Annotated in this window: 51 protein-coding genes, 1 tRNA gene, 1 pseudogene and 2 riboswitches (1 of these 55 only partly in view); of the genes and pseudogenes, 20 read left to right on the forward strand and 33 right to left on the reverse strand. The window is 68.1% G+C overall.

From position 1 onward, the window contains the following. The 4 genes and pseudogenes from flhF to E9536_RS33225 form a co-directional block, all read right to left on the reverse strand. Positions 1-577: pseudogene (gene flhF / locus E9536_RS33210) on the reverse strand (flagellar biosynthesis protein FlhF); the annotation flags it as partial. Beyond that, positions 574-2,673 carry a flagellar biosynthesis protein FlhA gene (gene flhA, locus E9536_RS33215; protein WP_021162676.1) on the reverse strand — a complete coding sequence of 700 codons (2,100 nt, stop codon included), beginning with the start codon at positions 2,671-2,673 and terminating at the stop codon, positions 574-576. The pseudogene flhF and the gene flhA, both read right to left, overlap by 4 nt. Further along, entirely contained in the window at positions 2,670-3,866 is a 1,197-nt protein-coding gene (gene flhB / locus E9536_RS33220) for a flagellar biosynthesis protein FlhB (RefSeq protein WP_136472193.1), read from the reverse strand. The genes flhA and flhB overlap by 4 nt, the downstream gene beginning before the upstream one ends. A gap of 361 nt (positions 3,867-4,227) precedes the next feature. Beyond that, positions 4,228-4,608 (reverse strand): DUF805 domain-containing protein, encoded by a 381-nt coding sequence (locus E9536_RS33225; protein ID WP_060174989.1) that lies wholly within the window; start codon positions 4,606-4,608, stop codon positions 4,228-4,230. Between the two features lie 374 nt (positions 4,609-4,982). On the opposite strand from E9536_RS33225, the gene E9536_RS33230 reads away from it, so the two are divergent. Next, positions 4,983-5,387: a hypothetical protein gene (locus tag E9536_RS33230; protein WP_136472195.1), complete on the forward strand. Its 405-nt coding sequence runs from the start codon at positions 4,983-4,985 to the stop codon at positions 5,385-5,387. 95 nt (positions 5,388-5,482) lie between these two features. On the opposite strand, the gene E9536_RS33235 is transcribed toward E9536_RS33230, so the two are convergent. The 16 genes from E9536_RS33235 to flhD all read right to left on the reverse strand — a co-directional run bounded on the left by E9536_RS33235 (position 5,483) and on the right by flhD (position 20,446). Further along, entirely contained in the window at positions 5,483-5,980 is a 498-nt protein-coding gene (locus E9536_RS33235; protein WP_021162681.1) for a VOC family protein, read from the reverse strand. A 171-nt stretch (positions 5,981-6,151) separates the two neighbouring features. Then, on the reverse strand, positions 6,152-7,390 hold the full coding sequence (locus E9536_RS33240) for a DUF3443 family protein (protein ID WP_027788641.1): 1,239 nt from the start codon (positions 7,388-7,390) through the stop codon (positions 6,152-6,154). Positions 7,391-7,406: 16 nt separating this feature from the next. Beyond that, positions 7,407-7,910, reverse strand: a complete 504-nt coding sequence (locus E9536_RS33245; RefSeq protein ID WP_027788642.1) for a DUF2844 domain-containing protein — start codon at positions 7,908-7,910, stop codon at positions 7,407-7,409. A gap of 268 nt (positions 7,911-8,178) precedes the next feature. Further along, a complete protein-coding gene (cheZ, locus tag E9536_RS33250) occupies positions 8,179-8,910 on the reverse strand; it encodes a protein phosphatase CheZ (protein WP_027788643.1) in 732 nt (243 codons plus the stop codon). Position 8,911: 1 nt separating this feature from the next. Next, complete coding sequence (gene cheY / locus E9536_RS33255) at positions 8,912-9,307, reverse strand: chemotaxis response regulator CheY (protein WP_006485893.1); 396 nt, start codon at positions 9,305-9,307, stop codon at positions 8,912-8,914. A 67-nt stretch (positions 9,308-9,374) separates the two neighbouring features. Further along, entirely contained in the window at positions 9,375-10,466 is a 1,092-nt protein-coding gene (locus E9536_RS33260; RefSeq protein ID WP_027788644.1) for a chemotaxis response regulator protein-glutamate methylesterase, read from the reverse strand. Continuing rightward, positions 10,463-11,233 (reverse strand): chemoreceptor glutamine deamidase CheD, encoded by a 771-nt coding sequence (gene cheD / locus E9536_RS33265; protein ID WP_060174987.1) that lies wholly within the window; start codon positions 11,231-11,233, stop codon positions 10,463-10,465. The genes E9536_RS33260 and cheD overlap by 4 nt, the downstream gene beginning before the upstream one ends. Next, positions 11,230-12,222 carry a CheR family methyltransferase gene (locus E9536_RS33270; RefSeq protein WP_060174986.1) on the reverse strand — a complete coding sequence of 331 codons (993 nt, stop codon included), beginning with the start codon at positions 12,220-12,222 and terminating at the stop codon, positions 11,230-11,232. Before E9536_RS33270 ends, cheD begins: the two co-directional genes overlap by 4 nt. 3 nt (positions 12,223-12,225) lie before the next feature. Further along, positions 12,226-14,193 (reverse strand): methyl-accepting chemotaxis protein, encoded by a 1,968-nt coding sequence (locus E9536_RS33275; protein WP_060174985.1) that lies wholly within the window; start codon positions 14,191-14,193, stop codon positions 12,226-12,228. Positions 14,194-14,230: 37 nt separating this feature from the next. Beyond that, positions 14,231-14,746 (reverse strand): chemotaxis protein CheW, encoded by a 516-nt coding sequence (cheW, locus tag E9536_RS33280; RefSeq protein ID WP_021164320.1) that lies wholly within the window; start codon positions 14,744-14,746, stop codon positions 14,231-14,233. Positions 14,747-14,797: 51 nt separating this feature from the next. Continuing rightward, complete coding sequence (gene cheA, locus E9536_RS33285; RefSeq protein WP_136472197.1) at positions 14,798-16,954, reverse strand: chemotaxis protein CheA; 2,157 nt, start codon at positions 16,952-16,954, stop codon at positions 14,798-14,800. Between the two features lie 33 nt (positions 16,955-16,987). Further along, positions 16,988-17,365: a response regulator gene (locus E9536_RS33290; protein ID WP_021164383.1), complete on the reverse strand. Its 378-nt coding sequence runs from the start codon at positions 17,363-17,365 to the stop codon at positions 16,988-16,990. Between the two features lie 24 nt (positions 17,366-17,389). After that, positions 17,390-18,409: a flagellar motor protein MotB gene (motB, locus tag E9536_RS33295; protein ID WP_027788648.1), complete on the reverse strand. Its 1,020-nt coding sequence runs from the start codon at positions 18,407-18,409 to the stop codon at positions 17,390-17,392. A 13-nt stretch (positions 18,410-18,422) separates the two neighbouring features. Then, on the reverse strand, positions 18,423-19,283 hold the full coding sequence (gene motA, locus E9536_RS33300; RefSeq protein ID WP_011350592.1) for a flagellar motor stator protein MotA: 861 nt from the start codon (positions 19,281-19,283) through the stop codon (positions 18,423-18,425). A gap of 191 nt (positions 19,284-19,474) precedes the next feature. Then, positions 19,475-20,029: a flagellar transcriptional regulator FlhC gene (gene flhC, locus E9536_RS33305; protein WP_011350591.1), complete on the reverse strand. Its 555-nt coding sequence runs from the start codon at positions 20,027-20,029 to the stop codon at positions 19,475-19,477. A gap of 96 nt (positions 20,030-20,125) precedes the next feature. Continuing rightward, the gene (flhD, locus tag E9536_RS33310; RefSeq protein ID WP_027788649.1) at positions 20,126-20,446 is read right to left on the reverse strand and encodes a flagellar transcriptional regulator FlhD; all 321 of its coding nucleotides are present in this window, start codon (positions 20,444-20,446) and stop codon (positions 20,126-20,128) included. A gap of 24 nt (positions 20,447-20,470) precedes the next feature. On the opposite strand from flhD, the gene E9536_RS41680 reads away from it, so the two are divergent. Next, positions 20,471-20,794 carry a hypothetical protein gene (locus tag E9536_RS41680; RefSeq protein ID WP_152754255.1) on the forward strand — a complete coding sequence of 108 codons (324 nt, stop codon included), beginning with the start codon at positions 20,471-20,473 and terminating at the stop codon, positions 20,792-20,794. Between the two features lie 315 nt (positions 20,795-21,109). Next, a complete protein-coding gene (locus E9536_RS33320) occupies positions 21,110-22,174 on the forward strand; it encodes a glycosyltransferase family 4 protein (RefSeq protein ID WP_136472199.1) in 1,065 nt (354 codons plus the stop codon). A gap of 121 nt (positions 22,175-22,295) precedes the next feature. On the opposite strand, the gene E9536_RS33325 is transcribed toward E9536_RS33320, so the two are convergent. Beyond that, complete coding sequence (locus E9536_RS33325; RefSeq protein WP_021162849.1) at positions 22,296-22,592, reverse strand: H-NS histone family protein; 297 nt, start codon at positions 22,590-22,592, stop codon at positions 22,296-22,298. Between the two features lie 304 nt (positions 22,593-22,896). On the opposite strand from E9536_RS33325, the gene aqpZ reads away from it, so the two are divergent. Further along, positions 22,897-23,637: an aquaporin Z gene (aqpZ, locus tag E9536_RS33330; RefSeq protein ID WP_021162848.1), complete on the forward strand. Its 741-nt coding sequence runs from the start codon at positions 22,897-22,899 to the stop codon at positions 23,635-23,637. A gap of 118 nt (positions 23,638-23,755) precedes the next feature. Here aqpZ and E9536_RS33335 read toward each other — a convergent pair whose 3' ends face one another. Both E9536_RS33335 and E9536_RS33340 read right to left on the reverse strand, forming a co-directional pair. After that, on the reverse strand, positions 23,756-24,580 hold the full coding sequence (locus E9536_RS33335) for a Cof-type HAD-IIB family hydrolase (RefSeq protein WP_048025307.1): 825 nt from the start codon (positions 24,578-24,580) through the stop codon (positions 23,756-23,758). A 143-nt stretch (positions 24,581-24,723) separates the two neighbouring features. Next, positions 24,724-25,605: a BadF/BadG/BcrA/BcrD ATPase family protein gene (locus tag E9536_RS33340; RefSeq protein ID WP_136472201.1), complete on the reverse strand. Its 882-nt coding sequence runs from the start codon at positions 25,603-25,605 to the stop codon at positions 24,724-24,726. 142 nt (positions 25,606-25,747) lie between these two features. Between E9536_RS33340 and E9536_RS33345 the strand changes: the two genes are divergently transcribed. Further along, positions 25,748-26,350 (forward strand): DNA-3-methyladenine glycosylase I, encoded by a 603-nt coding sequence (locus tag E9536_RS33345; RefSeq protein ID WP_059490251.1) that lies wholly within the window; start codon positions 25,748-25,750, stop codon positions 26,348-26,350. A 126-nt stretch (positions 26,351-26,476) separates the two neighbouring features. Here E9536_RS33345 and E9536_RS33350 read toward each other — a convergent pair whose 3' ends face one another. Then, positions 26,477-27,712: a PepSY-associated TM helix domain-containing protein gene (locus tag E9536_RS33350; RefSeq protein WP_136472203.1), complete on the reverse strand. Its 1,236-nt coding sequence runs from the start codon at positions 27,710-27,712 to the stop codon at positions 26,477-26,479. 227 nt (positions 27,713-27,939) lie between these two features. Here E9536_RS33350 and E9536_RS33360 point away from each other — a divergent pair, with 227 nt between their 5' ends. Beyond that, positions 27,940-30,063, forward strand: a complete 2,124-nt coding sequence (locus E9536_RS33360) for a TonB-dependent receptor (protein ID WP_136472205.1) — start codon at positions 27,940-27,942, stop codon at positions 30,061-30,063. Between the two features lie 151 nt (positions 30,064-30,214). On the opposite strand, the gene rpsU is transcribed toward E9536_RS33360, so the two are convergent. Further along, a complete protein-coding gene (gene rpsU, locus E9536_RS33365) occupies positions 30,215-30,427 on the reverse strand; it encodes a 30S ribosomal protein S21 (RefSeq protein WP_006401410.1) in 213 nt (70 codons plus the stop codon). Between the two features lie 520 nt (positions 30,428-30,947). On the opposite strand from rpsU, the gene E9536_RS33370 reads away from it, so the two are divergent. The 5 genes from E9536_RS33370 to vioA all read left to right on the forward strand — a co-directional run bounded on the left by E9536_RS33370 (position 30,948) and on the right by vioA (position 37,836). Next, complete coding sequence (locus E9536_RS33370; RefSeq protein WP_021161125.1) at positions 30,948-32,102, forward strand: flagellin; 1,155 nt, start codon at positions 30,948-30,950, stop codon at positions 32,100-32,102. A gap of 132 nt (positions 32,103-32,234) precedes the next feature. Next, positions 32,235-33,743 carry a flagellar filament capping protein FliD gene (gene fliD / locus E9536_RS33375; protein ID WP_060174978.1) on the forward strand — a complete coding sequence of 503 codons (1,509 nt, stop codon included), beginning with the start codon at positions 32,235-32,237 and terminating at the stop codon, positions 33,741-33,743. Positions 33,744-33,768: 25 nt separating this feature from the next. Further along, positions 33,769-34,068, forward strand: a complete 300-nt coding sequence (fliT, locus tag E9536_RS33380; protein ID WP_027788658.1) for a flagellar protein FliT — start codon at positions 33,769-33,771, stop codon at positions 34,066-34,068. Positions 34,069-34,325: 257 nt separating this feature from the next. Next, positions 34,326-36,665: a tetratricopeptide repeat protein gene (locus E9536_RS33385; protein ID WP_136472207.1), complete on the forward strand. Its 2,340-nt coding sequence runs from the start codon at positions 34,326-34,328 to the stop codon at positions 36,663-36,665. A gap of 28 nt (positions 36,666-36,693) precedes the next feature. Continuing rightward, positions 36,694-37,836 carry a dTDP-4-amino-4,6-dideoxy-D-glucose aminotransferase VioA gene (vioA, locus tag E9536_RS33390; protein WP_027788660.1) on the forward strand — a complete coding sequence of 381 codons (1,143 nt, stop codon included), beginning with the start codon at positions 36,694-36,696 and terminating at the stop codon, positions 37,834-37,836. 10 nt (positions 37,837-37,846) lie between these two features. Here vioA and E9536_RS33395 read toward each other — a convergent pair whose 3' ends face one another. The 7 genes from E9536_RS33395 to E9536_RS33425 form a co-directional block, all read right to left on the reverse strand. Next, entirely contained in the window at positions 37,847-38,509 is a 663-nt protein-coding gene (locus E9536_RS33395) for an acetyltransferase (protein ID WP_136472209.1), read from the reverse strand. Positions 38,510-38,601: 92 nt separating this feature from the next. Beyond that, positions 38,602-40,542, reverse strand: coding sequence for a tetratricopeptide repeat-containing glycosyltransferase family protein (locus E9536_RS33400; protein WP_136472211.1), 1,941 nt, complete (start codon positions 40,540-40,542; stop codon positions 38,602-38,604). 39 nt (positions 40,543-40,581) lie between these two features. After that, positions 40,582-41,325 carry an acetyltransferase gene (locus E9536_RS33405; protein ID WP_060174974.1) on the reverse strand — a complete coding sequence of 248 codons (744 nt, stop codon included), beginning with the start codon at positions 41,323-41,325 and terminating at the stop codon, positions 40,582-40,584. A 421-nt stretch (positions 41,326-41,746) separates the two neighbouring features. Beyond that, positions 41,747-43,420, reverse strand: a complete 1,674-nt coding sequence (locus E9536_RS33410; RefSeq protein ID WP_136472213.1) for a TIGR04222 domain-containing membrane protein — start codon at positions 43,418-43,420, stop codon at positions 41,747-41,749. A gap of 148 nt (positions 43,421-43,568) precedes the next feature. Continuing rightward, positions 43,569-43,898, reverse strand: a complete 330-nt coding sequence (locus E9536_RS33415; protein ID WP_136472215.1) for a helix-turn-helix transcriptional regulator — start codon at positions 43,896-43,898, stop codon at positions 43,569-43,571. Continuing rightward, a complete protein-coding gene (locus tag E9536_RS33420) occupies positions 43,895-44,164 on the reverse strand; it encodes a hypothetical protein (protein ID WP_136472217.1) in 270 nt (89 codons plus the stop codon). The genes E9536_RS33415 and E9536_RS33420 overlap by 4 nt, the downstream gene beginning before the upstream one ends. Continuing rightward, positions 44,135-44,210 (reverse strand) — tRNA-Arg (locus E9536_RS33425). The genes E9536_RS33420 and E9536_RS33425 overlap by 30 nt, the downstream gene beginning before the upstream one ends. A 252-nt stretch (positions 44,211-44,462) precedes the next feature. On the opposite strand from E9536_RS33425, the gene E9536_RS33430 reads away from it, so the two are divergent. Next, entirely contained in the window at positions 44,463-45,356 is an 894-nt protein-coding gene (locus E9536_RS33430; protein ID WP_048025223.1) for a c-type cytochrome, read from the forward strand. A gap of 124 nt (positions 45,357-45,480) precedes the next feature. Here the strand turns inward: E9536_RS33430 and E9536_RS33435 are convergent, their stop codons facing one another. Then, positions 45,481-47,568, reverse strand: a complete 2,088-nt coding sequence (locus E9536_RS33435) for a UvrD-helicase domain-containing protein (protein WP_027788668.1) — start codon at positions 47,566-47,568, stop codon at positions 45,481-45,483. 295 nt (positions 47,569-47,863) lie between these two features. On the opposite strand from E9536_RS33435, the gene E9536_RS33440 reads away from it, so the two are divergent. From E9536_RS33440 to E9536_RS33475, 8 genes are all read left to right on the forward strand, one after another. After that, positions 47,864-48,571: an SGNH/GDSL hydrolase family protein gene (locus tag E9536_RS33440; protein WP_060084425.1), complete on the forward strand. Its 708-nt coding sequence runs from the start codon at positions 47,864-47,866 to the stop codon at positions 48,569-48,571. A gap of 237 nt (positions 48,572-48,808) precedes the next feature. After that, positions 48,809-49,861, forward strand: a complete 1,053-nt coding sequence (locus E9536_RS33445) for an oxidoreductase (protein WP_027788670.1) — start codon at positions 48,809-48,811, stop codon at positions 49,859-49,861. Positions 49,862-50,031: 170 nt separating this feature from the next. After that, complete coding sequence (locus tag E9536_RS33450) at positions 50,032-50,394, forward strand: hypothetical protein (protein ID WP_027788671.1); 363 nt, start codon at positions 50,032-50,034, stop codon at positions 50,392-50,394. Positions 50,395-50,507: 113 nt separating this feature from the next. Beyond that, positions 50,508-50,609: riboswitch (glycine riboswitch) on the forward strand. A gap of 33 nt (positions 50,610-50,642) precedes the next feature. Next, positions 50,643-50,776: riboswitch (glycine riboswitch) on the forward strand. 84 nt (positions 50,777-50,860) lie between these two features. After that, the gene (gene gcvT / locus E9536_RS33455; RefSeq protein WP_059694458.1) at positions 50,861-51,979 is read left to right on the forward strand and encodes a glycine cleavage system aminomethyltransferase GcvT; all 1,119 of its coding nucleotides are present in this window, start codon (positions 50,861-50,863) and stop codon (positions 51,977-51,979) included. Positions 51,980-52,096: 117 nt separating this feature from the next. Continuing rightward, positions 52,097-52,477: a glycine cleavage system protein GcvH gene (gene gcvH, locus E9536_RS33460; protein ID WP_027788673.1), complete on the forward strand. Its 381-nt coding sequence runs from the start codon at positions 52,097-52,099 to the stop codon at positions 52,475-52,477. Between the two features lie 63 nt (positions 52,478-52,540). Next, on the forward strand, positions 52,541-55,468 hold the full coding sequence (gcvP, locus tag E9536_RS33465; RefSeq protein WP_091922517.1) for an aminomethyl-transferring glycine dehydrogenase: 2,928 nt from the start codon (positions 52,541-52,543) through the stop codon (positions 55,466-55,468). Positions 55,469-55,619: 151 nt separating this feature from the next. After that, on the forward strand, positions 55,620-56,756 hold the full coding sequence (locus tag E9536_RS33470) for an alginate lyase family protein (RefSeq protein WP_027788675.1): 1,137 nt from the start codon (positions 55,620-55,622) through the stop codon (positions 56,754-56,756). A 30-nt stretch (positions 56,757-56,786) separates the two neighbouring features. Beyond that, positions 56,787-57,066: the beginning of an L-serine ammonia-lyase gene (locus E9536_RS33475; RefSeq protein ID WP_027788676.1), read on the forward strand. Its footprint extends 1,109 nt past the window's final position; only the first 280 of its 1,389 coding nucleotides appear in the window; its start codon is at positions 56,787-56,789; its stop codon lies beyond the right edge, outside the window.

Consider the following 57,066-nt stretch of genomic DNA (forward strand, 5'->3'; position numbering starts at 1 on the left):
CGCTCGCGGCGGCCTGCGGGGCCGGCGGGCTCGGCTGCGGCGCGGCGGGCGCCGCCTGCGTGCGCGCCATCAGCGCATCGCGCTGCTGGGTCAGGCGCTTCGCGTGCTCGACCAGCCACGGTGCGGGTTCGGAAGTCGCGGCCGGCGCACCGGCGGCGGCGCCGGCCAGCGGGTCCGCATCGAGCGTCGAGGCTTGCGCGGCCGAGTCATCCGAGCCCGAGTCCGCGTCCGCATCGGCGCTTGCGCCGAACACCGACGAGAACACGTCCGGCAACCCGCCTTCGCCTGCCGCATACGGATTGACGGCCGGGCGGGCGAGCGCCGCGCCCGGGCGCGACACGATGCCCGGCACCGCGGCGGCGGGCACCGATTCCGGCACGCGCGGCGCGGCCATGCGTGCGCGCGCCGCAGCCGGCGGCGTCACGGCGGCCAGGTCCGAATCGGCGAGGGCGACGATTTCCACGCTGCCGTCATCGAGCGTGCGGTTCGACAGCACGACCGCGTCGGCGCCGAGCGCCTCGCGCACGAGACGAAGTGCGTCGCGGCTCGTTGCGCCGGTGAATTTGCGAATGTTCAAGCGGAACCCCCGATGACGTTAACGACTTTGATCGTGCGTGTGTCCGGCACTTCGGCGTACGACAGCACTTTCAATTGCGGCAGGCTGCGGCGCAGGAAACGCGCGAGCATCGCGCGCAGCGCGTGCTGCACGAGCAGCACGGGCGGCAGCCCGAGATTCTGTTGACGCAGCATCGCCTGCTGCGTGCCGGTCAGAAGGTTGTGCGCGAGGCCGGGTTCGAGGCCCGGGTTCGCGCCGGTGGCGAGCGCCTGCGACAGCACGCGTTCGAGATTCGCGTCGAGGCCCATCACCTGCATTTCGCCCGCGCCCGGATACCACTGCTGCGTGATCGCGCGGCCGAGCGCGAGCCGCACCGCGGCCGTGATCTCGAACGCGTCGCCGCGGCCCGCGTGTTCGGACACGGCCTCGAGGATCGTGCGCATGTCGCGGATCGGCACGCCTTCCTCGAGCAGGTTCTGCAGCACCTTCTGCAGCGTCGTCAGCGAGATCGTCTTCGGCACGAGGTCCTCGACGAGCGACGGCGCGTCCTTGCCGGTGCGCTCGACGAGCGCCTGCACTTCCTGGCGGCCGAGCAGCTCGGCCGCGTGCTGGACGACCAGATGGTTCAGGTGCGTCGCGACGACCGTGCTCGCGTCGACCACCGTGTAGCCGTACACCTGCGCCTGTTCGCGCATCGCGACGTCGATCCATACGGCCGGCAGCCCGAACGCGGGATCCTGCGTGACGGCGCCCGGCAGCGCGGCCGTCACCTGGCCGGGGTTGATCGCGAGCCACTGGCCCGGGAACACTTCGCCGACGCCGATCTCGACGCCCTTCAGCGCGATCCGGTACGCGTTCGGCCGCAGCTCGAGGTTGTCGCGGATATGGATCACGGGCGGCAGGAAGCCGATTTCCTGCGCGAATTTCTTGCGGATGCTCTTGATGCGCTTGAGCAGTTCGCCGTCGCTGTTCTTGTCGACGAGCGGGATCAGCCGGTAGCCGACTTCGAGGCCGAGCGGGTCGATCAGCTGCACGTCGTCCCAGGTCGCCTCGTGGCTGTCGGACGGCAGCACGGCGGGCGGCGCGATGTCGGTCAGGTCGCCGGCCGCCTTGCGGGCCGCCGCGCGCTTCGTCTGCGTGCGGGCCAGCCAGATCGCGCCGCCGCCGAGCGCGAGGAACGCGAAGTGCGGCATGCCCGGGATCAGCCCCATCAGCACGATGATCGCGCCGGTGATGTTCAGCACGCGCGGGTTCGTGAACAGCTGGCCGGTGATCTGCGTGCCGATGTCCTCGTCGGTCGCGACGCGCGACACGATCACGCCCGCCGCGGTCGAGATCACGAGCGACGGGATCTGCGCGACGAGGCCGTCGCCGATCGTCAGCAGCGTGTAGTTCGTGCCGGCCGCGGCGAACGTCATGTCGTGCTGGACCATCCCGACGATCAGCCCGCCGATCACGTTGATCGCCATGATGATCAGGCCGGCGATCGCGTCGCCGCGCACGAACTTCGACGCGCCGTCCATCGACCCGTAGAACTCGGCTTCCTGCGAGACCGCCAGGCGGCGCTTGCGCGCCTGCTCTTCGTTGATGAGGCCCGCGTTCAGGTCGGCGTCGATCGCCATCTGCTTGCCGGGCATCGCGTCGAGCGTGAAGCGCGCGGACACTTCGGCGATCCGCCCCGCGCCCTTCGTGATCACCATGAAGTTGATGATCATCAGGATCACGAACACGACGATGCCGACCGCGAAGTTGCCGCCGACGAGGAAGTGGCCGAACGCCTCGATCACCTGGCCGGCCGCGTCCGGCCCGGTGTGGCCCTCGAGCAGCACGACGCGCGTCGACGCGACGTTCAGCGACAGGCGCAGGAGCGTCGAGAACAGCAGCACGCTCGGGAACGCCGCGAAATCGAGCGGCTTCATCGTGTACATGCTGACGAGCAGCACCATCACGGACAGCGCGATGTTGAACGTGAACAGCAGATCCAGCAGCATCGGCGGCAGCGGCAGGATCATCATCCCCAAAATCATGCAGATGAGGATCGGGCCCGCGAGCGCGCGCAGGTTGGTGCCCGCGAACGGATTCTGGCGCTTCGCGAACAGGCCGGTCGGGGTGCTCATGCCGCGCCTCCGTTACCGAGCGTGTCTTCGGCTTCCGCGCGTTCGTCGTCGGCGGAGACCGACGCGCCCTTGTCGAGGTCGGCCGGCACGTCCAGGTCGACCGGCACGGCCGGGAACGCGCCGCCTTCCGAACGGAAGCGCTTGAGCTGGTAGACCCACGCGAGCACTTCGGCGACGGCCGAGTACAGCGAGCCGGGAATCTCGCGTTCGAGTTCGACGTTGTGATACAGCGCACGCGCGAGCGGCGGCGCTTCGAGCAGCGGCACGTTGTGTTCGGCCGCGAGTTCGCGGATGCGCGCGGCGACGAGGTTCACGCCCTTCGCGACGACCTTCGGCGCGCGCATCTCGCCGTCCGTGTATTGCAGCGCGACGGCGAAGTGCGTCGGGTTCGTCACGACCACGTCGGCCTTCGGCACGGCCGCCATCATCCGGCGCCGCGCGATCGCGCGCTGCTGCTGGCGGATCCGCCCCTTCACGTGCGGATCGCCTTCGTTCTCGCGATGCTCGCGCTTCACTTCTTCCTTCGTCATGCGCAACTTCTTGTTGTACTGCCAGATTTGGTAAGGCACGTCGAGCGCGGCGACCACCAGCATCCCGGCGACCGTCGTGCCGCAGCACACGGCGACCAGGTGCAGCGCATCGGGCAGCGCCACGCCGAGCGGCTGCGTCGCGAGACCGAGCAGCTCGTCCTTGCTGCGCCAGATCGCGATGCCGCCGATCCCGCCGACGACCAGCGTCTTCGCGATCGACATCCCGAGCTGGATCGGCCCCTGGATCGAGAAGATCCGGCCGAGGCCCGAGATCGGGTTCAGGCGGTCGAACTTCAGTTCGAATGTCTTCTGCGAGATCAGCCAGCCGCCGAGCGCCATCGGCGCGAGCAGCGCGGCGACACCGGTGAGCGCGAGCAGCGGCAGCAGCGCGGCGAAGCCTTCGAGGCTCGCGCTGCCGGCCGCCGACAGCATCCGGTTCGTATCGAACGCGGTGGCGCGATCGAACATGAACGCGCCGCGCAGCATCGCCTGCAGATGCCCGCCCGACGGGCCCGCGAGCAGCCAGGCACCGTAGAACCCGGCCGCGAGCAGCGCGAACGAAGCCAGTTCGCGCGAACGCGCGACCTGCCCCTCCTCGCGCGCCTTCTCGCGGCGCCTGGGAGTGGCGGCTTCGGTCTTGTCGAGATCGCTCTCGTCTGCCACGGGGCCTCCAGTCGGGTACGGCGGAATGCCGCTTTCCAGTGACACCGATTATTCATGGAGGCGTCAAACACCGATCGGTCGAGCAAAGCCGGGAAAGGGGGGTATTTCGGGGAATCGGGCGAGCCGGTGCAAACGCGGCCGGACGGGGCCGGAAGGGGGCCGGAAGGGGGTGCGGCGAGGCGGCGAAACGGGGCGGCCGGTGCGATGGCGGGGGTGGGCGCGGGGCTTCGGGCCGAGCGACGACGGCGCGAGGCTGGGAAATGGTGAAGCGGTTGGTGAAGCGGTGAAGCGGCTACGGCGCGAAACCAGGCCCCGACGCGACAGCGTCGCGCGCCGGGGCAGGCGCCGGGGCAGGCGTCGGTCAGGCCGCCGCGATCGGGTCCGCGCCGAAGCGGTTCGGGCCTTCGGTGCCGCGCGAGCACATCCACACGAGCAGCAGGATGCCGCCGACGATCGGGATCAGCGCCAGCAGCAGGAACCAGCCCGAGCGGCCCGTATCGTGCAGCCGGCGCACGCTGACCGCGATGCTCGGAATGATCAGCGCGAGCGAAATCAGGCCGAGCACGACGAGCAGCAGCAGCGTGATCAGGCCCGCGTCGTGGCTCCCCGCGCCGACGACCTGCGCGACGATCGACAGCACGCAGGTGAGCAGCGCGAAATACCAGTATTCGGCACGGCGCGCGCGGCCTTCGAATGTCGCGTATTTATTGAGTACGGAACGAACGGCTTCTGAAAAATTCATCTTATTACCCTCCTGTTTTATATTGACGACCCCGGAAACAACGCCGGCATTATATGTTTGAATTTCGGCAGGCTCCAATCTATTTTCACATGGCGGGTAATGCGCACGCCCGGCTGCAGCGCCCGCCGGCACGGCGCGGGAACGGCTGCCGCAGCGGAATGCGGCGCCGCAGGCTTGCATGCCGCGTCATTTTAATAATCTTGAACACCTGACATAAACGACAGCCCCGGATAATCCAGAACCTGATTACATCCGAATGAAACCGGGGGCGATCGATAATCGCCGCGAGTACCGCATTCGATTAACCGCCGGTATTACGCCGGCGCGCAAAGCGCGCTACGCTTCGTCATTTCCGATTCCTGTCGAACCGCACCATGCTCCGTCATCCGTTCGTTCCGTCGCTGTCGCTCGCCTGCGCGCTGGCAGCCGGCTGCGCGGGCACGCCGGCCCTGCCGCCCGGCGCGCAGGCGCCTGACGCACCGCACCCCGGCACGATCGCCCTGCACCATGCGTGGAACGGGTCGACGCAAACCCTGCGCGCGCAGGATGTCCCCGCGAGCGTCGCTTTCCGCTGCGCCAACGCGCGCGGCGAACCGTCGGAACGCGCCCGCGCGGCCTGGTGCGTGCCGGTCGTCGAGATCGAATCGGTGTCGGTCGATGCCGCCGGGCGCCCGGTCGCGCCGGCCGATGCCGTCCGGATCGAAAGCACCGCGTACGGGCCCGGCCACCGCTTCCTCGACCATACGCAGCTGATGCGTACCGGCCGGCCGCCGGTCTAGCGCCCGTATGCGGCGATCACGGGCTTCCCGGCCCGTGCCGGCCATGGGGCGCCGGCGAGGCCCCGTTCACGCCGATAACGGGCCGGCGCACGCGCCTAGCCCGCCGCCGCCCGCTGCAGCGCAGCGAGATCGAGCTTCTTCATCGTCATCACCTGCGCCATCACGCGCTCGGCGCGCGCGGGATCGCCCGCCATCAGTTCCGGCAGCTGCACCGGCACGACCTGCCACGACACGCCGAACCGGTCGCGCAGCCAGCCGCACTGTTGCGCGCGCTCGTCGCCGCCTTCGGACAGGCGCGCCCAATAGCGGTCGATTTCGTCCTGGTCCCGGCAGTTGACGACGAACGACACGGCCGGCGTGATCTGGAACACGGGGCCGCCGTTCAGCGCGATGAACGCCTGCCCGTCGAGCTCGAACGCGACGGTCATCACCGCGCCCTCCGCGCTGCCGGATGCGTGCGCGCCGGCCTTGCCGTAGCGCGCGACGTGCACGATGCGCGCGTTGTCGAACACCGACACGTAGAAACCGGCGGCCGCCTCGGCGTCGCGGTCGAACCAAAGGAACGGGGTGATGCGTTGTATGCGCGGGCTCATGGCGCTGCCTCCTCGATGTCGTGCCGGCACGGCCGCCGGTATTACATCGTAGGCGCTGTGCCCGCATGCGGCGGCGCTCCGGGCCGGCCGGCCGTGCCGTGCGCGGCCGCCGGATAAAAAAAGGGGGCGATCTCTCGCCCCCCGTTCCCTTCGGCGTGCGGCCCAGCCGCGTCAGAACGCGACGAAAGGCGCCGCGCCGCCGGTCGAGGTCTTGTCCATCCCGAAGTAGATCGTCCTGCCGTAGAAGTGCGGCATGCCGATGTCGAGCCAGCTGGACGAACCGAACGGGCCCGCGATGTCGTTGAACGCGTACGTCGACGGGTTCGAGAACAGCGAATCCGCGTTCGCGATGGACATCGACACGGTCGCGGCCACGCCGTTCTGGCCGCTCAGCGTCGCCGAGTAGCTGGCCGGCGGCGATGACGGGCAGTAGAACTGCGTGTTCTTCGAGCAAACCGTCTGCCCCGAATCGTTGAAGAAATACGCGTTCGAGCCCGTATCGAAGAACGCGGTCACGTTGCGCCCGAGGAACGTCGCGCTGACGTCGCCCGTCGTGGTCGACGTCATCACGGTCTTCCCGGTCAGGTCGGGCAGGCCGAACGTCAGCGTCCCGGTGGAGCTGGCCTGCCCGCTGTTCGAGATGCCCGGCATCGTCACGCTCACTCCGCTGCTGTCGGCGAAATGATGAACCGGGTTGGCCACCTGCTGCGCCACCGGCACGAGCGCGACCGCGCAGTTCGCGTTGTCGCCGTTCGGGCACGCGTAGTAGTTGTTGCTCGACGACGTCGACGTCGCGCAGGTCGTGCCGCAGTCGACCGGCGCCGGCCCGATGCCGAGAATCCCGTTCGCACCGAGCGCGCTCGCCGAGTTGGCCGACGCACCGCCGTTCGTGCACGAGGCCGGCACGTTCGTCGTGCCGAGGTCGCCGATGATCTGCACGGGCAGCGAGCGCGCCTGCTCGGCGCCGATCGACAGGTCGACCGTGCGCACCGAACCCCACGTATAGCTCGACACGAACTTGCCGCACTCGGCGACCGGCGCGCCGCCGCTCGTCACCTGCGGGAGGCTGCCGAGCACGCCCGACACCGCACTGCCGACGAGCCGCAGCCCGTAGGACGCGGTATCGACGAGCACGTTGCTGACCACCTGGCAGTTCGACGTGCCCGGCGCGCAGACCTTCACGCTGATGGTCGGGATGTTGATCACGTTCGCCACGCCGGCGTTGACGTTGATGACGGCCGTGTTCCCGGAGTTGCCGTCCGAGCCGCCCGAACCGTTGTTGCCGTTGTTGCCCGAGTTGCTGCTGCCGCCGCCGTCGCCGCCGCCACCGCATGCGGTCACGAGGACGGCCGTTGCCGCCGCGAGGCCCAGCACGCCGAGCCAGCGCTTGAATGTACGAGGAATGCTCAAGATCGCTCTCCCGCTGTCACTGGATGTCGGTGCCGGCCAGGCCGGCAGGCAGCGCCGCCGGCAGCCAGGCCTGGCCCGAGAAGGCGCCCATGTGGCCGCCCGTCCGGATCACGAGGCCGCTCGTGTCGACGGACACGGGTGCGCGCCAGCCGCGCGCCTTGTGCGCCGCCTGGACGCCGGCGGTGTACTGCGGGAAATAGCTGCCGAGCAGCGACGCGAGATCCGGCATCGTCGGCCCTTGCCATGCGAGGCCGAACACGCTGCCGGCGGCCGACGTGTACTCGTGAATGACGGTGCCCGATCCGAGCGTGATTTCGCGGACGGTATAGGCGGCGGTACTCGCCTGCACGCCGTCCGCCGAACGCATCGCGCGCTGCAGCGCGCGCACGCTTGCGGCCTGATCGTCCGCCGGCGGCGACATCGGTGCGCCGCCCAGTTCGGCGTGCGCGTGGACGGCCCACAGCACACCCGTTGCAGCCGTCGCGTGCGCGACGGCGCGGCCCAAGCGTTTCAGCTTCACATTCCCTCCCACGGGACTGGCTTCGTGGCGGCGTGCGCGGCGATCATGCCCGCGCCGCCTGCCGACGTATGAGTCGTATGAATGACGCTTCGTTGCTGCTGACGCGTAGTATGCCTGCTGAGTGTGTCGAAGTGTCAATTCGACGCAGGCCGACCGGCGCGTGCGCAGGCGGCGAGCCCGGGTAAACGTGGTGGACGTTGTGGAAACGGCGCGACGCATGCATCGCGCAGCCCCGCGAAACGGAGGCGCGCCGATGCACGCGGCAGGGTCAGAAGCCCAGGCTGGCGAGCAGGTCGTCGACCTGCCCCTGGTCCTGGACCACGTCGGATTTGCCTTCCGGCGCGATCTGCGGGCCGTTCAGCAGCGACTCGGGGCTGCCGGTCGAGCTCATCTGCTCGGCGGCGAGCGCGGCCGCGGTGGCCGCGAACTGCTCGCGCCGCTCCGGCGCGATGTTCTCGACGAGCACCGTGAGGAGCTGCTGCTCGATCAGGTAGACCATGTCCATGATCTTCTTGATCACCTGGCCGGTCAGATCCTGGAAATCCTGCGCAAGCATGATCTCGAGCAGTTGCGCGCTGGTCGCCGACGTCGATTCGGGCAGCGTGCGCAGGAACGTGCGCGTATCGTCCATCAGCTCGCGCACTTCCGCGTGCTCGATCGGCGCCGCATACCACTGCGCCCAGCGCGCGTCGAGCGCTTCGGCTTCGTTCTGGAGGCGCGCCTGCATCGGCTTGGCCACCTCGATCGCATTCAGCACGCGCTCGGCGGCCTGCTCGGTCATCGTCGCGACGTAGCGCAGCCGGTCGCGCGCATCGGGCACCGCTTCGGCCGCCCGCTCGACATGCTTGTCGAGCCCGAGCTCGCGCATCGAATCGCGCAGCGTGCGCGTGACATGGCCGATGCGCGCGAGGATGCGGTCGCTTGCGTAATCGGCACCTTCGGCCTGGCCGTCTGCGCTGAACCCGGCGCCCGTCAGCGCGGCATGGATCGGCTCGTTCACGTCAGCTCCCGGCCTTCGCCATCTTGTCGATGATCTTGTTCAGCTTCTCGTCGAGCGTCGCGGCCGTAAACGGTTTCACGACGTAGCCGCTCGCGCCGGCCTGCGCCGCCGCGATGATGTTCTCCTTCTTCGACTCGGCCGTGACCATCAGCACCGGCAGGTGCGTGAGCGTCGCGTCCGCGCGGATTTCCTTCAGCATCGCGAGGCCGTCGAGGTTCGGCATGTTCCAGTCCGAGATCACGAAGTCGTAGCCGCCGCCGCGCAGCCGCGCGAGGCCGGCGAGGCCGTCCTCGGCCTCGTCGACGTTCGAGTAGCCCAGCTCCTTGAGCAGGTTGCGGACGATCCGGCGCATCGTCGGGAAATCGTCCACCACCAGGATTTTCATGCTCTTGTCCATCGTCGTTCCTTTCCAGATTCGTTTCCGTCGGGACGCGTATCGTGGCACGCGCCCCGTGACATTCCATTCAAACGCGCTGCACGCGATCGCCCATCGTCGCCAGGCGCGCCATCACGCGGCGGCTCATGTCGGCGAGCGGCGCGATCTCGTCCGCGCCGCCGAGCGCGATCGCCTCGCGCGGCATCCCGAACACGATGCAGCTTGCTTCGTCCTGCGCGAACGTGTGGGCGCCCGCGCGTTTCATTTCCAGCAGGCCGGCCGCGCCGTCGCGGCCCATCCCGGTCAGGATCACCCCGATCGCGTTCTTGCCCGCGTGCGTCGCCGCCGAGCGGAACAGCACGTCGACCGACGGACGGTGCCGGTTGACCGGCGGCTCGTCCGACAGTTGCGCAATATAGTTCGCCCCGCTCCTCGCAAGCAACAGGTGCGCGTGGCCCGGCGCGATATACGCGTGGCCCGGCAGCACACGCTCGCCGTGCTCGGCTTCCTTCACCGCGATCCGGCACAGGCCGTTCAGCCGCTGTGCGAACGATTTCGTGAAGCCCGGCGGCATGTGCTGCGCGATCAGCACGGCCGGCGCATCCGGCGGCAGCGGCGTCAGCACTTCGCGGATCGCCTCGGTGCCGCCCGTCGATGCGCCGATGATGATCAGCTTCTCGGTACTGACGAGCGGGTTGTTGATCATCGGCGCGGCCGCGTGACTGTCCGCCGCGCGCGCGACGGCCTGCGGCTGCGGTGCCTGGCGCACGCGCGCACGCGACGCCGCGCGGATCTTGTCGGCGAGCTTTTCCGCGTAGTCGAGCATCCCGTCGCGAATCCCGACGCGCGGCTTCGTGACGAAATCCACCGCACCGAGCTCGAGCGCGCGCAGCGTGATTTCCGAGCCGCGCTCGGTCAGCGACGACACCATCACGACCGGCATCGGCCGCAGGCGCATCAGCTTCTCGAGGAAATCGAGCCCGTCCATGCGCGGCATTTCGACGTCGAGCGTGAGCACGTCGGGGTTGTGCTGCTTGATGAGCTCGCGCGCGACGAGCGGATCGGGCGCGGTCGCGACCACCGTCATGTCGGGCTGGCTGTTGATGATCTCGGTCATCAGGCTGCGGATCAGCGCCGAATCGTCGACGCACAATACTTTGATCTTCTGCACTGCGGTCATGCCTCCTGCTTTCTTGATAGGTTCGCCGCATACGGGCTGCCGGCTGGCGGGTTCGCTGCCCGTGAGCCGCTGGAGCCGCCGGCACCGCCCGGCGCCGCGCCGCGCGCGCCGAACAGCTCGATACGCGGGCGCGCCGGCTGCGGCGCGGCCGGCCGTTTCGCCGCAAACAGCTCGACGTGGGGACGCGGCCGCGCGGCGCGCAGGCGGTCGGCCTCGCGCGCGAGCGCGGCTTCGCGCTCGGTCACGCCCGGCACCTGCAGCCGCAGCTTCTTCACCATCGCGCGGCCCGTGCGCGGCATGAATGCGACCTTGCGCGGATGGACGTCCTGCAAGTCCTCCGCGGTGATGCGGATGCGTTCGAGCGCCAGGTAGCGGCGCACGAAATCGGCGTTGCGATCGCCGATGTTGATCGTCGTCATGCCGGCCAGCACGGCCGCGCCGCCGAACACCTTCGCCTCGAAGCGCTCGCGGCGCCCGCCGGCCTTGATCAGCTCGTTGATCAGCACTTCCATCGCATACGCGCCGTAGCGCATCGAGTCGGACGCGGCCGCGCCCGCATCGGCGCCGTCGTCGGGCAGCATGAAGTGGTTCATCCCGCCGATGCCCGCGTACGGATCGTGAATGCACGCGGCGACGCACGAGCCGAGCACGGTCATCAGCACCATGTCCTCGGACGTCGTGTAGAACTCGTTCGGCAGCAGCTTCACGCCGGGCAGGCCGAAGTGGCTGTCGAAGTAGCGATTGGTCGCGATCGGCAGTGCGCTCATCCGCGCTCTCCAAAGGCGGGCGCGGCGCCCGCGGCCCGCGCACGCACCGGCGACGCCGTCGCGGCCGCCGCGGGCGCCTGCGCGCCACGCGGCCGCGCGCCCTGTGCGGCGTCGCGAGTCAGTTCGTACACCGTCTGCCCGCGCAGCCGGAACGCCTGCGTGACGTACGTGAAGTTTTCCGAATGGCCGGCGAACAGCAGCCCGCCCGGCTTCACGAGCGGCTCGAAGCGCGACAGCACCTGCCCCTGCGTCGGCTTGTCGAAATAGATCATCACGTTGCGGCAGAAGATCGCGTCGAACGGCTTCGCGATCCCGTAGTCCGCATCGGTCAGATTCAGCTGCTCGAAGCGGATCATCGCGCGCAGCTCGGGGCGCACCTTCACGCGGCCGGCCTGCGCGCCCGTGCCCTTCAGGAAGAAGCGCTTCAGCCGCTCCGGCGCGAGGTGCTTGACCTGGTCATACGTGTAGATGCCGGCCTCCGCCTTCGCGAGCACCTGCGTGTCGAGGTCGGTCGCGAGGATCGACGCGCCGCGCGCGGCCGATTCGCCGAGCGCCTCGATCAGCGTGATCGCGATCGAGTAAGGCTCCTCGCCGGTCGACGCCGCCGAACACCAGACCGATACGGGCGCCGGTCGCCCCTTCACGAAATCCGACAGGATCGGGAAATGGTGCGACTCGCGGAAGAACGCGGTCAGGTTCGTCGTCAGCGCATTGGTGAACGCTTCCCACTCGAGCGGATCGTCTTCCTGCTCGAGCAGGTCGAGGTAGTCGCGGAACGTGTCGAGGCCGCGTGCCCGCAAGCGGCGCGCAAGGCGGCTGTACGCCATGTCGCGCTTGTGCTCGGACAGCGAGATCCCCGCGCGTTGATGGATCAGCGCGCGGATGCGTGCGAAATCCGCGCCCGTGAACGCGAAGTCGCGCCCCGGCTCGCCCGCGCGAGGCGAGGCATCCGGTGCATCGGGTCGAAACGGCGCGCGCGCGTGCGACATGATTTAGAAGGTCTCCCAATCGTCATCGGACGTGCCGGACGTGGCCGGCGCCGGCTTCTCGCCGTTCAGCGCCGGGCGCACGAGCGCGGGCTTCGCGGCCGGCTTGTCGGCCGGCGCGGCGGTTTTCGCGAGACGCGGCCCGTAGCCGCCCGCGGCGGCGCCGCGGGAAGCCGGCGCGTCCTTCTGCGCATGCGCACCGGCATCGGCCGCGCGCTTCGGTTCGTGACCGGCTCCCGACGCGGCCGCGGCACGCGGCGCCGGCGCGGCACGCCGTGCCGGTTGGGCAGCGGCCTGCGGGGCCGGCAGCGCGGCGACCGGCGCCGCGTCGAAACGCGGCTCCGACGTCAGCGCCGGCGCATGCGCCGGATCATGCGCGACCGGCCGCGCGACACCGCGCGACGGCGCGAGCACGATGCCGCCCGCGACGCGCCAGCCAGCGACGACCGTCTTCATCTGGCGCGTCTGCTCCTCGAGCGACGCGGCCGCGGCGGCCGCCTGCTCGACGAGCGCCGCGTTCTGTTGCGTGACCGAATCCATCTGGCCGACCGCGCGGTTGACCTGCTCGATGCCGGTCGACTGCTCGTCCGACGCGGCGCTGATCTCGCCCATGATGTCGGTCACGCGGCGCACGGCCTGCACGATCTCGTCCATCGTCGAACCGGCGCGCGACACGAGCGCCGACCCGCTTTCGACCTTCTCGGCCGAATCGCCGATCAGCTGCTTGATTTCCTTCGCGGCGCTCGCGCTGCGCTGCGCGAGCGAGCGCACCTCGCCCGCGACCACCGCGAAGCCGCGGCCCTGTTCGCCCGCGCGCGCGGCTTCGACCGCCGCGTTCAGCGCGAGGATGTTGGTCTGGAACGCGATGCCTTCGATCGTGCCGATGATGTCGACGACCTTGCCCGAGCTCGCCGCGATGTCCTGCATCGTCGACACGACCTGGCCGACCACGTCGCCGCCCTGCGTCGCGATGTCGGACGCGTTCACCGCGAGCTGGCTGGCCTGCCGCGCGTTCTCCGCGTTCTGGCGCACGGTGCCCGTCAGCTGCTCCATGCTCGACGCGGTTTCCTGCAGCGACGCGGCCTGCTCCTCGGTACGCTGCGACAGGTCGGTGTTGCCGGTCGAGATCTCGCGCGCGCCGACGTCGATCGACTCGGTGCCGCGATGCACGGCTTGCACCATCGTCGTGACGGCGTCCTGCATCCGCTTGATGCCGCCGAACAGGCGGCCGATCTCGTTGGTGCTGAACACGTTCACCGGCTCGGTGAGGTCGCCGCCGGCGATGCGCTCGAAGTGCGCGATCGCGTCCTCGAGCGGCTGCACGATCAGCCCGCGCAGCGCGAAGCGGATCGCGATCACGACGACGAACGCGATCGCGATGCCGGCCGCGATCAGCCCGATCATCAGCGAGATCTGCGATTGCGTCGCGGCCTGGCGATCTTCCGCGCGCTTCTGCAGCGACGCGACCACGGCCGCTGCCGCCTGGTCGTACGCGACGAACATCGGGCTGATCTTGGTATCGGCGACCGCGTGGTACGCGGCCATGTCGCCCGCGCGCGCGGCCGCGAATTCGGGCTCGACGCCTTCCTTCACGATCGTCGCATAGCGTGCGGCGAGTTCGTCGACGAGCGCCTGCTCGACGCCGAGCTTCGGCGTGGCCTGGAACGCCTGCCAGTTCTGGTTCGACTTCGCGTACAGCTCCTGCGCGCGGTCGAGCACCTTGGCCGCGTCGGCCGTGTTGCCGGTTTCGGTCAGGGTGCGGAAGCGGTCGAGCGCCACGCGCGCGCGCAGCAACTGCGCCGACGTGTCGTCGAGCGCATGGATCGCCGGCAGGTCGACGTGCGCGATCTCGTCGAGCGAGCGGCTCGCTTGATTCAGCGCGTACAGGCCGAGCCCGCCGACGGCTGCGGCCAGCGCCACGAGGATGAGTCCGACCGCCGTGAGCGTCGTGCGGATCGACCAGTTATGCAACATTGCAGATTCTCCCGAAATTCCTGCGCACGCGGCGCGCTTACCCGCCGAGCGTCTCGATCAGCGCCATTTCACGGCTCGACATCAGCTTCTCGATGTCCATCAGGATCAGCATCCGGCCGTCGACCGTGCCGAGGCCCGTCAGGTACTCGGTCGTCAGCGTCGCGCCGAATTCCGGCGCCGGCATGATCTGGTCGGTCTGCAGCGTCAGCACGTCCGACACGCCGTCGACCACCATCCCGACCACGCGATGCGCGACGTTCAGGATGATCACGACCGTCTGGTGGTCGTACTCGACGCGGCCGAGATGGAACTTGATCCGCATGTCGACGATCGGCACGATGATCCCGCGCAGGTTGATCACGCCCTTGATGAAATCCGGCGCGTTCGCGATGCGCGTGACGCTGTCGTAGCCGCGGATTTCCTGCACCTTCAGGATGTCGATCCCGTATTCCTCGTCGCCGAGCGTGAACACCAGGAATTCCTGGCCCGTCGCGTCGCCTTGTTCCGCGTCGCGGCGGCTCGTTGCCGCGTTCGCCGCGGCCGGATTGATCATTTGGACTTCAGCAGACACGTTTGCCCCCAATCGGTTGAATGGCGAGAGACATCAGAACATCGCGAGCTCGGCGCCGGCACGGGCGCCGTGCGTCGCACGGGTTTCGCGGTTCAGCGCCGCGACGTCGACGATCAGCGCGACGCTGCCGTCGCCGAGGATGGTCGCCGCCGAGATGCCGTGCACCTTGCGGTAGTTGGTTTCGAGGTTCTTCACGACCACCTGCTGCTGGCCGACCAGTTCGTCGATCAGCATCGCGAAGCGGCGCCCCTCGGTTTCCATGATCGTGACGATCCCCTGCGTCGGGTCGGTGCGCGCGTCATCGACCGAGAACACCTCGTGCAGCGCGACGAGCGGCAGGTATTCGCCGCGCACACGCACCACGCGCTCGCCGTTGCCGACCGTGTAGATGTCGTCGTTCGACGGCTGCAGCGACTCCATCACGAAGTTCAGCGGCAGGATGAAGATCTCGTTGCCGACCTTCACCGACATCCCGTCGAGGATCGCGAGCGTGAGCGGCAGCACGATCCGCGTGGTCGTGCCGCGGCCGGCCTGCGACGTGATCTCGACGTGGCCGCCCATCGACTGGATGTTGCGCTTCACGACGTCCATCCCGACGCCGCGGCCCGACACGTCGGTCACCGTCTCGGCGGTCGAGAAGCCCGGCGCGAAGATCAATTGCCAGACTTCGTCGTCGCTGATGTTGTCGGACACCTGCATGCCCTGCTTCGCGGCCTTCGCGAGAATGCGTTCGCGGTTCAGGCCCGCGCCGTCGTCGCTCACCTCGATCACGATGTTGCCGCCGTGATGCGCGGCCGACAGCACGAGCTGGCCGACCGCGTCCTTGCCGGCGGCGACGCGCTTGTCGACCGTCTCGATCCCGTGGTCGAGGCTGTTGCGCACGAGGTGGGTGAGCGGATCGATGATCCGTTCGATCAGGCTCTTGTCGAGCTCGGTCGCCTGGCCGAACGTGACGAGCTCGACCTGCTTGCCGAGCTTGCCGGCGAGGTCGCGCACGAGCCGCGGGAAGCGGCTGAACACGTAGTCCATCGGCATCATCCGGATCGACATCACCGCTTCCTGCAGGTCGCGCGCGTTGCGCTCGAGCTGCGCCATCCCGTTGAACAGGCGGTCGTGCAGCGCCGGATCGAACGCGCTCGCGGTTTCCGCGAGCATCGCCTGCGTGATCACGAGTTCGCCGACGAGGTTGATCAGCTGGTCGACCTTCTCGACGCCGACGCGGATCGAGCTGCCTTCGGCGCCCGAAGCGGCTGCGGCGGCCGGGCGCGCGCGCTTGTCGTCGTGATGCGCGGCGGCCTGCGGCGCGAAGACCTCGGCGCGTACCGGTTGCGCGGCGGCGGCCGGTTCTGCAGCGGGAGCGGGTGCCGCAGCGGGTGCCGCGGCTTCATGAGCGGCGGCCGGCGCGGCCGGCGCCGTGCCGTGCGCGACGCGGATCTGGCTTTCGTCGATCACGAAGCAGCACACGGCGACGATGTCGTCAGACGGCACGTCCGATTCGACCCACAGCGTCAGGTCGGCGCCCGCTTGCTCGCGGCCCACGATCCGGCCGAGGTTGCCGAGTTCTTCGGTCAGCAGCTCCTGGTCCTTCGCGTCGACGCCCACGAGCGTGATCTTCAGGTGCGGGCCGCCTTCGTCCGCGCCGGCATCGGCCGCCGGATGCGCAGCCGCGACGGCCTGCTCGACCACGTGATCGGGCGCGCGAGCGTCGCCGGCGGCCGTCTCTGCGGCCGGCGCGGCCGGCGCGACCGGTTCGGCGACAGCGGCAACCGGCGCGGCAGCGGCAGCCGGCGCATCCGCCCCGCTCTCGGCCTTCAGCCGCTCGAGCTTCGCGCAGATCGTCGCGGCGGCGGCTGCGTCCGGTTCGGCGCTCGCGCGGTAGTCGACGAGCTGGTCGGACAGCACGTCCTTGGTCTCGAGGAACGCGTCGACCATTTCCTTGGTCAGCGTCAGCTCATGGTTGCGTGCGCGGTCGAGCAGCGATTCGAGGATGTGCGTCGTATCGGTCAGCGCGGAAAAGCCGAACGTCGCGGCGCCGCCCTTGATCGAATGCGCGGCACGGAAGATCGCGGCCAGATCCTCGGGGTCGGGCGAACCGACGTCGAGGTTCAGCAGCAACTGCTCCATCTGCGCGAGCAGCTCGTCCGCTTCGTCGAAAAATGTCTGGTAGAACTGAGTGATGTCGAGAGTCATGCCCGGTCCCGGGTTGAATGCGTCGCGTGAATGTCAGGAGGCGGCCGGTTCGGACAGCGTCGCGACCAGGTCGACCAGCACGGCGGGGTCGATCGGCTTCTCGATCCAGCCGGTCGCGCCCGCGTCGCGCGCGGCGTCCTTGAATGCGTCGCTGCCTTCGGTCGTCAGCACGAGGATCGGCGTTTCCGTATAGGCGGTCAGCTTGCGCAGCGCGGCGATCACTTCGAGCCCGCTCTTGCGCGGCATGTTCTGGTCGGTCAGCACCAGGTCGTACGGCACGGTGGCCGCCAGGTCGAAGCCGGCCTCGCCGTCCGGCGCCACCGTCACGTCGTAGCCGGCCTGCGCCAGCGTCGCCTGGAGCAGCGCACGCATGGTCGCGGAGTCGTCGATGGCGAGAATGGTTCGGATCATGTCTGTCTCGGAATCTTTTAAGCGTCAGGGTTTCGGCACGGCGACGGCGGACGCCGCGAGCGCCGGCCGCGCGGCCGGCGCCGGGCCGGCCAGCTGCTGCGCGAGCTGCTGCGAGCCGGCCGCATCGGCCGACAGCGTCGTGGTCGTCGCATCGTCGCGCATCAGCGCCTCTTCGGATTTGCGGTTCAGCACGATCACGCTGATCCGGCGATTCTCCGGATCGAGCGGGTCGGCCTTGTTCAGGTTCTGCGTCGACGCGAGGCCGAGCACCCGCAGCACCTTCGCCTCGTCCATGCCGCCGGAGATCAGCTCGCGGCGCGACGCATTCGCGCGGTCGGCCGACAGTTCCCAGTTGCTGTAGCCGCCCTCGCCGCCCGCGTACGGCACGGCGTCGGTATGGCCCTGGACGATGATCCGGTTCGGCACGTCGTTCAGCGTCTTGCCGATCTCGCGCAGGATGTCGCGCATGTACGGCTCGACGTTGTCGCTCGACATCGCGAACATCGGCCGCTTCTGCGAATCGACGATCTCGATGCGCAGCCCCATCAGCGTCGAATCGATGCGGATCTGCTGCTTGAACTGGCGCAGCGTCGGGTTGGCCTCGATCGCGGCCATCAGCTTGATCTGCAGGTCGTGCAGGCGCGCCTGCTCGAGCCGGTCCTGCGCACCCTGCGCCTGCGACCGGGAATTCTCGTCGCCCGCTTTCGCGAGGCGCTCGGCGAGCTGCGTCATGCCGTCGGTGCGGCGCAGCGTGCCGGCGTCGACGCTCGACAGGTCGCGGCCGCCGCCGTTGATGATGCTGGAATCCTGCGAGCTGCGGTCGCCGCTGCCGAACAGCGCGGCCTTCAGCGGCGTGTTGAAGTATTCGGCGATCCCCTTCAGCTGCACCGGCGTGACCGAGCTCAACAGCCACATCAGCAGGAAGAACGCCATCATCGCGGTCATGAAGTCCGCGTACGCGAGCTTCCATGCGCCGCCGTGGTGGCCCTTCTTCGCCGGGGCCACCCGCTTGACGACGATTGCGCGATCCTTGCTCTTGCTCATCGGGGGCTCCGCGTCACTTCGCCTTCACGCGGCGCACGTGCTCTTCGAGCTCGGAAAACGACGGGCGCTCGGTCGAGAACAGCACCTTGCGGCCGAACTCGACCGCGATCGCCGGCGCATAGCCGTTCAGCGTCGCGAGGATCGTCACCTTGATGCACTGGAACATCTTGGTCGACTCGGCGACGCGCTGCTCCGCGAGGCTCGCGAGCGGCCCGATCAGCCCGTACGACAGCAGGATCCCGAGGAACGTGCCGACCAGCGCCTGCGCGATCATCGCGCCGAGCACCGCGGGCGGCTTGTCGGCGGACGCCATCGTGTGCACGACGCCCATCACGGCCGCGACGATGCCGAACGCCGGCATCGCGTCGCCGACGCGCATCAACGCATGCGCGGGGCCTTCGCCTTCCGCGTGGTGCGTCTCGATCTCCTCGTCCATCAGGCTCTCGATCTCGAACGCGTTCATGTTGCCGCCCACCATCAGGCGCAGGTAGTCGGTCAGGAATTCGACGATGTGGTGATCGGCGAGGATCTTCGGGTATTGCGTGAAGATCGGGCTCTTTTCCGGATCGTCGATGTCGGCCTCGAGCGTGAGCGTGCCTTCCTTGCGTGCCTTCGCGAGCAGCACGTAAAGAAGCGCCATCAGCTCCATGTAGACATCCTTCGTGTATTTCGAGCCCTTGAAGAGCGTCGGCAGCACGCGCAGCGTCGCCTTGATGGTCTTGCCGCCGTTGCCGAGGATGAATGCGCCGACGCCGGCACCCACGATCATCAGGATCTCGACGGGCTGGATCAACGCGCCCAGATGCCCGCCTGCCAGCGCATAACCGCCGAAGACGGACAACAGCGTCACGAGTGTTCCCACGATAATCAGCACTGCCTGTCCCTCACGAATGACCGGCGGGGAGACCGCCGTTAAACAGGTTTACGGCAGTCGGCAGGAAAACTTTCGCGGCCGCCCGGCGGCGGCCCGACGGTGTTTACCAGCAATTCACAGACGATTCGCGGACGATTCACGGGCAATTCGCGCCGCCCGGCGCGGCCGCTCGCGCCCGCCCGGCCCGGCGCTCAGGCCGCGGCGGCGGCCAGTTCGGCGCGCGCGGCGGCGGCCTTGCGGGTCTTGCCCGCGCGCGACGGCGGCTGGCAAAGGCCGCAGACGAAACCTTGATGTGGATCATGCGCATGCGCGACGAAGTGGCCGCCGCAGCGCGTGCAGGGGGTCATCTGCAGCATCCCCGAATCGAAGAAACGCACGAGCGTCCACGCGCGGGTGAGGCTCAGCGCGGCCTCGTCGCCGGACAGGTTCACGTGCTCCTGGTAGAGCCGGTACGCCTTCACGATCGACTGGATCGGCTCGCAGCGGCCGTGGTCCTGCATGAACCGGTAGATGTTGTAGAACAGCGACGAGTGGATGTTCGGCTGCCACGTCATGAACCAGTCGGTCGAGAACGGCAGCATCCCCTTCGGCGGCGACACGCCCTTCAGTTCCTTGTACAGCTTGATCAGACGATCCCGCGACAGGCTCGTCTCCGCTTCCAGCAACTGCAGCCGGGCGCCCAGTTCGATCAGTTCGATGGCGAGGGTGATTTCCTTCACCTCGATCACGACGCTTTTGCTTGCCATGGTGATAACCGTCCGCTTGACGTGATTCGGATGGGTGGCCAATACGCTGTCCGCCGGCGCGACACGCCGGGACTCAACGCAAGGCGGGGTGATGGATCAGCGGACGCCTTCGACCTGCTGCCCGGCCATCAGGATGGCCGAGTGGGCGTGCGCGACGACATCGCTGCGGCCCTTGTCGGCGAGCGACGACAGCAGCGCGTGATCATCGAAGCGGAAGCGGCACAGCATCTGGTTGGACGCGGCGAGTTTCACGGTCTGTGCGAGCGTGAGGTTCCCGAGCACGTCGGCCAGTTCCTGGGAAATTCCCATGCGGAACATGCCCATCGCCTTGTCTTCCCGCAGCAGGCGTTGCGCGAGGAGGAGGTACGACAGGTTGACCTCTTTGATCTCACTGAGCATTTCGCTGGTAGCGCTCATGATTCCCCCGTTAAAGAGCTTTCTTTGGCCATTCGTGTTATGAAAACGTTTGCTCGATCAGGGCGCTCTGGGCGCGCAGTCGGCTCGTTTATAGTCTTACAGGGCGAATTTTGGCCAAACGGCATTTATGCCGGTATCAGCGAAGTGGCGTATGCCATGCAGGATTTGTCTGTAAACCGTGTAGGAATTTTTCCGACAAGGCGAATTGAAAGCTTCAGTCGGGAAAGCAAGTGCCGGCGCGGGTTCGGCTGTGATGGATCCAATGGCCTCGGTGCAATAACGAAAGGCTTTCCGGGCAAGGCTGCCGGCAATCGAATCGGTAAAAATTATAGTGCTTTTTCACGATGACGCAACAATAGTTGCATCTGTCTCCATTCCTGATTCCGCGCCCTTTTTCTCGGGGTTTTTGCGTATTTCATCGTGTAACAAGCCTTAAGTGTTTGAAAAAACACTCGAACCCCTCAGGGCGATATCGATAATGGACTCCAATGGGCGGCGGCGCGAGCCGTGCCGGCCCGCCCCGCAGCTTGCCGTCCGGCGCCCCGCGCACCCCGCCCAGGGCACGGCCACGTACCGCCAACCGCGTGCGTCGGCGAGTTCCGCAACCTTGCACGGGATCCGCATCGGCACCCTCGTGCCCCCGGATCAAACAGGAGAACACCCATGCGAATTGCCCAGATCGCGCCGCTTTACGAAGCCGTTCCGCCGAAACTCTACGGCGGCACCGAGCGTGTCGTGTCCTACCTCACCGAGGCGCTCGTCGAACTCGGCCACGACGTGACGCTGTTCGCCAGCGGCGACTCCGTCACGTCGGCGCGCCTCGAGGCGGCCTGGCCGCGCGCGCTGCGGCTCGATCCGTCGATCCGCGATTCGATGGCGCCCCATATGCGCCTCCTCGAGCAGGTCGCCCGGGTCGCGCACGAATTCGACGTGCTGCACTTCCACCTCGACTACCTGCCGTTCCCGCTGATGTCGCGCCTCGACACGCCGTACGTGACGACGCTGCACGGCCGCCTCGACCTGCCGGAACTGCAGCCGGTGTTCGACGCGTTCCCCGACGCGCCGGTCGTGTCGATCTCGAACAACCAGCGCAAGCCGCTGCCGCAGGCTGCGTGGGCCGGCACCGTGTATCACGGGCTGCCCGACACGCTGCTCACGCCGCAGCCGGGCGTGAAGCCCGAATACCTCGCGTTCCTCGGCCGGATCTGCCCCGAAAAGCGCGTCGACACCGCGATCCGGATCGCCGCGCAAAGCGGGCTGCCGCTGAAGATCGCTGCGAAGGTCGACAAGGCGGACGCCGACTATTTCAAGGAAGTGATCGAGCCGCTGCTCGGCGAGGCGCACGTCGAATTCATCGGCGAGATCAACGAGGCGCAGAAGCCCGCGTTCCTGTCCGGCGCGAAGGCGCTGCTGTTCCCGATCGACTGGCCGGAGCCGTTCGGCCTCGTGATGATCGAGGCGATGGCCTGCGGCACGCCGGTCGTCGCATTCAACCGCGGCTCGGTGCCGGAAGTGATCGAGGACGGCGTCACGGGCTTCATCGCCGAGGACGTACAGGGTGCGGTCGGCGCGCTGCACCGGATCGACAGCCTGTCGCGCACCGCGATCCGCGAACGTTTCGATACGCGCTTCAGTTCGAAGGCAATGGCGCAGCGTTATGTCGAAACTTACGAATCGCTTTGCACGGGAGCGCGTCAACCGGCATTGCGCCGCGTCGCCGGCGCCTGATACGGAAATCCGCGAAGAAATATTTCGTAATCCAATCCGCGCCGCAATCGGCGCGCCAAACAAAAGAGCCGCATCTCGATGCGGCTCTTTTGTTTGGGTTTTCGGTCATTCGGTCATTCGGTCATTCGATCAGGAAACGATCGCGGTTTTTACCGACGATCCAATTCGGCGGCTTGCCGCGCCCGCTCCAGGTCGCGCCCGACTTCGGGTCGCGGTATTTCGGCGGCAGCGGCGCCTTCTTCGGCGGGCGCCCGCGCTTCGCTCGCTCCGCGAAGCCCAGATCCTGGGCAGTCAGTCCATATTCGGCAATCTTTTGCTGGACTTCGGCAATCACTGCCGCCACTTCCTGGCGGCGCACATCATCCGCCTGGGCCTGCAGATCCGCGATCTGCGCCTTGAGTTTCGCGTATTGAGACATTTTTCGACTCCCCTTTTGATGATGCGGCCCCGGCGAATCCGGCCGGGACACCAACATCCGTTACGCCATCCGCACTGCCGCCCTGCCCTTCGAAATTAATGCTGCCATCTTTAACCGATTCGACTATATCGAGAATGCGGACTTATTCTAATAAGGGCATTCGTCAGCCATTAAAATTTAACAATCGTTGACCCTCCCCCACCCGATTCATTTCCTATAATCCAGACCAATTCCGGATGACGGTTTAAATCCGTCGCATCGTCCGGTCGCCTTCAATCCACTTGAACTTGAACGAGGTCCTTACATGAATCTTTCTCAGCGTCTCGCTGCAGAGGCATTCGGCACGTTCTGGCTGGTGCTCGGCGGGTGCGGAAGCGCCGTGCTGGCCGCCGCCTTTCCGGGCCTCGGCATCGGCTTTGCCGGCGTCGCACTTGCCTTCGGCCTGACCGTGCTGACGATGGCATTCGCAATTGGCCATATTTCGGGCTGCCACCTGAATCCCGCGGTGAGCGTCGGCCTGACGGTCGCCGGCCGCTTCCCCGCACGCGATCTCGTGCCGTACATCGTCGCGCAGGTTGTCGGCGCGACGCTCGGCGCATTCGTGCTGTACCTGATCGCGACCGGCAAGCCGGGCTTCGACGTCGTCGGCAGCGGCTTCGCGACGAACGGCTTCGGCGAGCGCTCGCCCGGCCACTACGCACTCGGCGCGGCGTTCATTTGCGAAGTCGTGATGACGGGCTTCTTCCTGTTCGTGATCCTGGGCGCCACCGACAAGCGCGCACCGGCCGGCTTCGCGCCGATCGCGATCGGCCTTTGCCTGACGCTGATTCACCTGATCTCGATTCCGGTCACCAACACGTCGGTGAACCCGGCCCGCTCGACCGGCCCCGCGCTGTTCGTGGGCGGCGAAGCGATCGGCCAGCTCTGGCTGTTCTGGGTGGCGCCGATCATCGGCGCGGCACTCGCCGGGATCATCTACCCGCTGGTCGCCGGGCGTGACAACGCCGTCGACCTGCTGCCGGCATCCGCTCGCACAAGCGAATAAATCACTACGGGGTCAAGCGAGCAGAGCAGCGAGCCTCACGCTGTCCAAGAAGATCGAGGCAGGTAATTTCGACGGGCGCCGCTGGCGCCCGTTTTTCATTTCCGCCCGGGGCGGACGCTCAGGACGCGGCGGCGTTGCCTTCGAGCGAGAACAGCGTGCGCAGGTGACGGGCGACGCCCGCGTCGAAGTTGTTGCCGATCCGCGGGATGTGCGGCAACCGCGCGACCAGGTCGGGGTTCGCGTTGTTCATCATGAACGCGTGGCCGGCGGTCTCGAGCAGGTCGATGTCGTTCATGTTGTCGCCGAATGCGATGCAGTGGCCGGTGTCGACACCGAGCCGCGCGAGCACCGAGCGCAGCGCGCGGCCTTTCGACACGTTCGCGGTCATCACTTCCAGGCAGTCGGGCAGCGAGTACGTGACATACAGCGCATCGCCGAAGCGCACGCGCATCTGCTCGGCGACGACCGCCAGATCGGCCGGATCGCCGATGTACAGCACCTTCGCGATATCCGTGCCGTCGTGCGCGGCCATGTCGATCACGTCGTAGCGGAAGCCCGAATCCTGGTGGAATTCGAGCAGGTGCGGCGCGTCGCGGTCGATCAGCCAGCCCTGGTCGGTGAACAGGTTGACGATCACGCGGCCGTGCGCACCGACGATATCCGGCTGCACGAGGCCGCGGACGATTGCCGGATCGATGTCCTGCGCGTGGATCGTCGTGTCGTCCGGCGCATGCACGCGCGCGCCGTTCGACGTGATCAGGTACGGCCGGATGCCGAGCACGTCGCGAATGCCGGCGACGTCCGCGTAGTGGCGCCCGGTGGCGATCACGAACTGCAGGCCGTCGCGGTCGAGCCGGCGGACGGTGTCGATCGTGTACGGATCGAGCTGGTGGTCGCTGTTCAGCAAGGTACCGTCGAGATCGGTGGCGATGACTTTGTACATGGGACGGAAGAATGGCGCTCAGGGCTCTGCGGAACGGCCATTCTAACGTCGTGCCCGGTTGCCCGCCGGACGGTTCCCGGCCGATCGCCGCCGTCGGCCCGGTTTCGGTACGCGTTCAGCTGTCCTCAAATGCCTTCAGTTGCTCAGTTGCCTTCCGCCTCGCGCAGCGCCTGCAGCGCGAGCCGCAGCGCGCCGTGCGCCGAATCGTCGAGCGGCGCGCGCAGCCGGGCGGCGTGGCGCGCCGGCACGGCCGGAGCCAGTGCGTCCGCCAGGCCGCCGCACAGCGCGACCGGCAGCGCCTGCTGCGGATCGAGCGCGTCGATCATCTTGCCGATCTCGTCGCCCGCCTGCGCGATCAGCGCGCCCGCGACCGGATGCGAACGGTGCGCGAACACGATCGGCGCAAGCCGCGCGTAGATCGTCTGGTTCGCATCGCACGACCACTGGACGAGCGCGTCGCGATCCTGCGCGCCCGTTTCCGCGAGCAGCGCGTGCGCGAACGCATCGCGCGGTACGCGGCCGTCGAGCGCCTGCTGCGCATACGCGAGCGCGCGCACGCCGAGCCACGCACCGCTCGCCTCGTCGCCGGACGGAAAGCCGAAGCCGCCCGCGATCCGGCAGGCGCCGGCCGCATCGAGCGCCGCCGCGATGCTGCCGGTGCCGAGCGCGACGATGAGCCCCGGCGCGCCGCCGTGTGCGCCGACGACGGTCGTATATGCGTCGCTCTCGACCGCGAGCGCGCCGAGCGGGGCCTGCGCGCGGAACGCGGCGAGCCACGCGGCATTGTTGACGCCCGCGAGCCCGCAGCCGAGCGCGCACTGCGGCCAGTCGAATGCGAGGCCGGCCTGCGTGAACGCGTCCGCGCAGGCCGCGCCGATCGATGCCCACGCGCGCTCGATGCCGAGCCCGAGCCCCGACGGGCCGCCGCGCCCCTGCGCGAGCTCGCGCCCGTGCCGGTCGGCCAGCACCGCGCGCGTGCCCGTGCCGCCACCGTCGATCCCGATCGCAAAAAGTAATGCCGCCATGCCTTCATCCCGCTGATTCGAACAGGCGCCAAGCTTAACCGGATCGGCGCCGCGCGCCCATCTGCCGTTCGGCCGGCTGTTCCGTGAAAAGGGCTTCCGCTATGCTGGCACGATCGAATCGACACTGAAAACGAGGCAGACGATGTCGCAGCGGTGCAACTGGGTGAAGACTGAAGCGGATGCTCACTATCACGATACCGAGTGGGGCGTGCCGTCGCACGACGATCGCCACCTGTTCGAAATGCTGATCCTGGAAGGGGCGCAGGCCGGGCTGTCGTGGTCGACGATCCTGAACAAGCGCGCGGGCTATCGCGACGCCTTTGCGGATTTCGACGTCGATGCCGTCGCGCGCTTCACGCCGAAGCGCATCGAAAAGCTGCTCGAGAATCCCGGCATCGTGCGCAATCGCGCCAAGGTCGAATCGGCGGTCACCAATGCGCGTGCCGTGCAGCGCATCCGGGAAGAGCACGGGTCGCTCGCCGCGTTCCTGTGGTCGTTCGTCGGCGGCACGCCGGTCCAGAACGCGTGGCAGTCGTACCGCGACGCGCCCGCGTCGACCGAGCAGTCCGACGCGCTCAGCAAGGCGCTGAAGGCGTATGGCTGCAAGTTCGTCGGTTCGACGATCTGCTATGCGCTGATGCAGGCCACCGGCATGGTCAACGATCACGAGGTCGGCTGCCCGTGCCACGCGCAATGCGCGGCGCTCGGCGGCAAGCAGCCGGCACGCCGGCGCAAGGCGGGCTGACGGCGCGGGCATCCGCCGGCCGCCCGTCGTTCGCCGCGGCCCTGCGGCGGTTATGCCGGTTGCACCGGCAATTCCGGCCAGGCCGCCCGCCGCCCCCTCACGAAACAATGCGCAACGCGCAACCGCTCACCTCGCGGCGCGCGACGGCACCGGCGCAACCGCCCGCGCACTGCGTGCGGCCCGCACGCGCGCGCTGCGCTTCTTCACCCAGATGCAGATGCCCGTCACGCTCAGCATCGCGATGACGATCCCGAGCACGCTCACCGCGGCGCGGCCCGCGACGCCGGCGATCCGCCCCGAGTGCAGCGGAAACTGCGCCTGCATGAACAGGTCGCCGGCCGAGCCGCGGCCCGGCACCTGGGCGGCGACGGGCTTGCCGGTCACGGCGTCCCAGTAGAGCCACGCGTTGCCGAGCCCGACGTCGCCGTGATCGTTGCCGGGCGTGAAGAACCCGACTGCGTAGGCATTCATCGCCGGCGCGAACAGCAGCGCGCCGGGCGGCGCGGCGATCCCGGCGTCGCGCCCGGCCGCGCGCGAGATCTCGACGATCCGCTCGCGCCGCAGCATCGTGCTGCCCGGCGGCGCGGGCGGGAAGTGTTCGGGGTTCGTGTACGGCGTCTCGGCGAGCGGCGACACCAGCGATACCAGCGGCCGCACGACGGGCAAGGCGAGATTCATCGAGATCGACGTGACCGCGACGACCAGCAGCAGCCCCCACACCCACACGCCGCCCGAGCGGTGCAGGTCGAACACCAGCGGATAGCCGCCGCGCCGCACACGGAACGCGAACGACTTGCGCCAGCTTTTCAGGTTCGGAAACGCGAGCACGAGCGCGATCAGGCTGTCGATTGCCCACACGATGCCGACGACGCCCATCACCCAGAACCCGAAGTTGATCCCGCCGTACACCGGCAGGAACAGCGAGTAGTGCAGCCGGTAGATGAACGGCATCAGGTCGAGCCGCGCGAGCGACAGCGCACCCCATTCGCGGCGCCCCTGCACCGCGCCGGTCGCGGGATCGACGGCGATCTGGCTGAAGTCGAGCGCGTACGGCTGGCCGGTCGCCGGATCGGTGCGCGGCATCACGCCGGCCTGCAGCGTATGGCCCGGTTCGATCGCGAGCGGCAGATAGGTCACCTGCACGCGCGGGTCGGCGGCCTCGATGCGCGCCGCGAGCGCGAGCGGATCAAGCGGCGCCGCATCGCTGCGTGCGGTGTAGAAGTCCGGGTTCAGTAGCGCGTCGAGCTCGTGGTCCCACGCGATCAGTGCGCCGGTCAGCCCCGCAGCGAACAGGAACAGCGCGATCGCGAGGCCGAACCAGCGATGCAGGCGGACGAGAAACGGTCGCAGGAACGCATTCATCGCGCCCCCGGCAAAGGGAAAGCGGGCCGGCACGAGCGGCCCCGGATCAACGGAATGCAGATCATTTGAGGTCACGCGCCGCGCACGAGCGGTGCCGGCCGTCGCTGGCGAGGCCGGATGCCCTTGCACGCGGCATGGAATTGTTGCGCGTTCGACGGGTTTTGATACGATGCGCGGCATTTTATCGCAATGCGAATGATTCTTACTTGCATTTTTACTTATCCACGATGACCACCAGCCTCGCCCGCCCTCCCGTCCGTCCACGTCGCATGGCCGCCGCCCTTGCCTGCGTTGCCGCGTCGCTCGCGCACGCGGACGATTCTCCCGGCGGCGCCACGGTACTGCCTGCCGTCAACGTCACGGCCGCGCACGACTCGCCGCAGCACCTGACCGACACGGTCTCCACCGGCGCGCTCGGCACGCGCCGCCAGCTCGACACGCCGTTCTCGACGACGATCGTCACGTCCGAGGAACTCGAGGCACGCCAGCCGTACAAGCTCGGCGACGTGTTCGCGAACGACGCGTCGGTGTCCGACAACAGCGGCGCGTACAGCGCGTGGGCCAGCTACATGACCGTGCGCGGCATGCAGCTCGACTGGCAGAACGGCTACAAGATCGACGGGCTGCCGTTCGTCACGTACGGGATCACGATGCCGTACGAGCAGCTCGATCGCGTCGAGCTGCTGAAGGGGCTCGGCGGTTTCCTGTACGGCTTCGTGACGCCCGGCGGCGTCGTCAACTACGTGACGAAGCAGCCTGGCGCCGAACCCGTGCGCAGCGTCGACGTCGGCTACCGGAGCACCAATGTGTGGACCGAGCACGTCGATCTCGGCCAGCGCTTCGGGCCGGACGGCAGGTTCGGCGCGCGGCTGAACGCGACGCACGAGGAAGGCAGGACGTACAACGACGGCAACATCCGCCGCGACAGCGTATCGCTCGCGCTGCAGGCGAACCTGACGCGCGACCTGTCGGTGAATGTCGGCGCGCTGTACCAGGATCGCCGCACGACGGGCCAGACGCCGTCGATCTTCACCGGCAGCTATCCGGGCGGCGTGCTGCCCGCGACGATCAGCGGCGGCACGACGAACCTCGGCGGCAGGGACCAGTACCTGAACACGAACCTGCAGCTCTATACGGCCGGGCTGCAGTACCAGTTCGCGCCCGACTGGCAGCTCGACGTCGCGTACAGCTACAGCAAGGCGACGCGCCGCCGCAACGAAAGCACGCTGTACCTGCAGGATGCGGCCGGCAACTACACCGACAGCCGCTACGTCGGGATGGAGGATCACCGCTTCAGCCAGTGGCGCGCGATGGTCGAGGGCAAGGTACGCACCGGCCCGTTCAGCCACCAGATCGTGATCGGCGCGTCGTGGCAGAAGCAGGCGAACGACTATTCGGCGAACAGCGTGTTCGTGCCGCTCGGCGCCGGCAACCTGTATGCGCCGAATCCTTACCGCTACGACAGCCCGCACGGCTTCGTCCAGTACCGCACGAGCGAGATCGTGCAGAAATCGCTGTTCGCGAGCGACACAGTGCAGCTCACGGCGCGCTGGTCGGTGCTCGCCGGCGTGCGCTACATGAACTACGAGCAGCGCTCGTTCCAGGCGAGCGGCGCCGAGGATCCCGGCTATCGCCAGAACGGCGTGGTGACGCCGACGTTCGGGGTGATGTTCAAGCTCGCGCCGACGACCACCGCGTACGCGAGCTACGCCGAATCGCTCGAGCCCGGCAGCCGCGTGAACGACGTCTACGCGAACGCCGGCCAGGTGCTCAAGCCGCTGCGCAGCAAACAGTACGAACTGGGGATCAAGAGCGAGCACGCGCGCTGGAGCGCGACGGCCGCGTTGTTCCGCATCGAGCGCAGCGCCGAATATGCGAACGCGGCGAACGTCTACGTGCAGGACGGTGAATCGGTCATTCAGGGGATCGAGTTCGGCGCGCGCGCGAAAATCGGCGCGCGCTGGAACGCGGGCGTCGACGCGATGCTGCTCGACGCGTGGTACGCGAACGGGATCGGCAACAACGGCAACCGCGTCGCGGGCGCACCGCGTTTCGTGCTCGCCGGCGACATCGGCTATGCGGTGCCCGGCGTGCCGGGGCTGACGCTCGGCGTCGATGCGAAATTCACCGGCGCGACGCCGCTGCGCGCGGCCGGCGGCCTCGACGCCCCGGGCTTTCTCGTCGTCAATGCGGGGGCGCGTTACCTGACGCGGATCGGCCGCCACGACGTGACGCTGCGCGCGTCGATCGACAACGTGCTGAACCGCCGTTACTGGGAATACCAGTACGCGGACTACGTGAAGCCGGGCGACCCATGCACGGTGAGCCTGAGCGCGAAGATCGACTTCTGAACGCCGCGCCGGCGGCCGCAAGCCGTCGGCTGCCGGCCGGCATGGCCGCACCGCGGCGGCCTCGGGATTTTCCCGAGCCGCAAAAGCAAAACGGCGGAGCGGCTTCTTTCGAAGCTCGCTCCGCCGTTTCGCGGCGAACCGTCAGACGCTCTTAGTGGAGCTTCTTCGGCAGCATCTGGCTGCGCAGGCGCTTGTGCAGGCGCTTGACGGCTGCTGCCTTCTTGCGCTTGCGGACTGCGGTCGGCTTTTCGTAGGACTGGCGCTCGCGCAGTTCAGCGATCAGGCCATTTTTTTCGATAGCACGGCGAAAGCGGCGAATCGCCACTTCGAACGGCTCGTTTTCTTTCAGAAGAATCGTCGTCATGTCGTTCCTAAATTGCTTAAACGGTCAAAAACGTAGCGGCCAAGCGCCACGCACCGGCCATCCGAGCGTCCCCACAAACAGGCGAAACGAGCGGAAATACGGCCTCGGAGGCCGGAAAAGAGAGGCGGAAAGCACCGCGAGTACGCTTCACAAGCCGCGTGCAGCGCCGCGTTTGACTGCCAGCAGACACGCCGAAAACGGCAGAGGCTTGACAGAAATCTCAATTCAGCCCGCCATCATAGCAGGGAATCACAGACAAAACCACCCTTTTGTCGATTGCGTGTGCACAGGCGAACGACTGCGTGGCGAGACCGCTCTCAAGCCCCGTCCATCCGGCATCGCGCCGGATCGGTCCGAAATGACAAAGAAGGATAAAAAATCGGGCCGAATCTCAACGCGCCCCTCAAGTTTTGTTTTGGTGCGCCGAAATCCTGCTCTGAGGCGGCCAGCAATGAACGAGTGCTTCCGCCGACGCCAAAACGGCTTTCCAGGGCTTTCGGCTTACACAGGAGATTTTTCCATGCTCGGAATTAACAGCAACATCAACTCGCTGGTTGCACAGCAGAACCTCAACGGCTCGCAAAACGCCCTGTCCCAGGCAATCACCCGCCTGTCGTCGGGCAAGCGCATCAACAGCGCGGCAGACGACGCAGCAGGCCTCGCGATCTCGACCCGGATGCAGACCCAGATCAACGGTCTGAACCAGGGCGTGTCGAACGCGAACGACGGCGTGTCGATGATTCAAACGGCATCGAGCGCACTGTCGTCGCTGACGAACAGCCTGCAACGTATCCGCCAGCTGGCCGTCCAGGCATCGACGGGCACGATGTCCTCGACCGACCAAGCGGCACTGCAACAGGAAGTTGCGCAACAGATCCAGGAAGTGAACCGTATCGCGTCGCAAACGACGTACAACGGCACGAACATCCTGAACGGCAACGCAGGCATCGTGTCGTTCCAGGTTGGCGCGAACGTCGGCCAGACGATTTCGCTGGACCTGAGCCAAAGCATGTCGGCTGCCAAGATCGGCGGCGGCCTGGTGCAGAAGGGTCAGACGGTCGGTACGGTGACGGGCCTGAGCCTCGACACCGCCGGCGTGTACACGTCGTCGGGCGCGGCGATTACCGCGATCAACGTGCTGTCGGACGGTCAAGGTGGCTACACGTTCACCGACCAGAACGGCGGCGCCATCGCGCAAACCGTTGCTCAGTCCGTGTTCGGCGCAAGCGCAACGACCAGCAACGGCACGGCAGTCGGCAATCTGTCGATTCAAGCGAGCGCAACCAGCACGAGCATGTCGTCGGCGGCGCTCACCGCAATCACGAACGCAGTTGCGCAGATCAACGCCGTCAACAAGCCGGCAACCGTGTCGGGCCTCGACATCAGCACCGTCAGCGGTGCGAACGTCGCGATGGTGTCGATCGACAACGCGCTGCAAACGGTGAACAACGTTCAGGCACAGCTCGGTGCGGCACAAAACCGCTTCACGGCAATCGCCACGGCGCAGCAGGCAGAATCGACCGACCTGTCGTCGGCACAGTCGCAGATCACCGACGCGAACTTCGCGCAGGAAACCGCGAACATGTCGAAGAACCAGGTGCTGCAACAAGCTGGCATCTCGGTGCTCGCACAGGCAAACTCGCTGCCGCAGCAGGTCCTGAAGCTCCTGCAGTAATCGCGTAGCAACCCACGGCCGGGCCCCGCGTAACGCGCGGCCCGGCCGTCGTCACTTGGCGCGCGGGGCCTTGCCCCGCCGCCAGGTCCTTATCCAGAATTTCACGGACTACCCGCCGCACGGAGCACTACGATGTCGACGATCAATCCCGCCGTCACCGCCGCCAACAGCTCGGCCAACAGCGCGCTGCAACAGGCCGCCCAATCGATCATCAGCGGATCGACCGGCAACTCGTCGATGGACGTCAACTCGCTCGTGACGGCACTCGTCAATGCGAAGACCGCCGGCCAGACCGCCGCGCTCAGCGCGCAGCAGGCCAGCGACAACACCCAGATTTCCGCGTACGGCGCCCTTTCGGCCGCGCTGAGCGCACTCCAGGCCGGCGTCACGACACTGTCGAACGGCTCGCTGCAAAACACCTTCACCGCCACCGCGAGCGGCACCGGCCTGACCGCGACCGCGGGCGCCGGCGCCGTCGCCGGCAGCTATTCGGTCGGCGTCACGCAGATCGCGACGTCGCAGTCGCTGTCGTCGGCCGCGTTCGGTGCGTCGACGACGCTCGGCACCGGCACGATGACGCTGTCGCTCGGCAGCAAGTCGTTCACGGTCAACGTGGGCAGCAACAACAACACGCTGTCCGGCATCGCCGCCGCGATCAACAACACGACCGGCAACCCGGGCATCGTCGCGTCCGTCGTCAACGGCAGCGACGGCGCGCACCTCGTGCTCAGCTCGACGCCGACCGGTGCGGCGAATGCGATCAGCGTCACGGTCAGCAACGTGACCGGCGACAACGGCCTCTCCAGCCTCGGCGTCACGTCGACGGCCAGCACGACGGGCGGCCAGTCGTCCATTGCGTCCGCCAACAGCAGCGCCGCCTGGAAGCAAAGCACCGCCGCGCAGGACGCCGCCTTCACGATCAACGGCATCGCCGCGACGAGCGCGAGCAACACCGTGACGGGCGCGATCACCGGCGTCACGCTGAACCTGACCTCGGCCGCCGTCAGCGGCACGCAGCCGCAAACGCTGACGGTCGCCACCGACACGAAGACGCAAGCGTCGGCGATCAACAACTTCGTGACGCTCTACAACACGCTCGTCACGACGATGGGCTCGCTGTCGAGCTTCACGGCCGGCGCGTCGTCGCAAGGCCCGCTGCTCGGCGACTCGACGCTGAACACGATCCGCAACGCACTCGCGTCGGTCGTCGCGGGCGGCGTGAGCAGCAACGGCTCGACGGTCAACCTCGCGTCGATCGGCGTCACGCTGCAGGCCGACGGCACGCTGCAGGTCGACAGCACCGCGCTCAACTCCGCACTGCAGAACAACCCGACCGGCGTCGCGTCGCTGTTCAACTCGACGAACGGGATCGGCCAGCAGCTGACGAAGGACATCACGAACTACACGCAGACGGGCGGGCTGATCGCCGCACGCACGACCGCGCTCAACAACGACCTGAAAAGCGTCGCCACGCAGCAGACCAACCTGTCGAACTACGTCGCGCAGCTGACCAGCCAGTACCAGGCGCAATTCACCGCGCTCAACACGCTGATGGCGACGATGAACAGCAACTCGCAGTACCTGACGCAGCTGTTCGGCGGCACGAACAGTGCCGGCGCGCTGTCGAGCAACAAGAGCTGACCGCTGGCCGGACAGGAGAGCCACGATGGAACAGACTGAACTGATCGCCCAGCTCGACGCGCTCACCGACGCGATCGAACATGCGGCCGCGATGGCCGACTGGATCGAGGCGGCGCGCCTCGTCGACCTGCGCGAGCCGCTCGTTGCGTCGCTCGCGGCCGATCAGCCGCCGGCCGGCATCGCCGCGATCCGCCGGATTCAGGCCAGCAACGCGCGCATCTTCGCCGACGCGCAACGCGCGCAGCAGGAGCTGACCAACGAATACCAGGCGGCGATGGGCCGCGTGCAGGCCGTCGGCCAGTACCAGAGCATCGCGAGCCGTTAAATCGCGCCACGCGGCGCCCGACACGCGCGCGCCGCCAACCTGACAACAAGAACTACGCGCTGATGTGAGGGCGTGCTCGTTCGCCTCCGCCCGCCTCGTGCGGGCGTTTTTTTTGGGGCGCCGCCAGTCGCACCGCCCGGCCCCGCGGCGGGCCGTTCAATCGGCCAAACTGACCGGGCTTTTACCGTCATCTCGCCGCATCGGCGCAGCGGCGCGCTACCCATAATGGTATCGACCGACTTTCCGCAGATTCCATCATGCTCTCGCTCGACCTGTCCGCCTCCGCCACGCTTACGCCCGAACAGCAGCTTGCGCAGGACATTGCGCTCGTCATGGACAACGCGCTCGAGCGCCATCGCAGCGGCGCGTTCGACGACGCCCGGGCGCTGTACGAGGCCATCCTCGACGCGGTGCCCGCGCATGGGGATGCGCATTACAACCTCGCGGTGCTGCTGGCCGATACGGGCCACGCGGCCGACGCGGTGCCGCATTTCGAAGCCGCCCTCGGCGCGAGCCCGGACAACGGCTACTACTGGGTCAGCTACATTCACGCGCTGCATCGCAGCGGGCAGACGGCCGCCGCGTGGATCGCGGTCGAAATCGCGCAGCAGCGCGGCGTGCACGGCCCCGCGCTGAACGGCCTGATCGCCCAGTTGGCGTCACCCGACATCGTGCTCGCAACTGCAGCGGTCGCGGCCGCCCCAAGCGGCATCGACGCGGCGATCGTCCTGGAAACCGCGGCCGGGCGGAGCGACTCCGGCAAGTCTGCCCGCCGCCCCAATCAGACGCTGCTGCAAAAGCACGCAGCGCTGTTCGACAAGAACAGGCACGCGGAAGCCACCGCGCTTGCACGAAAACTGGTCGCCGACTATCCGGAAGACGGCGCATGCTGGCGCGCGCTGTCCGCCTCGCTTCACCGGGAAGGCCGCTTCCCGGAGATGATCGAGGCCGGCTTGCGCACGGTCGAATTGCTGCCGAACGAAGTCCTCGTGCGCATCCTGCTGACCGATACGCTGCGGGCGATGAACCGTCTCGCGGAAGCCGACGAGCAGTGCATGCGCCTGTACCAGCTTCAGCCCGATCACCCGGAGGCCATGCGGATCCGAGGTCTCGTGCTGTTCGCGCTGCGCCGCACGGATGAAGCGCTCGCGGCCTGCCGGCGTGCGGTCGAACTCGCGCCCGGCGCGGCCGCGCCGTGCGGCACGCTCGGCTTCGTGCTGCTCGAACTGGGCGCAACGCAGGAAGCGATAGGCTGGCTGAAGCGCGCGATCGAAATCAACCCGACCGACAGCGTCACCCATAGCAGCATGCTGTTCTGTATCGCGCACAGCAGCGAATTCGATCCGCAGGCGCTCGTTGCGGAACACCGCAAGTTCGGCACGCGCTACGACAATCAAAAGCGCAAGCGCGCGGCCGTGTTCTCGAACCCGCGCGATCCGGCGCGCAAGCTGCAGGTCGGCTTCGTGTCGGGCGACCTGTACAGCCACGCAGTCGCCTCCTACGCGGTGCCCGTGATCGAGCATCTCGCAGCCGACCCCGGCATTGCGATGCACTTCTATCACAATCACTTCGAGGAAGATCACACGTCCGAGCGCTTCAAGGCCCACGCCACGACCTGGCGCAACGTCACCGGCATGAGCGACTCGGCCTTCCTCGAACGCGTGCGCAACGACGGCATCGACATCGTGATCGACCTGTCGGGCCATACCGGCCGCAACCGGCTCGTTGCGCTGGCGCAGCGCGCCGCGCCGGTTCAGGCGTCGTGGATCGGCTATCCGGCCACGACCGGCCTCACCGCGATGGACTACTACCTGACGGACCGCTTCGTCGCGCCGCACGGCGCATTCGACGACCAGTTCGTCGAGCAGATCGTGCGGCTGCCCGCAATCGCGCCGTTCATGCCGCCGCCGAACTGCCCGCCCGTCAACGTGCTGCCGGCGCTGCACAACGGCTATACGACGTACGCCAGCTTCAACCGACTGAACAAGCTGAGCCCGCACGTGATCCAGGTCTGGGCACGCGTGCTGCACGCGGACCCGACCGCACGCATGGCGCTCGGCGCGATCGGCAACGACGGCGACCAGCAGACGCTGACCGAATGGTTCGCAGCCGCCGGCATCGATGCCGGCCGCCTGACGTTCCACCGGCGCTCGAACATTCCCGTCTACATGCAGCAGCATCACGGCGTCGACCTCTGTCTCGACGCGTTCCCGTACACCGGTTCGACCACGACGTTGAACGCGCTGTGGATGGGCGTGCCGACCGTGACGATCCCCGGCGCGACGATGGCCGGGCGCGGCAGCGCGGGCTGGCTGCAGCACGTCGGGCTCGACGCGTACATCGCGACCGACGAGGACGACTTCGTCGCGAGGGCGCTGGCGCTCGGCCGCGACACCGCCGCGCTGCAGGCGCTTCGCGCCAGCCTGCGCGCGCGCTGCGGAGAGTCCGCCGCGTTCCGGCCGGCTGTCGTCGCGGCCGGGCTGTCGTCGGCGCTGCGCACGATGTGGACCCGCTGGTGCGCGGGCGAACCCGCGACCGCATTCGATACGCCGCTGTTCGACGACATGACCACCGCACAGGCCGCGGCAGAGGCCTGAACCTCACGTCAGATCGAGAGAGACCATCATGACCGCCAGCCTGCCCGCGTCGTCCGTCGCGCAACTGCCGCACGAACGCATCTACGTCACGCAGCCGCACCTGCCGCCGCTCGACGAATTCCTGCCGTACCTGGAGAAGATCTGGGAGAGCCGCACGCTGACCAACGGCGGCCCGTTCCACCAGCAGTTCGAGCGCGCGCTGTGCGAGTATCTCGGCGTGCCGCACCTGTCGCTGTTCGCGAACGGCACGCTCGCGCTCGTCACCGCGCTGCAGGCGCTGCGCATCAACGGCGAAGTGATCACGACGCCGTATTCGTTCGTCGCCACCGCGCATTCGCTGCTGTGGAACGGCATCAAGCCGGTATTCGTCGACGTCACGCCCGGCACGCTCAACCTGGACCCCGCGCGCATCGAGGCGGCGATCACGCCGCAGACCACCGCGATCATGCCCGTGCACTGCTACGGCAATCCGTGCGACGTCGACGCAATCCAGAAGATCGCCGACAACTACAACCTGCGCGTGATCTATGACGCCGCGCATGCGTTCGGTGTGCAGAACACCACCGGCAGCGTGCTCACCCACGGCGATCTGTCGGTGCTGAGCTTCCACGCGACGAAGGTGTTCAACACGTTCGAAGGCGGCGCGATCATCTGCCCCGACGCGAAGACCAAGCAACGGATCGATCACCTGAAGAACTTCGGTTTCGTCGACGAAGTCACGGTCGTCGCGCCCGGCATCAACGGCAAGATGAGCGAAATCAACGCCGCGTTCGGGATGCTGCAGTTGCAGCACATCGACGGCGCACTCGCGCGCCGCCGCGAAATCGACACGCTGTACCGCACGCTGCTCGCCGACGTGCGCGGCATCCGCTGCGTGCCGCTCGGCGGCCAGACCGTCGCGAACCACGCGTATTTCGCGATCCTCGTCGACGAAGACTATCCGCTCGATCGCGACGGGCTGTACCGGAAGCTGCGCGACTACGACGTGTACGCGCGCCGCTACTTCCATCCGCTGATTTCGGAATTCCCGATGTACCGCGGGCTGCCGTCCGCCAACCGCGACAACCTGCCCGTGGCGACCGAGGCCGCGCGCAAGGTGCTGTGCCTGCCGATCTACCCGGCGCTCACCGACGACATGGTCCGCCGTATCGTCGAGCTGATCGCGCGCTGACGCGCGACGCCTACAGGTAACGCTCGCCGGCCGCGCGCGTGCGGATCCGGCGGGCCGGGTTGCCGTACACGACGGTGTACGGCTCGACGTCGTGCAGCACGACCGCGCCCGCGCCCACGACGCCGTGCTCGCCCACCGCGATCCGGTGCCGCAGCATCGCACCGAGGCCGATCGCCGCGCCGCGGCCGATCCGGCAGTTGCCGCCCGTGACGACGCCTGGCGCGAGACTCGAGAAATCCTCCATCGTGCCGTCGTGATCGAGCGACGCGTTCGTATTGACGATGCACCCGCTGCCGATCGTGCAGCACGGGTTGATCACCGCGCCGGCCATCACGACCGTCCCCGCGCCGATCGTCGACGCCTTGCCGATGCGTGCGGCCGGATGCACCGCCGACACGCACGGCAGGCCCGGCACGAGCGCCGCAAGTGCGGCCGTCACGTTCTCGCGCGCGTGGTTGTCGCCGATGGCGACCAGCAGCCCGGCGATGCCGTGCGCACCGACCAGATCCGGCAGGTCGCGTTCGGCGCCCAGCACCGCGTAGCCGAGGGTTTCCTCGCCGCGGGGCCGGAACGAATCGATCAGCCCGGCGATCCGGTACCGGCCAGCCTGTTCGACGATGTCGATCACGACCTTGGCGTGACCGGACGAGCCGACGATGACGATGTTTTCCACAAGGGCCTCGATTGATCTGAAAGCAGGGGCGGCCTTGCCGCGTTCCCCGCAGTATGCCGCGTCGCCGCACTCGCGCGGCGCGCGCCGTCATGTCAGACGACCTGCGCCGTCTCGTCCGCCGTCACGCGACCCGCTGCAAAATGCGCGGCAAACGCCGCCCGCACGCGCTCGGCCAACCGGATCCAGCTCTCGTCGCGCCCGCGCCGGAACAGCCGCACCGTGCCCGGATACCACGGCGAATCGTCGCGGCCGTGCATCCAGCGCCAGTCCACGTCCTGATTCGGCAGCAGCACCCAGCAAGGCTTGCCGAGCGACGCGGCCAGATGCGCGGTGGACGTGTCGACGCACACCACGAGATCGAGTTGCGCGACGACCGCGGCCGTATCCGCGAAATCGTCGATCTCCGAGCCCAGATGCAGCAACGGCAGGCCGCCCGGCGGCTGACGCGCCTCGTCCTCGCCCTGCCCTTTCTGCAGACTCACAAAATTCACCCCCGGCACGCTCCAAAGCGGCGTCAGCAACGCAAGCGACGGCAGCGAGCGGTACGCGTCGTTGTGATGCTTCGGGTTGCCTTTCCACACGAGCCCGACGCGCGGGCCGGCCGGCAGCCCATCGACGCGTGCGCGCCAGCGCGCGGCGCAGGCCGGATCGGGCGCGAGCCGCACCGGCGGCGGGATCGTGTCGAGTGTCGTGCCCATGTGCATCGGCGCGCTCAGCAGGCTCGTCCAGTAATCGAACTGCGCGGCTTGCGCCGTCGCCGTCTCGTGATCGAGCACCGCGTCGACGCCCTCGACCGTCGCCATCAGCCGATGCAGCGCGGGCTGGCACGCGAACACCACGCGCGTCGCGTGCCGCGCACGATATTCCGCGAAATAACGGCTGAACTGCAGCATGTCGCCCAGGCCGTCTTCCTGCCAGACGAGCAGCGTCTTGCCGACGAGCGGCTCGCCCTGCCACTGCGCGCACCGCAGCACCTCGCGGGTCCGGCGGTGCACGAACGCCGTGTGTTCGTAGCGCGATTCGTAGCGCCGCCAGCCTTCTTCGAACCGGCCCAGGCCGAGCAACAGCGTCGCCAGGCCGAAACGCGCATCGCCATAGTCCGCACGCAGTTCGAGCGCGCGGCGGTACGCGCGTTCGGCGTCGTCGTGGCGGCCGGCATGCGCGAACGTGGTGCCGAGGTTGTAGTGCACTTCGGCCATGTCCGGAGCGAGCGACAGTGCCTCGGCGAACACGGCCATCGCTTCGTCGTGACGCCCCTGCGTGCGCAGGACGCAGCCGAGATTGTTGTGCGGCTGCGGCAGGCCGGGACGGCAACGGATCGCGTCGCGATAGGCCGCTTCGGCTTCCGGCAGGCGATCGAGGTTCTGCAGCGCGACGCCGAGGTTGTAGTGCGCCTCCGGGTGATCCGGGCACAGCGCGAGCGCCTGGCGGCTGGCGGCTTCCGCTTCCGGCAGCCGCTGCATGTCGACGAGGATCGCGCCGAGATTGGCGTGCGCAAGCACGGAGTCGGTGCGCACGGTAATCGCGAGCCGGTAGGCGAGTTCCGCTTCGGCGTGGCGGCCGAGCACACGCAACAGGTTGCCGAGATCGGTCAGCACGTCGGCCGACTGCGGCTCGATCAGCAGCGCCTGCCCGAATGCCTGCTCGGCTTCATCGAGCCGGCCGAGCGCTTCGAGCACCTTGCCGAACCGGTGATGGTGCGACGCCCGCAACGGCGTGACGGACGCGAGCTGCCGGCGCAGGAGCGCCTCGGCATCGGCCAGGCGCCCTTGCGACACGAGCAACGCGCCGAGGCCGTCGCTGGCCGGCTCGAACGCCGGCATCGCGTCGATCGCGCGCCGCCACCATGCTTCCGCGTCGGCCAGCCGGTTCAGGCCGAGCGCGCAGACGGCCGCGATGTGCAGCGCCGCGACCGCCGGCGCCGGCCGGTCGAGCAGGGGCGCGACGAGCGACAGCGCGTCGGCGAACTGTCCGTTCTGGCACCGGGTTGCGGCGTGTTGAACCAGCGCGGATTCATCGGAAGCAAGGGTCATGTCATGCGGCGCCGCACGGCGCGCGGCGCGAACGGACGTTCAGACGGACGCCGGCACGGCGGCCGGTTGGCCCGGCTGGCTGACGGCCCTGTCCCTGGCCTCCTGGAGCGCTGCGAGCGTGTCGAGTGCGCGCTCTTCGTCGGCGGTGAGATCGACCAGAAATGCGTCGTTGTTCTGCTTGATCCAGTCGAGCGGCATGTCCCACCACGCGAGCTGCAGCAGTCGTTCGCGCACTTTTTCCGTGAAGCGGAAGCGAATCAGACGGGCCGGCGAGCCGGCATAGATGCCGTACGCCTCGGTGCGGAAATTGGGCGGGATGACGGCCCGCGCGCCGATCACGCATCCGCTCTCGATCTGACTGCCACCGAGAAACAGCGCTTCGTCGCCGATCCAGACGTCGTTGTGGATCACGGTGTCCGCGTATTGCGGCATCGGCGGATTCTCGAGGCCGTTACCGTAGAGGCTGAACAGGCTCGTGGAAATGGTCCGGATCTCGTGCTGGCCATTCAACAGGAATCGCAGACGCATTCCGCCAGCCACGTGCTTGCCGATCACGAGTTTCTGAACGTCCCGATCGTACTTTGCGATCGAACCCACACCGATCGACGAGCACCGGCCGATATGACACGTCCCCATCGGCGCCTCTTCATCGACCCAGTTGCGGAAAAAATTGTTCGGAATCGCCGAAAAGGCACCATCCCGGTAGCCGAGCACGATGAAATGCTTCGCCCACGGATGGTCAGGCAGCACGCCAATACAATCGTCGGAGGTCGTAACGTTCATTCGCGGTCGCAAGTGTGCCGGTGCGGCGGCTCGATGCCGGGCCGCTCGAAACGGCGGTGGAAAACGTCGCGGCACATCGGCCACGAGCAGGGACGATGCAGTATAGAAAGCCGGCGACGGCAACCGACAACGAATAAGAACGGCGTTCTGGCTTCTGTTCCGGAGATAGGGGCTGGTGAGGTCTCGCGTCCGCGGCCCGGATGCGCCGCGCGTGGGCGTGGAATTGCCGTCGCCGGCCGATGACGGGTGCGTGCATCATTCGGCGCTCGGGCATTGGCGCCCGGTTTTCCTTCGTGATGCTCACACGTCGGCAGAGTCGCCGCTTCGATCCGGCCGGCCGGTTCCGTCACGGGAGCCGGCCGCCGTGGCGATGTGCCGCCGCCGCCTTCACCAACGGTGTGCGCCGCTCACTCCCCCGCGCTCAATTACTCGACGAACACCCGCCGCAACTACTCGAACTGCACGAGCTGGAACTGCACGAACTCGACGAACTGCAGCTCGACGACGAGCAACTGCTGTCCGATGCATCGAACGCACTGCCGCTGCCAGCTTTCAGCGCGGCGAGCGACGACATCCGCGACGCGGTCTGCACGGTTTGCGAATACACCGACCAAGCGGTGCCGGCCAGCGCACCCGCACCGAACAGCGCGGCAGTCCACAGCAACGGGTCCGGGTCGTCGCGTTCGCGGTCCTGCGTCTGCTGCGTCTGCTGTGCTGCGTGCGCATCGGGTTGCGAGGGTTGCAAGGGTTGCGGGCGCTGTGGATTTCGCGCGGCGCGCGGATCGTGCGCGATCCGGCGCGCAAGCAGCGCGGCCCGCCCGGCAGCCGTCGCCCCACCCCGCCCGAAACCGGTCAGCCGCCGCACGACGATCCGGTACGCGACCGCGCACACCACCATGCAGACCGCGAGCAGCAACACGGGCCGCCCGCGGCTCAGGCCGATCGCGAGTTTCGCGGCCCCCGTGCCCAGTACGATCAGCACGATCGCACGCGCGGCCAGGCGCGACGCGCGCATCTCGCCGGGTGCCCACAGCCAGCCTTGTGCGCGCATTCCGTCGACGACCTCCTGCGCATGCCCGGCGAGTCGCTTGCGAAACACGTCGTAGCTCACGGTGCCGGACGGCTGCTCCTTGAGCCACGCGCAGTGGTCGTCATGGCGCCCCGCACGTTCCATGTCGGCGATCTGCACGTAGCCACCCTGCCCGGGTGCGATCCACAGGTCGACCGCGCCCGCCTGCGCGAGCGACATCGTCACGACCTGGGCGACCCGTGCCTCGCCGCCGGTGAGATAGGCGACTTCGTCGGCGCTCAGGTCGGCCGACGCCTTGCGCGTATGCCCGCCCCAGCGTCGACAGCGGAACTCGATCGCCTGAAGCACGACGATCAACAACAACGCGACGACGCACGCCGGCACATAGAACGCGAGAAACTGCGGCCCCGCGTAGTTCAGCACGTTGAAGTCCTGCGCCGATGCGCAGGTCGCCGCGACGCTCGCGGCGGCAGCCGGCCAGGCGAGTCTCGGCAGCCGGTCGCGCCAGGTCCTGCGCGCCTGCACGGCGGCCGGCGAATTCGCGTCCCCCGCCCCGTTCGCGGCCGACGGTTCCGGGTGCGGCGATCCGGATGCGGCACGCAGGCCGGCAGGCCGCGGCCAGATCGACTCCGGCGGCTCGCAGCCGAACAGCCGGCGATAGCTGTCCAGCGTGTCGCGATAACGCTGCGCGTACGCGGCGGCCTCGTCCGGCGCGCCCGTGCCGGGCATGTGATGCAGCCGCGCGCGCAGCACGCCGGCGCAGAAGACGTCCCAGTATTCGAGCGTGTATTGCAGGTGGAAATGCCACGCGGCATCGATCGCGACCGACGGCGTGACCGGGTGTCCGGCCGCCTGCGCGAGAAACGCGAAGCGCTTGTATTCGTCGATCACGGCCAGCGCGTGCGCATGCGACCAGCCTTCGGCTTCGGCAAGACGCCGGCTGTACGGCAGCGGCGCGTTCGGGTCGTCAGGGGAATACGCGTGCAGACGCGCGAGCAGCGCGTGCTGCGCATCGGTCAGCGCGCGGGCATCGACTGCGGTCGAGTTAGACGGAATGGCAGCCATCGGGAGTCGGCGCGATGCGCGGACGGCCGCCGCGATCGACGCTTGGAGTTGTCGTTGCGCGGGATTCTCGCACATCGGCGAGGCGGCGCGACGGCACGCCGGGCCTGCATGCAGGGCCGCTTGCGGCGCTGCGCCGCGGGTCAGAAAGTCAGAAATCGAGCTGCGCGATCGTGATGTCGAGCGCGGCCGCAACCTTCTTGCGCATCGACTTGCGCAGCTTCTCGCGCTTTTCCTGTTTGGCGTAGTCCGAGCGACTGATGCCGATCCGCCGCGCGACCTCGGCCCGCGTCAGGCCGAGATGCTCGCGCCACGCGCGCGCGGGCGAGCTTCCGTCGAACACGACGCGCGTCACGAGCTCGTGCGGAATCAGGTCGCGTGCCGCACACCGCTGCGCGACATAGTCCGCGTACGGAATCACGACGAAGGCTGGCGCGCCGTCCCGGCCGTTGATGATCTGGACTGGGAGGGATTTGGTCATGCGGTGATCGCGGCGCCGGCTTCCGGGCGGCTGTTCGTCGTTTCGGTCGACATGTTCAATCGGCGTTTCAGGCGGGCTTCGGGTGCGTCGAACGACATCGGTGCAAGGTTTCGCCCGGTCGAATGCACGCGATCGGAAACCGCCATGCTGATAGCCGGCCGGAATATTACTGCAAGCGGGGAAATGGTGATGCGGATGAGATGGCGAAACCGCCAAGCGCCTGAACAGGCATGTTTTGGCGCGCCCGGCTGGGATCGAACCAGCAACCCCTGCCTTCGGAGGGCAGTACTCTATCCATTGAGCTACGGGCGCGTGAGACAGTGAAACGACCCCAATATACAGGCCGCCCACGATTGGCAAGACGGCAAGGATACCCGGTTTCCCATGACGCGTCCACCTTGCCCGACGAATCCCCGCCGCACCGCGCTTCGTGCGGGTAAACACGCGCCATCGCGCCGCTCGCCGTGATGTAAACGTTCCGTCTATAATCGTCCGTGCTTCATTGGACTGCCATTTTGCCGTTGCACCGCGCTCACAATTCCTATTCACGGAGACGAGGCAAGCATGAGCGAAGCACCCCACGAATCTCCCGTCAAAACCCCCGGGCAGCTGATTGCCGTCATCATCGCGTCGTTCGCGATTCCGATCATCCTGATCGTCCTGTTCGCCAATTATGCGAACCATGCGTTCCGCGCCGGCGCCGGCACGGACGCGCTATCCGACGAGCAGGTCGCCGCGCGTATCGCCCCGCTCGCGCAGGTCGAAGTGAAGGACGCCAACGCGCCCCGCACGTACAAGACCGGCGAGGCAGTCTACAAGGCCGTCTGCGTGACCTGCCACGGCACGGGCGCCGCCGGCGCGCCGAAATTCGGCAACAAGGACGACTGGGCGCCGCGCATCTCGCAAGGCTTCGACACGCTGCTGAAGACGGCGCTGGCCGGCAAGGGCGCGATGCCGCCGCGCGGCGGCACGAGCCCCGACGACGTCAGCGACTATGAAATCGCCCGCGCGATCGTCTACATGGCGAACAACGACGGCGCGAACTTCCCCGAACCGGCAGCACCGGCCGCCAACGCGGCGCAGCCCGCCAGCGGCGCGGCAGGCGCATCGGGCCCGGCCGACGCCGCGAGCGCGCAGATCGCCGCCGCGCAGGCCGCGATCGCCGCGATCCCGAAGGCCGGCGAACAACCGGCGGCCGCCCCGGCCAGCGCCGATGCCGCAACGGCCGGCAAGGCACTGTACTCGTCGACGTGCGTGGCCTGCCACGGAGCAGGCGTGCTCGGCGCGCCGAAGTTCGGCAGCAAGGAAGACTGGGCGCCGCGCCTGAAGGACTCGATGGACACGGTCTACAACTACGCGCTGCACGGCAAGGGCGCGATGCCGCCGAAGGGCGGGTCGAACGCATCCGACGCCGACGTGAAGGCCGCCGTCGACTACATGGTCAACTCGGCGAAGTAACACCGGCCGGCCAGAAAAAACCCCCGCGGCGCACGCGCACCGCGGGGGTTTGTTTTTTGCCTGACCGGCTGACTGTCGGACCGTCGGTTAGTCGCAACACCGCACGCCCGACGGCGCCGCCGCCTCACTTCTGCAGCAACGCCTTCAGGCTGGCGAGCCGGTCCTTCGGCGACATCGGCGCTTCTTCCGGGGTAGGCGGCGGCGCATCGTCGAGCCCCATCTCCGGAATGAAGCGCGACGGCTCGCACACGACCGTCTCGCGCGCCCGCTTGCGCTTCTTGCACCAGTTCAGGTGCAGGCTGCGCTGCGCACGCGTGATCGCAACGTACATCAGCCGGCGCTCCTCCTCGATCCGCTCGTTGTCGATCGGGCCGTCGTCCTCGCTGCCGCCGCGGTGCGGCATGATGCCTTCCTCGACGCCGACCAGGAACACGTGCGGATACTCGAGCCCCTTCGACGCATGGACGGTCGACAGCCGCACGGCGTCCGGATCCTCGTCCTTGCCCTCGAGCATCGACATCAGCGCGACGGTCTGGATCAGGCCGAGCAGGTTCTTGCCGGTATCGGCGAGCCCGTCGGCGTTGTGGAAGCCTTCGGCCTCGCCGTCGACAGCCTCCGTCTCGGGCTTGGTGCCCTTGCGCTTCAGCCATTCGAGGAATTCGAGCACGTTCTGCCACTTCGACTGCGCCTGGCGCTCGTCGAACGCGTCGTACAGGTACGCCTCGTAGTGGATCGCCTCCATCATGTCGTCGAGCACGACGGTCGCGGGCTCCTTGTCCGCGCGCTCGGTCAGGCGCTGGATGAAGTCGCAGAACATCCGCAGCGGCTCCACCTGGCGCGCCGACAGCCGCGCCTCGATGCCGCCCATGTACACCGCTTCGAACAGCGACACCTTCGCCTGGCCCGCGAACGAGCCGAGCGCCTCGAGCGTCGTGTTGCCGATCCCGCGGCGCGGCGTCGTAACCGCGCGGATGAACGCGGGATCGTCGTCGGCGTTCGCGATCAGCCGCAGGTACGCGCACAGGTCCTTGATCTCGGCCTTGTCGAAGAACGACTGGCCGCCCGACAGCACGTACGGAATGCGTTCGCGCCGCAGCACCTGCTCGAAGATGCGCGCCTGGAAGTTGCCGCGATACAGGATCGCGTAGTCGCGAAACTGCGCGCGCCGCTCGAACTTGTGCGCGGACAGCCGGAACACGACCGATTCGGCTTCATGCTCCTCGTCGTTGCACGGCGTGACGGTGATCGAATCGCCCATCCCGTGCTCGGACCATAGCTTCTTCTCGAACAGTTTCGGGTTGTTCGCGATCACGTTGTTCGCGGCGGTGAGGATGCGCACCGTCGACCGGTAGTTCTGCTCGAGCTTGACCAGGTGCAGCTTCGGGAAATCCTTGCCGAGCTGCGCGAGGTTCTCGAGCGTCGCACCGCGCCAGCCGTAGATCGCCTGGTCGTCGTCGCCGACCGCCGTGAACGCGGCGCGCGGGCCCGCGAGCAGCTTCAGCAGTTCGTACTGGCACGCGTTGGTGTCCTGGTACTCGTCGATCAGCAGGTAGCGCAGCTTGTTCTGCCAGCGGTCGCGCACCTGCTCGTTCTTCGCGAACAGCTCGGCCGGCAGGCGGATCAGGTCGTCGAAGTCGACCGCCTGGTACGCGTGCAGCGTCGCGACGTAGTTGCGGTAGACCAGCGCGGCCTGGTGCTCGTCCTCGTTGGCCGCGATCGCCATCGCCTCGTCGGGCATGATCAGGCCGTTCTTCCACAGCGAGATGATGCTCTGGATCTTGCGGATCAGCCCCTTGTCCGTCGTGCCGAGCTGCTCCTGGATCATCCCGAAGCAGTCGTCCGAATCCATGATCGAGAACTGCGGCTTCAGGCCGACGTGCTCGGCCTCCTGGCGCAGGATCTGCACGCCGAGCGAGTGGAACGTGCAGACGGTGAGCTGGTTGACGGGTACCTTGCGCCCTTCCTTGCCGGGCGTGGTGAGCGTCTTGCCCTCGAGCAGCTTCCCCACGCGCTCGCGCATTTCGGCAGCCGCCTTGTTCGTGAACGTGACGGCCGCGATGTGGCGCGGCTCGAAGCCTTTCGCTTCGATCAGGTGCGCGATCTTCTGCGTGATCACGCGGGTCTTGCCGCTGCCCGCGCCGGCGAGCACGAGACAGGGACCGTCGAGGTAGCGCACCGCTTCGTTCTGGGCGGGATTGAGGCCTGCGGACATGATGGCGGATGGTGTTGCGGTTGACGGCGGAACGCCGGGAGGATGCCGTGCGCGGCGGGCCGGCGAAGCAGGCGGACACGCGGGGCAGGACGCGCATGTTAACACGTCGGCGGCGCGCTTTTCGGGAGCGCCGCCGGACGGGGCCGCGCGGGCGGATTCCGCCGCCGCCCCTTGTCCGTGCGGCCAATCCGGCCCCGTTCGCGCAGCGATCGGCCACAATATCTCCACCCGGCGCCGCCCCGCGCCCAACCGCCTGAATCGCCTGAATCGCCTGAACCGCCACCGGATCGACATCATGGGATACCCGTTCGCCACCGCCGCCCTTGGCCCGCTGCTGTTCGCGCAGGGGCGCTACGTGCGCCGCGTCACGCCGCGCCTGCCCGAGGCGGCCGGCCCGCGCGACGGCGTGGCCGGCGACGGCCCGCCGCTGCGCGTGCTGGTGGTCGGCGATTCGGCCGCCGCGGGCGTCGGCGTCGCGACGCAGCGCGACGCGCTGTCCGGGCAGCTGGCAAACGCGCTCGCGGCCACGCACCGCGTGCGCTGGAAGCTGCTCGCGCGCACGGGCCTGACCACGCGGGAGCTCGTCGACTGGCTCGCCGCCGAACCGGCCGAGCCGTTCGACGTGGCCGTCACGTCGCTCGGCGTCAACGACGTGACGGGCGGCGTGCCGCCGGCCCGCTGGCAGGCGCAGCAGGCCGAGCTCGTCCGGCTGCTCGCCACGCGCTTCCGGGTCGGCCACGCGATCCTGTCGGCGGTGCCGCCGATGGAGCGCTTTCCGGCGCTGCCGCAGCCGCTCGCGTGGTATCTCGGGTTGCGCGCGAAACGGCTCAACACGGCGCTCGCCGGCTGGGCCGCCACGCAGCCGCACTGCACGTTCCTGCGCGTCGAGCTGCCGCTCGAGCGCCACCTGATGGCCGCCGACGGCTTCCACCCCGGTGCCGCCGCCTGCACGGTGTGGGCCACGCAAGTCGCCGCCGCCGTGCTGCGCCGGACGGCCGCATGACGCGGCACGACGCCCCGGCACCGGCCTTTCACCGCGCGGCCCGGCAGGCAAAGCCCCCGCCCGGTCGGCACACGGGCCCGCGCAAAATGCCGGCCTTCCTTGCGCAAGCGCCGCATCGCACCGCGCGTGTCGCCCGAACGCCCCGGTACGAGCGGCGGCGCCATGCCAAAATAGCCGGTCGTCTTCGCGCCGTCTCGGCGCACCATCCTTTAGTTTCCTTCGCAGCCAGGGATTGCCATGTCGTCATTGCTCAGGATTGGTTTGATGGGTTTCGGTTTCGCCGGCGCGACGTTCCACGCGCCGGTCATCGCCACGAGCGGCCGCACTGAAGTCGCCGCGATCGCGACGGGGCAGCCCGATCGCGCGCAGGCCGCGTATCCGGGCGCGCGCGTCGTCCCCGATCTCGACACGCTGCTCGGCCTCGACGACATCGAATGCGTGGTGATCGCCACGCCGAACGACACGCACTTCGCGCTCGCGCGCCAGGTGCTCGAAGCCGGCCGCCACGTGGTCGTCGACAAGCCCGTCACGCTCACCGCCGACGAGGCGCTTGCGCTCGCGCGGCTCGCGAACGCGCGCAGCCGGCTGTTCGCGCCGTTCCACAACCGCCGCTGGGACGGCGATTTCCTCACCGTGCGCCGCATCGTCGAATCGGGCGAGCTCGGCCGGCTCACGTATTTCGCGTCGCACTTCGACCGCTTCCGCCCGACGCCGCGCACGCGCTGGCGCGAGGAGCCCGCCCGCGGCGGCGGCCTGCTGCTCGACCTCGGCCCGCACCTGATCGACCAGGCGCTCGCGCTGTTCGGCCTGCCCGAAACGGTGGGCGCGACCGTCAAGACCCGTCGCGACAACGGTACGGCGCCCGATTTCGTGCACCTGCAGCTCGGTTATCCGGACAAGGAAGTGGCGCTGCATGCGAGCGCGCTGTCGGCGATCGAACCCGCGCGCTTCACGCTGCACGGCACACGCGGCAGCTACCAGAAGTTCGGGCTCGACACGCAGGAAGACCAGCTCAAGGCCGGCCTCACCGCGGACGACGTCGAATTCGGCGGCGGCAACCCGCCGGGCCTGCTGCGCGTGCTCGACGGCGAGGTCGAGGTCGAACGCCCGGTGCCGACACTCGACGGCCAGTACGCGGAGTTCTACCGCGCGCTCGCCGCGTCGATCCGCGACGGCGCACCGTTCCCCGTCACCACGCAGGATGCCGTCGACGTGATGACGATCATCGAGCTCGCCGCGCAGAGCGAGCACGACGGCCGCCGGCTGCCGTTCGTGCGCCGCACGATCTGACACCGCGCGCCGGCCGGTCGCGGCCGGCCGGCACGCGCGCGGCCGGCCCGGCGGATTCGATTACAGGAACATTCGGTTACAAATGCCGGGGGAACGAAAGTCAGCGTCCGACCGGTCTGACGCGTTTCTCGAAAAAGTCGATCCGACACCAATCCGTCTGGAGAATGTTGATGCAACGGTTGATTCGCGCAGCAGCGTGCTGCGTCCTGGTTTCCTCGCTTGCGGCCTGTATCGTGCAGCCGCAGCAGCCGGTTCGCCCGGCCCCTCCGCCGCGGCCGAATCCGCAGGTCGTCGCGAACGAGCGGATGCAGCAGATCCAGGGCCGGATCGACAACCTGCACCGCCGCATCGATGCGCGCGTGAACGGCGGCTACTACCCGCCGCCGTACGGCGCGCAGCTTCACCACCGCCTCGACGTGATCCGCCAGGAAGCGAACGACATGTCCGCGCAGCACAGCGGCGGCCTGTCCGGCGACGAGCAGCGCGTGCTGAACCAGGAACTCGACACGGCCGCGCGCGCGATCGGCGAGTAACGCACCGGCGCCCGCCGGCGCGGAAAAAGCGGCGGCACCGGTTGCCGCCGCTTGTCGCGAAGCGACATTCTTTTGCTCAAATTGACAAGGCCCACCTGCTCGCGTACAGTCGCCCGCACGCGTCGGGAGAGCGTGTGACCGTGCTGTTCCAGCCGGTTGCGCCGCCGAAGGGGCACACCCGCAAACTCTCAGGCAAAAGGACCGACCGCGTCGGGGAACCTCGTCCGTGCATCGCGCGGGCCACACACTCCCCGCACTCTGGAGAGCGGCAGTAGCCCGCAGCGCCTAGGCTGCGCGGGCAGGCTGCCCACCGAAGGGGCGCGCGTTCGCCAGGCCTGGCCGGCAGCGCAATCTCTCAGGTATCGAGGACAGAGGGGCATGTACCGGATCGCTCGCAGGCCGTCGGCCGCGGTGGTCGGCACATGGCCGTTCTGATCCGCGCGCAAGCGCCTTGCCTGAGGCCTCGATGACTGCACTGAATCACACCCCGCTCAACGCCGCGCACCGCGCGCTCAATGCCCGCATGGTCGACTTCGGCGGCTGGGACATGCCCGTCAACTACGGCTCGCAGATCGAAGAACATGAAGCCGTGCGCACCGACGCCGGCATGTTCGACGTGTCGCACATGTGCGTCGTCGATTTCACCGGCAGCCGCGTGCGCGCGTTCTTCGAGCACGCGATCGCGAACAACGTCGGCAAGCTCAAGACGCCCGGCAAGGCACTCTACTCGTGCCTGCTCAATCCGCAGGGCGGCGTCATCGACGACTTGATCGTCTACTACTTCACCGAAGAATTCTTCCGCGTCGTCGTCAACGCCGGCACGGCCGAGAAAGACATCGCGTGGTTCAACCAGCTGAACGAGCAAGGCGGCTACGGCGTCACGATCGCGCCGCGCCGCGATTTCGCGATCATCGCCGTACAGGGCCCGAACGCCCGCGAAAAGGCCTGGGCGACCGTGCCCGCCGCGCGTGCCGCGACGAGCGAGCTGAAGCCGTTCAACGCCGCGCAGGTCGCCGGCACGCCGTTCGGCGATCTCACCGTCGCACGCACCGGCTATACCGGCGAAGACGGCTTCGAAGTGATCGTCCCGGCCGTGCATGTCGAAGCGCTGTGGAACGCGCTGCAGCAGAACGGCGTGCGCCCGTGCGGGCTCGGCGCGCGCGACACGCTGCGCCTCGAGGCCGGCATGAACCTGTACGGCCAGGACATGGACGACACCGTCTCCCCGCTCGACGCGGGCCTCGCGTGGACGGTCGACCTCGGCGCGCCGCGCGACTTCGTCGGCCGCGCCGCCCTTGAAGCAAACGGCACCCGCGCCGCGTTCGTCGGCCTGATCCTGCAGAAGGAAAACGGCAAGGCGGGCGGCGTGCTGCGCGCGCACCAGAAGGTCGTCACGCCGCACGGCGAAGGCGAGATCACGAGCGGCACGTTCTCGCCGTCGATGCAGGAATCGATCGCGTTCGCGCGCGTGCCGGCGGCCGTCCAGATCGGCGACGTGGTCCAGGTGCAAATTCGAGACAAGAATCTTCCCGCGCGCGTGGTAAAACTGCCGTTCGTGCGCAACGGCAAGGTCCTCGCTGCGTAACGGCCGGGAGGCCCGCCTCCCGGGAAGCCGGGAGATGGCGCCTGGCGCAACACCACACCCGGCGCGCCCCGGCGGCGCGCCAGCAAAACGAACAAACCCTTTTATCAGGAGCATCCGATGAGCAACGTCCCGGCCGATCTGAAGTACACCGACGAACACGAGTGGATCCGCACTGAAGCCGACGGCACGCTGACGGTCGGCATTACCGATCACGCGCAGAACACGCTCGGCGACATCGTTTTCCTCGAACTGCCGGCCGTCGGCAAGCAGGTGAAGGCGGGCGACGCGATCGGCGTCGTCGAATCGGTGAAAGCCGCGTCGGACATCTATTCGCCGGTGTCGGGCGAGGTGGTCGCGATCAACGCGGACGCCGTCGACACGCCGGAAGAAGTGAACAGCGACGCGTACGACACGTGGCTGTTCAAGATCAAGCTCGCCGACGGCGCATCGACCGACGGCCTGCTCGACGCCGCCGCCTACAGCAAGCTGATCGACTAATTCCCTTACCCGAACCGCGCGACGCCGGCCGCCGGCCGGCCCGCGCGGGACCAGAGTCACGCCATGAAGCTCGAACACCCGGACCGCCTGATGAACCGCACGCCCCTCTCGCTCGCCGCGCTCGAAACGCACGACGCGTTCGCCGAACGCCACATCGGCCCCGACGCCGCCAGCCAGCAGGCCATGCTCGACACGCTCGGCTTCGCGTCGCGCGCCGCCCTGATCGACGCCGTGATCCCGGCCTCGATCCGCCGCGCCGAAACGCTGCCGCTCGGCCCGTTCGCGCAGCCGAAGAGCGAGGCCGAAGCCCTCGCCGCGCTGCGGGTTCTCGCGAACAAGAACCAGGTGTTCCGCTCGTATATCGGTCAGGGTTACCACGACACGCACACGCCGGCCGTGATCCTGCGCAACGTGCTCGAAAACCCGGCGTGGTACACGGCCTACACGCCGTACCAGCCCGAAATTTCCCAGGGTCGCCTCGAGGCGCTCCTGAACTTCCAGCAGATGGTCGCCGACCTGACCGGCCTCGCGATCTCGAACGCGTCGCTGCTCGATGAAGCCACCGCCGCCGCCGAAGCGATGACACTGCTGCAACGCACCGGCAAGCCGGCGTCGAACGTGTTCTACGTCGCCGACGACGTGCTGCCGCAAACCCTCGAAGTGATCCGCACGCGCGCGCTGCCGGTCGGCATCGAGGTCAAGACGGGCCCGGCCGCCGACGCGGCGCAAGCGAATGCGTTCGGCGTGCTGCTGCAATACCCGGGCGTGAACGGCGACGTGCGCGACTACCGCGCGCTCACCGAAGCGATCCACGCGGCCGGCGGCCACGTGGTCGTCGCGGCCGACCTGCTCGCGCTGACCGTGCTGACGCCGCCCGGCGACTGGGGCGCGGACGTCGCGATCGGCAACACGCAGCGCTTCGGCGTGCCGATGGGCTTCGGCGGCCCGCACGCCGCGTATCTCGCGGTGCGTGACGAATTCAAGCGCCAGATGCCGGGCCGCCTCGTCGGCGTGACGGTCGACGCGCAGGGCAAGCCCGCGCTGCGCCTCGCGCTGCAGACGCGCGAACAGCACATCCGCCGCGAGAAGGCGACGTCGAACGTGTGTACCGCGCAGGCGCTGCTCGCGATCATGGCCAGCATGTACGCGGTCTACCACGGTCCGCACGGCCTGAAGACGATCGCGCTGCGCGTGAACCGCATCGCGGCCCTCTTCGCCGCCGGCGTGAAGCAGCTCGGCTTCGCGACCGTCAACGACACGTTCTTCGACACGCTGACGATCGATACCGGCGCGCGCACCGCGCAGGTCCACGAACTCGCGAAGGCCAAGCGCATCAACCTGCGCCGCGTGAGCGACACGCAAGTCGGCGTGTCGGTCGACGAAACGACGACGCGCGACGACCTCGCCGATCTCCTCGCCGTGTTCGCGCAGGCCGCGGGCGGCACCGCCCCGGCCGTCGATGCCCTCGACGCGGGCCTTGCCGGCGTTGCCGCGCTGCCGGCCGGCCTCGAGCGCACGAGCGCGTACCTGACGCACCACGTGTTCAACCGCCACCATTCCGAAACCGAAATGCTGCGCTACCTGCGCAGCCTGTCGGACAAGGATCTCGCGCTCGACCGCTCGATGATCCCGCTCGGCTCGTGCACGATGAAGCTGAACGCGACGTCGGAAATGCTGCCGGTCACGTGGCCCGAATTCGGCGGCATCCATCCGTTCGCGCCGGCCGAGCAGACCGTCGGCTACCGCGAGATGATCGACCAGCTCGAGCAGATGCTCGTCGCGGCCACCGGCTACGCGGCCGTGTCGCTGCAGCCGAACGCCGGCTCGCAGGGCGAGTACGCGGGCCTGCTGATCATCCACGCTTACCACGCATCGCGCGGCGAAGCGCACCGCGACGTGTGCCTGATCCCGGCGTCCGCGCACGGCACGAACCCGGCCTCCGCGCACATGGCCGGCATGAAGGTCGTGGTCGTCGCCTGCGACGCGCAGGGCAACGTCGACATCGCCGATCTCAAGGCCAAGGCCGACGAGCACGCGAAGGACCTCGCGGCGATCATGATCACGTATCCGTCGACGCACGGCGTGTTCGAGCAGAACGTCCGCGAGATCTGCGAGATCGTGCATGCGCACGGCGGCCAGGTGTACGTCGACGGCGCGAACATGAACGCGATGGTCGGCCTGACCGCGCCGGGCCAGTTCGGCGGCGACGTGTCGCACCTGAACCTGCACAAGACCTTCTGCATCCCGCACGGCGGCGGCGGCCCGGGCGTCGGCCCGGTCGCGGTCGGCGCGCACCTCGCGAAGTTCCTGCCGAACCAGCGTTCGACCGGCTACTCGCGCGACGAAAACGGCATCGGCGCGGTGTCGGCCGCGCCGTACGGCTCGGCGTCGATCCTGCCGATCTCGTGGATGTACATCGCGATGATGGGCGCGAAGAACCTGACCGCCGCGACGGAAACCGCGATCCTCAACGCGAACTACATCGCGAAGCGCCTCGCGCCGCACTACCCGGTGCTGTATTCGGGCCCGGGCGGGCTGGTGGCGCACGAGTGCATTCTCGACCTGCGCCCGATCAAGGAATCGAGCGGCATCACCGTCGACGACGTCGCGAAGCGCCTGATGGATTACGGCTTCCACGCGCCGACGATGAGCTTCCCGGTGCCGGGCACGCTGATGGTCGAGCCGACCGAATCGGAATCGCAGGAGGAACTCGACCGCTTCATCGCCGCGATGATCGCGATCCGCGAGGAAATCCGTGCGGTCGAGGAAGGCCGCGCCGACCGCGAGGACAACCCGCTGCGTCACGCCCCGCACACGGCGGCCGTCGTCACCGCGAACGAATGGCCGCACGCGTACTCGCGCGAGCAGGCCGCGTACCCGGTCGCGTCGCTCGGCACGAACAAGTACTGGCCGCCGGTCGGCCGCGCGGACAACGTCTACGGCGACCGCAACCTGTTCTGCTCGTGCGTGCCGATGTCGGAATACGCATAACGCACACGAGGCCAGGAGCCGTCCGATGGTGCCCGCACCGCACGCAACCCGGGGTTGCGTGCGGTTTTTTTGTTCGCCGCTCGAACCCGTGCACGTTCGTGCGCCAATCCGGCTAACATCACACGCGATCCAGCCAATGAAGGAGTTCCGCATGGTGCGTCCGATGTTTCCGGGCCATGGTGCACTGCAAGGGCGGCCGCGCGCGCGCCGCTTCGTGCCGATGTTCGTCGCGTCGCTGTCGTTGGCCGCTGCCGGCCTCGGCGCGTGCGGCAGCGCGCGCGCGGCGATGAATTTCTGCGCGGCGCCGGCCCTGCAGGCGAGCGAGACGACGCAGGCCGAGCCGGGCGTCCAGGCACTGATCCGCAGCGTCGACGCACGCATCGGCGAGCAGCCGAAGGCGATGGCGCGCGTGCACACCGAGGGCACGCTGCCGCACGAAGGCATCTACGACCAGAGCGCCGCCGCGCTGAAGGATCTCGACCTGATGCGCGATGCCGCGCTCGCGTGGCGCGTGACGAACGCGCCGCGCTACCTGCAGCTCGTCGACCGCTTCCTGTCTGCGTGGGTCGGCACCTACCAGCCGAGCTTCAACCCGATCGACGAGACGCGTTTCGACAGCCTGATCGTCGCGTACGACATGACGGCAAGCGCGCTGCCGGTGAAGACCCGCAACGCGACCGCGGCGTTCATCGCGAAGCTCGGCGCCGGTTATGTCGCGCAGATCGACGCGCAGAAGCGCCCGCTCACCGGCACCTGGCGCAACAACTGGCAGAGCCACCGGATCAAGCTGATCGCGCTGTCCGCGTTCACGCTCGGCGACCGCAGGATGATGAACGCCGCGCAGCGGCTGTTCGTCGAGCATCTGGCCGACAACATCGGCCCGGACGGCAAGACGTGGGACTTCGAGGAGCGCGATGCGCTGCACTACGCGGTCTACGACCTGCAGCCGCTGGTGACGGCCGCACTCGCCGCGCGCCGCTTCAACCGCAACTGGCTGCGCGAGCGCGGCACGAACGGTGCGACCCTCGAGGCCGCGCTCGACTGGCTCGTGCCGTACGCGCTCGGCGAGAAAACGCACGAGGAATTCGTGAATTCGCCGGTGCCGTTCGACGCGAAGCGCCGCGAAGCCGGCCTGCCGGGCTACACGGGGCAGTGGGACCCGAAAAACGCCACCGAACTCTTTCATCTGGCCGCGCGGCTCGACGGGCGCTATGCCCGCGTCGCGCAGCAACTTTCCCCAACGCCGCCCGCATGGCTCGCCGCGTGCCTGCCATTGCAGGCGCGCTAGCACTACTCTTAAAGCAAGGCAGGAATCGAAATGGCAGTCAGCGTCTTTGACCTCTTCAAGATCGGTATCGGTCCGTCCAGTTCGCATACGGTCGGGCCGATGCGCGCGGCGCTGATGTTCGTCCAGGGCCTCGAGCGCGACGGGATGCTCGACGCGACCGCCCACGTGAAGGTCGAGCTGTACGGCTCGCTCGGCGCCACCGGCAAGGGCCACGGCACCGACCGCGGCGTGATGCTCGGCCTGCTCGGCGACGCGCCCGACACCGTCGATCCCGACACGATCGACGCGCGGCTGGAAGACGTCCGCCAGT

The sequence above is a fragment of the Burkholderia sp. LS-044 genome (assembly GCF_004803625.1).
In the GTDB taxonomy this organism is placed as follows: domain Bacteria; phylum Pseudomonadota; class Gammaproteobacteria; order Burkholderiales; family Burkholderiaceae; genus Burkholderia; species Burkholderia cepacia.

What these genes read in the sequence shown, in the direction of transcription:
- flhD (WP_027788649.1), bottom strand. Translation starts at nt 20,446, where the DNA reads ATGAGCGCTACCAGCGAAATGCTCAGTGAGATCAAAGAGGTCAACCTG.
- E9536_RS33275 (WP_060174985.1), bottom strand. Translation starts at nt 14,193, where the DNA reads ATGTTGCATAACTGGTCGATCCGCACGACGCTCACGGCGGTCGGACTC.
- E9536_RS33260 (WP_027788644.1), bottom strand. Translation starts at nt 10,466, where the DNA reads ATGACCGCAGTGCAGAAGATCAAAGTATTGTGCGTCGACGATTCGGCG.
- E9536_RS33230 (WP_136472195.1), top strand. Translation starts at nt 4,983, where the DNA reads ATGCTCCGTCATCCGTTCGTTCCGTCGCTGTCGCTCGCCTGCGCGCTG.
- E9536_RS33325 (WP_021162849.1), bottom strand. Translation starts at nt 22,592, where the DNA reads ATGTCTCAATACGCGAAACTCAAGGCGCAGATCGCGGATCTGCAGGCC.
- rpsU (WP_006401410.1), bottom strand. Translation starts at nt 30,427, where the DNA reads ATGACGACGATTCTTCTGAAAGAAAACGAGCCGTTCGAAGTGGCGATT.
- E9536_RS33345 (WP_059490251.1), top strand. Translation starts at nt 25,748, where the DNA reads ATGTCGCAGCGGTGCAACTGGGTGAAGACTGAAGCGGATGCTCACTAT.
- E9536_RS33440 (WP_060084425.1), top strand. Translation starts at nt 47,864, where the DNA reads ATGGGATACCCGTTCGCCACCGCCGCCCTTGGCCCGCTGCTGTTCGCG.
- motB (WP_027788648.1), bottom strand. Translation starts at nt 18,409, where the DNA reads ATGAGCAAGAGCAAGGATCGCGCAATCGTCGTCAAGCGGGTGGCCCCG.
- cheA (WP_136472197.1), bottom strand. Translation starts at nt 16,954, where the DNA reads ATGACTCTCGACATCACTCAGTTCTACCAGACATTTTTCGACGAAGCG.
- cheD (WP_060174987.1), bottom strand. Translation starts at nt 11,233, where the DNA reads ATGAGCGCACTGCCGATCGCGACCAATCGCTACTTCGACAGCCACTTC.
- E9536_RS33290 (WP_021164383.1), bottom strand. Translation starts at nt 17,365, where the DNA reads ATGATCCGAACCATTCTCGCCATCGACGACTCCGCGACCATGCGTGCG.
- E9536_RS33370 (WP_021161125.1), top strand. Translation starts at nt 30,948, where the DNA reads ATGCTCGGAATTAACAGCAACATCAACTCGCTGGTTGCACAGCAGAAC.
- gcvT (WP_059694458.1), top strand. Translation starts at nt 50,861, where the DNA reads ATGACTGCACTGAATCACACCCCGCTCAACGCCGCGCACCGCGCGCTC.
- flhC (WP_011350591.1), bottom strand. Translation starts at nt 20,029, where the DNA reads ATGGCAAGCAAAAGCGTCGTGATCGAGGTGAAGGAAATCACCCTCGCC.
- E9536_RS33470 (WP_027788675.1), top strand. Translation starts at nt 55,620, where the DNA reads ATGGTGCGTCCGATGTTTCCGGGCCATGGTGCACTGCAAGGGCGGCCG.
- aqpZ (WP_021162848.1), top strand. Translation starts at nt 22,897, where the DNA reads ATGAATCTTTCTCAGCGTCTCGCTGCAGAGGCATTCGGCACGTTCTGG.
- E9536_RS33450 (WP_027788671.1), top strand. Translation starts at nt 50,032, where the DNA reads ATGCAACGGTTGATTCGCGCAGCAGCGTGCTGCGTCCTGGTTTCCTCG.
- E9536_RS33445 (WP_027788670.1), top strand. Translation starts at nt 48,809, where the DNA reads ATGTCGTCATTGCTCAGGATTGGTTTGATGGGTTTCGGTTTCGCCGGC.
- E9536_RS33435 (WP_027788668.1), bottom strand. Translation starts at nt 47,568, where the DNA reads ATGTCCGCAGGCCTCAATCCCGCCCAGAACGAAGCGGTGCGCTACCTC.
- E9536_RS33405 (WP_060174974.1), bottom strand. Translation starts at nt 41,325, where the DNA reads ATGAACGTTACGACCTCCGACGATTGTATTGGCGTGCTGCCTGACCAT.
- gcvP (WP_091922517.1), top strand. Translation starts at nt 52,541, where the DNA reads ATGAAGCTCGAACACCCGGACCGCCTGATGAACCGCACGCCCCTCTCG.
- E9536_RS33235 (WP_021162681.1), bottom strand. Translation starts at nt 5,980, where the DNA reads ATGAGCCCGCGCATACAACGCATCACCCCGTTCCTTTGGTTCGACCGC.
- fliD (WP_060174978.1), top strand. Translation starts at nt 32,235, where the DNA reads ATGTCGACGATCAATCCCGCCGTCACCGCCGCCAACAGCTCGGCCAAC.
- E9536_RS33335 (WP_048025307.1), bottom strand. Translation starts at nt 24,580, where the DNA reads ATGTACAAAGTCATCGCCACCGATCTCGACGGTACCTTGCTGAACAGC.
- E9536_RS33415 (WP_136472215.1), bottom strand. Translation starts at nt 43,898, where the DNA reads ATGACCAAATCCCTCCCAGTCCAGATCATCAACGGCCGGGACGGCGCG.
- E9536_RS33350 (WP_136472203.1), bottom strand. Translation starts at nt 27,712, where the DNA reads ATGAATGCGTTCCTGCGACCGTTTCTCGTCCGCCTGCATCGCTGGTTC.
- cheW (WP_021164320.1), bottom strand. Translation starts at nt 14,746, where the DNA reads ATGATCAATCCGGCCGCGGCGAACGCGGCAACGAGCCGCCGCGACGCG.
- E9536_RS33225 (WP_060174989.1), bottom strand. Translation starts at nt 4,608, where the DNA reads ATGAATTTTTCAGAAGCCGTTCGTTCCGTACTCAATAAATACGCGACA.
- flhA (WP_021162676.1), bottom strand. Translation starts at nt 2,673, where the DNA reads ATGAGCACCCCGACCGGCCTGTTCGCGAAGCGCCAGAATCCGTTCGCG.
- E9536_RS33410 (WP_136472213.1), bottom strand. Translation starts at nt 43,420, where the DNA reads ATGGCTGCCATTCCGTCTAACTCGACCGCAGTCGATGCCCGCGCGCTG.
- gcvH (WP_027788673.1), top strand. Translation starts at nt 52,097, where the DNA reads ATGAGCAACGTCCCGGCCGATCTGAAGTACACCGACGAACACGAGTGG.
- E9536_RS33385 (WP_136472207.1), top strand. Translation starts at nt 34,326, where the DNA reads ATGCTCTCGCTCGACCTGTCCGCCTCCGCCACGCTTACGCCCGAACAG.
- fliT (WP_027788658.1), top strand. Translation starts at nt 33,769, where the DNA reads ATGGAACAGACTGAACTGATCGCCCAGCTCGACGCGCTCACCGACGCG.
- E9536_RS33400 (WP_136472211.1), bottom strand. Translation starts at nt 40,542, where the DNA reads ATGACCCTTGCTTCCGATGAATCCGCGCTGGTTCAACACGCCGCAACC.
- E9536_RS33430 (WP_048025223.1), top strand. Translation starts at nt 44,463, where the DNA reads ATGAGCGAAGCACCCCACGAATCTCCCGTCAAAACCCCCGGGCAGCTG.
- E9536_RS33270 (WP_060174986.1), bottom strand. Translation starts at nt 12,222, where the DNA reads ATGTCGCACGCGCGCGCGCCGTTTCGACCCGATGCACCGGATGCCTCG.
- E9536_RS33360 (WP_136472205.1), top strand. Translation starts at nt 27,940, where the DNA reads ATGACCACCAGCCTCGCCCGCCCTCCCGTCCGTCCACGTCGCATGGCC.
- cheY (WP_006485893.1), bottom strand. Translation starts at nt 9,307, where the DNA reads ATGGACAAGAGCATGAAAATCCTGGTGGTGGACGATTTCCCGACGATG.
- E9536_RS33340 (WP_136472201.1), bottom strand. Translation starts at nt 25,605, where the DNA reads ATGGCGGCATTACTTTTTGCGATCGGGATCGACGGTGGCGGCACGGGC.
- E9536_RS33320 (WP_136472199.1), top strand. Translation starts at nt 21,110, where the DNA reads ATGCGAATTGCCCAGATCGCGCCGCTTTACGAAGCCGTTCCGCCGAAA.
- vioA (WP_027788660.1), top strand. Translation starts at nt 36,694, where the DNA reads ATGACCGCCAGCCTGCCCGCGTCGTCCGTCGCGCAACTGCCGCACGAA.